This window comes from Rouxiella aceris, from assembly GCF_012933545.1.
Classification (GTDB): domain Bacteria; phylum Pseudomonadota; class Gammaproteobacteria; order Enterobacterales; family Enterobacteriaceae; genus Rouxiella; species Rouxiella aceris.
The window spans coordinates 345,796-403,466 of sequence record NZ_JAADJU010000003.1 but is presented as its reverse complement, the minus strand read 5'-3'; the positions used below and the strand labels follow the sequence as shown (position 1 = coordinate 403,466).

Genomic DNA, 57,671 nt, shown 5'->3' with positions numbered 1-57,671 from the left:
CACCACAACATTGCAGTGCTGTCCAGTAGGGGCCGGGGGCCACGGCATTGACCCGGATACCCTGCGATCCCAGTTGTCCGGCCAGCGATTTGGTAAAGGCGACGATGGCGGCCTTGGTTTGCGCGTAGTCGAGCAGGATCTCGCTGGGTTTAAAGGCCTGCACGGAAGTAGTATTGATAATAGCCGCACCGCGCGGCAGATAATCCAACGCCGCCTTGGTGATCCAGAACATGGCATAGACGTTGGTTTTAAAGGTGGCGTCGAAGGATTCAGTGGTCAGATCCTTGATGGACTCACAGTATTGCTGCCGCCCGGCGTTATTGACCAGCAGATCCAGCCCCGCTAGTTCGTCGGCCGCCTGTTTCACCAGGTACTGACAAAATGCTTCGTCACGAATATCCCCGGGAATAGCAATCGCCTTGCGCCCTTCCTCTTGCAGCAACGCAATGACCTCGCGGGCATCGGACTCCTCTTCAGGCAGATAATTAATGGCCACATCGGCCCCCTCCCGAGCAAAGGCAATGGCGACGGCACGTCCTATTCCGGAATCACCGCCAGTAATCAGCGCTTTTCTTCCCTGCAGTCGGCCACTGCCGCGATAGGAGGTTTCGCCATGATCAGGCAACGGTTTCATTTTGCTCGCCAGCCCCGGAAAAGGTTGTTGCTGATGTTCAAACGGTGGGACGGGATATGATTTTTCCTCAAGAGCAGCGGACAACGGCTGTCGGTTAAATATGTCGTTCATAATATCTCCCTCTTCAGTAAAAAATATAGACCAGGCAAACCTATAGCGGACTAAAGCCATTATTGTTACGCCATAAGGGATGCTTTTTATAAATTCATAATTCCGAGAAAAATAATTTCCGCTCATTTTTGTGAAAATAAAAAAATCCTTATAATCATGAAATTATAAAAATATTAACAAATAAAAATCCCTCAAGGCACGCCTTGCATACCTTTATTATGGGTCAATTTTTCAGGGTGATAATTGATTTGAGATTAATCTCAAGGGGAGGAATAGCCATATTCAACGGTCCATCACCAGCAGGCATTGACTGTATTAATGCTCGGCATGCGGATTATTATTCTCCGCTGCAAGTGGCATTAACATACCCCGCCAGCCTTCTGCTACGTGGCAGCTAACCCGTAGCAGAAGGTGCGTCAACGCTAGTCGCCGGTGGCCTGTAAATCAATCACGCCGCCGTGAAAGGCCAGACCCGGTACCACGTCATTTTCCAGCCAGGTTGGACCATCAAGATCGATAAACTTCGCCCCTGGCGTCAGCGGCAGTGCGGCACGCACTGCCCGCGAGGTGCACAGCATACAGCCGAGCATAATCTCCAGCCCCAGTTCTCTGGCCGCCGAGGCCAGCGTGAGCGCCGCAGTCAAGCCACCGGTTTTATCGAGTTTGATATTGATCATCTGGTAACGGCCGACCAGCGCGGGCAGATCCTTGCTGGTATGACAGCTTTCATCGGCACAAATCGGCAGTGGATGAATAAAATTGGCCAGGGCCTCATCCTGCCCGGCGGCAAGCGGTTGTTCCAGCATCAACACCCCGAGATCGGCCAGCAACTGACAACGTGACGCCAGCCCTTCGCTTTGCCATGACTCATTGGCATCAACAATCAGTGAGACATTGGGCACCGCACTGCGGATGGCAACCATACGCTCAGTAATGAAATGATCGTCGAGTTTAATTTTCAGCAGCGTTGCGCCATTTTGCTGATGAGCCAGCGCCGCCTCAGCCATCGCCTGCGGTGTATCTACGCTCAGAGTTTGTGCCATGCTGATTGAGGCCGGAGCTACCATGCCATTGAGCTGCCACAGTGACTGCTGGCGACTAAGACGTTCCAGATCCCACAGCGCCGAATCCAGTGCATTGCGCGCCGCACCCGCGGGTAATAACTGCAACAGTGCCTGACGATCCGCTCCCTGCTCGATGGCAGCCTGCACATTGGTCAGTTGCGCCATCACCGAAGCTTCACTTTCGCCATAGCGCGGTGTGGGGGTGCATTCCCCAATGCCCACCACGCCATACTGCTCAATCTCCACCACGACTATCCGGGCTTCGCTACGACTGCCGCGAGAAATAACAAAGGCCGTATGCAACGGCAAGGTCTGCGGGTAAAAGCGTACACTTCTCATAACTTCTCCTGAAAACGCCTCCGGCAAAATGCAGGCAGCTGCCCTTTTACTATATACGCAAAGCGGTTATTACGAAGGATCACTGAGGGTTAGCAAACTTTGGCTATTCAAGCCCGGCTTGTTAACCTACACTGATAACTGCTTGTAAAACGCTACTTTTGCAATAGACCAATTAATCAGTTGGTAACATTTGCAACATTGCATTTAAGGATAAATCATGACTCAGACCGTACATTTTCAAGGTAATCCCGTCAGCATCGCTGGTCAGTTGCCACAGCAAGGCGATCTTGCCAAACCTTTTACTCTGGTTGCCAAAGATCTTTCTGACGTTGCCCTCAGCAGCTTTGCCGGTAAACGCAAAGTGTTGAATATTTTCCCAAGCATTGATACCGGTGTCTGTGCCGCGTCGGTACGCAAATTTAATCAGTTGGCGGGGGAGATCGACAATACCGTGGTGTTGTGTATTTCCGCAGATCTGCCTTTTGCCCAATCGCGTTTTTGTGGTGCCGAGGGTTTGTCGAATGTGGTCACCCTGTCAACGCTGCGCGGTGACGAGTTTAAAGCGGCCTATGGTGTCGCGATCAGTGAAGGGCCATTATCTGGCCTGACAACGCGTGCCGTGGTAGTGCTGGATGGCAATGACAAAGTGCTCTACAGCGAGCTGGTCAACGAAATTACCGATGAGCCAAACTACGATGCGGCACTGGCAGCGCTGAAATAATAGTCCACAGCCTGTTAACCAGATAAGCCACGCTATGCGTGGCTCAGACTGCTGACAAAGTCCGTTATTAGGGAGAGTGCACCGTTGGGGTCGTAGCGGGCTTGCCCGCCGGAGCGCCCCTAGGTGTGCTATGCCCAGGTATCTCGATCATCAAGACGACTTTGTCATCAAACTCAAGCCACGCTATGCGTGGCTTATTTACGTCGGGGATAAGGCGGCACCGGTCGCAGCGTAGCCAAAAGATGCGCCATGGCAACCAGCGGATGACGCCAAAACATACGCGGCCCGGCCCATCTCATTACCTGTTTGATCTGTTGTCGTTTTTGCGGCTGATAACAGTGAACCGGGCATTTCTGACAGGCGGGTTTCTGTTCCTGAAAATAGCAGCGCGCCAGGCGATTTTCGGCATAAAGCAGCAAGGCATCCAGCTCAAGATCGGCGGCATCAGGATGCCGTTGCCGATATAGGAGAAACATTTTCGCCAACGTTGCCCGCTCTTTTTTACGCCGTAATCCCAGTTGTCTTTTCTCTGCACTGCCTGCCGTGCCCACTCGCTGCGCCCCTTTACTATTGATTATCATCAAATCTCCCTGATCACCCGTTATCGCTAGTGTAATCAGTGCCAATTACTGGTCGCTTTGACCTGGATCCTGAAAAGCACGGCTGGAGAGAAGTCTGCTTTCGTCGCAGAAAAATCCCCAAAAAAAAGCCTCAGTTCACCGCTGAGGCTCAGACTGCTAGTGTCAGCATTACTCCTCGCTGTCACCGCTCTCCGCTTTGCGGCTGCTTAGCCCATACTCACGTAGCTTATTGGCAATGGCGGTATGGGAGACGCCAAGGCGTTTGGCCAGTTTGCGGGTGCTGGGATAAGTACGGTAAAGGCGGGTTAATACCGAGCGTTCAAAGCGCTTGCTGATATCATCAAGGGAACCGTTAAGCGCTTCTTCACCCAGCGTCACCTCAACATCAAAGTCAGGCAAGGCAATATCCTGTGGCCGCAACTCATTGCCTTCCAGCTGGGTTAAGGCACGATAAATGGCATTTTTCAGCTGACGCACATTGCCAGGCCAACCGTAATGGGTCAGATAACTGCTGAGCTGAGGACTCAATTTTGGACGCGGCATCCCCTGTTCGTCGGCAAAACGGGCCACAAACAGCTCGGTCAGCGGCATAATATCGCCGCTACGCTCACGCAGCGGTGGCAGCGTGACGGTAAGCACGTTTAAGCGATAATAGAGATCTTCCCGGAACTCGCCGCGCTGGACCAGTTCCACCAGATTCTTTTGCGTGGCGCAAATTACACGCACATCGACTCGGACCTCATGCTCTTCACCAACGCGACGGAAGGTACCGTCGTTAAGGAAGCGCAGCAGCTTGATCTGCATCCTCGGTGACATTTCGCCAATTTCATCGAGCAACACTGAACCGCCGTTAGCCTGCTCAAAGAAACCCTTTTTGCCCTCGGTGGCATTGGGATAGGCTCCAGGCGCATAGCCAAACAGCTCACTTTCCACCACATCATCCGGCAAAGAAGCGCAATTAAGGCCGAGGAACGGATTTTTGCCACGAGCGCTGCGCATATGGCAGGCGCGGGCCAGCAGATCTTTGCCGGTGCCGGTATCACCGATAATCAGCAGCGGCGCATCGAGCATGGCCAGTTTTCTTGCCTGATCCAGTACCTGACGCATTTTGGCACTGGCGGCAATAATATGATCAAACTCACGCTCGTCATTAATGGTCAGATCCTGCAACTGGCGGCCCATTCTGGCGGCCGATTTCAGCATCACCACGACACCCACGACCTCACTGCCCTGATTTTCGTCATCCAGCTGGATGGGGGTCAGATCCATCAGGAAATCCTGGCCGTGGATCACCACCCGTTCGGTATGGGGCTTGTCGCTCTCTTGTTCCAGCCAGCGGGTAAAGTTGTAGCCACTAATCAGACCGGCGGCGGTGGCGTGGCGGATTTTACTCTCGCTCAGTTCAAACAGCGTTAGCGCCGCCGGGTTGGCCTGTTCTACCTTGCCTTTCATATCAATGGAGAAAACCGGCTCAGGCATGGAAACCAGCAACGCCCGCAGCGCACGATGCTCACGTTCTGACGGCATAAAGGGTACGGTGCGCACATCGGTCACGCCCTCAGTACGGCGAATTTCGGCCATTAACGCGCTAAAGGTATCAAAGTCCAGCTCAGAGAAATTCAGGTAGATGCGCCCAATGGCAGCAATTTCTATCCCATGTAAATCAATACTGCGCAGCACTAATAAATCGAGTAACTCTCGGGCAAGACCCAGGCGGTCTTCGCAAAAAACTTCCAGGCGCATCAGTTTCGACCTTTTTCAGAGACTGCATAAATTCTTACTCCTATAATACCCTGTCACGCCCAGTGTAAAAAGAGACTGTCACAAAATGTTGACAGAAAAACAGCCAGCCGCTGCATTCCTCGCCAGCATGCGCCGAGAAGGCCGCCGCCCACACTTGCCGGTCGCACCGCTGCGCGTGACATTGCAGAAAAAACTCTGTTACCATCAGCCTCTGATTTCATCGCCAAATGGTTCCCGACTATGAAGTTCGTCTCTTTTAATATCAATGGATTGCGTGCTCGCCCTCATCAGCTTGCCGCCATTATCGAACAGCACCAGCCAGACGTTATTGGCCTGCAGGAAACAAAAGTCCACGACGATATGTTCCCGCTCGAGGATGTCAGCCAGTACGGCTATCATGTTTTTTATCATGGGCAAAAAGGTCACTATGGCGTGGCCATGCTGACCAAAGAGCAACCGCTGGCGGTGCGTCGCGGTTTTCCTACGGATGAAGAAGATGCCCAGCGACGTATTATCATGGCTGATATCGCCACTCCACAGGGTGTGCTGACGGTGATTAACGGCTATTTCCCGCAGGGTGAAAGTCGCGATCATGAGACCAAATTCCCCGCCAAACAGCGTTTTTATCAGGACTTGCAGAACTACCTGCAACAACAGTTATCGGTAGAAAATCCGGTGCTGGTGATGGGAGACGTCAATATCAGCCCGACGGATCTTGATATCGGCATTGGTGAAGAGAACCGTAAACGCTGGCTGCGCACCGGCAAGTGTTCATTTTTGCCGGAAGAGCGCGAATGGATGGACCGTTTGCAAAGCTGGGGACTGGTCGATACCTTCCGCGCTGCCCACCCGGAGGTTAATGATCAGTTCTCCTGGTTTGACTATCGCTCACGTGGTTTTGATGAAAATCGTGGGCTGCGTATTGACCTGCTGCTGGCCAGTACGCCACTGGCGGCGCGCTGCAAGGCTACCGGTATTGATTACACCATTCGCGGGATGGAAAAACCTTCCGACCACGCGCCGGTGTGGGCCGAGTTCGACTTGCAGTGAGCGCGCTAAAGCAGATTGAAGTGGTGGCCGCCATTATTGAACGCGGCGACCATATTCTGCTTGCCCGCCGGGATAGCCACAGCGACCAGGCTGGGCTGTGGGAGTTTCCCGGCGGCAAAGTCGAGCCGGGTGAAACCCAGCCGCAGGCGCTGGCGAGAGAATTACAGGAAGAGTTGGCTATCGACGCCGATGTACAGCAATGGGTTGCCAGTCACCGCTGGCAGCAGCGCGATCGGCTGATTGTGCTGCACGCCTGGCGGGTTAGCCCCTTTCGCGGTGAACTGCGTTTGCATTGTCATAGTGAGGTGCGCTGGGTGACACCGGAGCAGGCGCTACAGTTTGCGCTGGCACCGGCAGATATTCCATTGCTGGCGGCTTATATCACGCAACGTGATGCAGCCGCCACACAGTGACAACGTCACTTATTACTGCTTATTTTTCCAGCCGCTGCCAGATCAGGTCGTTGGTACCAACGACCTGTTTATCCCTCACGCATTGCAAAACGATATCCTGCGCCGTGACTACCGACCCTTCGGAGTAACTTTTATTATTGTAGATACAGCAGCGATGGCATGGCGGCGCACTGCTGTTATCCCCGGTACCGGCTCCCCACGCCTGCGGCGGCAATGGCACCACCACATCAACATTGCTGCCACTGTGTTCAGCCAATACGTTGGCAGACAGGCAGCACAACCCCAGTAACAGACCTGAAAGATATTTATTCATCGCTTTTGCTTTCCCTGGTTTTGGCTGGGGCTCGACGGCGTTTAGGCGCCGAGGCGGTTTTAGGTTTCGACGGCAAACTGCGAAATGCCGGAGAAACACGGTTCTGTTTGGCCTGCATAATCAGATCCTGCAAGGTGCTGACCAGCGGCTGCATAAAATCCTGATAGCGGCAGTTTTTCTCACTGATCCGCGTCAGCGTGGACTCCCAGTCTGCCGTCATATCAGGCCGGGCAGCAATATCCGGCAGCGAGTGAATTAAGGCTCTGCCGGTATCACTGGAATGAATATAGCGCCCTTTTTTAAATAAAAACTCACGTCGGAACAATAATTCGATAATACCGGCGCGAGTCGCTTCGGTTCCCAGGCCGTCGGTGGCGCGTAGGATTTTCTTTAGCGCTTTATCCTGCACAAAACGGGCGATACCGGTCATCGCCGACAGCAGCGTCGCATCGGTAAAGGGCCGCGGCGGCTGGGTTTGACGCTCGACCACCTCCCCGCGTTCACAGAGAAGCACGTCGCCTTTGGCCACCACCGGTAACGGCGTACCTTCATTCTCTTCGTCACGCTCTTTGCTGCCCAGCAACGTACGCCAACCGGCATCGGCCAGAAAACGCGCCTTGGCCACAAACTTGCCCCCGGCAATATCCAGATCGATAACACATTTGCGAAACACCGCATCCGGGCAAAACTGCATCAGGTACTGGCGAGCAATCAGGGCATAAATACGGCTTTCATCTTCGGTAAGATTAACCTTGCTGCTGCGCGCGGTGGGGATAATGGCATGGTGAGCATCGACTTTTTTATCATCCCAGCAGCGGTTACGTTTATCAGTATCCAGCGCTGGCTGCGGCAGCAGTGTCGGCTGATGCACAGCAATGGCATTGAGCACCGAATGACGACCGGCAAAATGCTCTTCTGGCAGATAGCGGCTGTCGGAGCGCGGATAGGTGATCAATTTATGGGTTTCATAGAGACGCTGGCAAATATCGAGAATTTTCTGCGCACTTAGGCCAAAGGCTTTTGAGCCTTCAATTTGCAGCGTCGACAGCGAAAATGGCAGCGGTGGAGTTTCTGATTCCCGTTTATCGTTATAGCCGGTGACCACCGCCGGTTGACCGCCAATGCGTGCCACCACATGATCGGCCAGCGGACGATGCAGCAGTCGCCCTTCTTCATCCTGGTAGGGTTCACAGGATTCACTGGGTTGCCAGATAGCGACAAAACGCTCATCCGCCGGGGTAACAATATGCGCCTTCACTTCAAAAAAGTCTTTCGGCACAAAGTTTTCTATTTCTTCATCGCGGCGCACCACCAGACCCAATACCGGCGTCTGCACCCGTCCCACCGACAGCACGCCATTGTAACCAGCGTTGCGCCCCAGCAGCGTGTAGGCGCGCGTCATATTGATACCGTACAGCCAGTCGGCGCGAGCCCGGGCCAGCGCCGAGACACACAGCGGAATAAAATCGCGATTGGCACGCATGCGTGTAACCGCGCGCTCCACCGCCTGCGGATTAAGGTCATTGACCAGACAACGTTGCACTTGCTGTCGTTTCTCGGCATTCAGCTCAAGATAATCCAGCACTTCATCTACCAATAACTGCCCCTCGCGATCCGGGTCACCGGCGTGTACCACTTCACTGGCTTCCAGCAGCAGTTTTTGGATCACCTTAAGCTGTTTTGCCACCGAAGGTCGCGGTTGCAACTGCCATTTTTCGGGGATAATTGGCAGGTCTTCCAGCGCCCAGCGGGCAAAGCGACTGTTATAGGCATCGGGCTGCGCCTGCTCGAGCAGGTGGCCGACACACCAGGTCACGACGTCCTGATTTCCACAGGCAATATAGCCGTCGCCACGCCGATGCGGCTTGGGCAACACATCAGCAATAGCTCGGGCAAGGCTGGGTTTTTCGGCAATAAACAATCGCATCAGGCAAGGCTCATAAACAGGGAGGGCGACCAATCGCTCCTTTATCAGCACTATGTTAGCCGCTGAAGGCATAATTGATAAGTCGGGATTGTCGTTGTTGCGAGATGTTCGCTTATAAAAACGACGAAAAACGCATTTATCGGATAAATCAGTTAAATAACGATGAAAAAGGCAGCATGATTGCTGCCTTGGAATAGTGACAACGTTAATTTTTTATACGGCGTGCAGGGGGGATCACCTTCAGAAATAACTGACAAATGCCGCACTGTCGACCGGGATCACCTGGGTGCTGGCTTTTAGCTGCGGTGTGCCGAGATAGAGGAAACCAACGATTTTGTCGGTTTCTGCACAGGCAAACGCCTGACGCACGGCCGGATGATCGGTCCAGGCGCCGGTGCGCCAGATGCCGTTAAATCCCTGCGCCAGAGCCGCCATCTGCATGGCCTGCACGGCACAACCTGCGGAAACCACCTGCTCCCACTGCGGCACTTTTGCACTCTCTTTGCAGTGGGCAATAATGGTGATGATCTGCGGCGCGCGCAGCGGGGCTTGAGTGGCCTTCTCAATGGCTTTTTCATCCATGCCATCATGTTCTGCCGCTGACTTTAGCAGATGACTAAAGCGAATCAGGCCGTCGTTTTCAACGATAACAAAACGCCAGGGTTGCAAGGCGCCGTGGTCCGGGGCGCGCATACCGGCGCGAATGATATTTTGCAGGCTCTCCCCGGATGGGGCCGGGGCGGCAAGGCGTGAAGCGGAACGGCGATTTAAAAGTAGGTCCAGAGCATCCATGAGTCTCTCCTGAAAATGCGTTGTATTCACTTTACGTTAACATACCCTATTATACTGTGGCTATCCGACCGCGGTGAAGTCTGCCAAATTCTGACATGATTTAAAGCTGACATTTCCCCGACAGGTCATTAGGATAGCAACACTAGTCGCTCTTAATGGAGAGAACATGCGCATATTGTGGCGAATCATCGCCGGATTTTTTAAGTGGACCTGGCGTCTGCTTAATTTTGTCAGAGAATTTATTCTTAACCTGTTCCTGATCCTGATTATTTTGCTGGGTGTCGGCATCTACTTTGCCGTGCAATCCAAACCCGTTGAGACGCCTGCCAAAGGTGCGCTGCTGGTGGATTTAAGCGGTTCCGTGGTCGATAAACCGGCAGTGAACAATAAGGTTCGCCAATGGGGACGCGAGCTGTTGGGCTCTTCCAGTCATCGCCTGCAGGAGAACTCGCTGTTTGATCTGGTCGATACCCTGCGCGCTGCCAAAGATGATAAAAACATCACCGGTCTGGTGCTGTCATTAAACGACTTTACCGGTACCGATCAGGCATCATTACAGTATATCGGCAAAGCGCTGCGGGAATTCCGCGACGCCGGCAAACCGATTTATGCCATCGGCGACAGTTTCAATCAGCCACAGTATTATCTGGCCAGCTATGCCAACAAAATTTACCTCTCGCCGCAAGGCTCGGTGGATCTGCACGGTTTTGCCACTAATACCCTTTACTACAAGTCGCTGCTCGACAAACTGAAAGTAACCACCAATATCTTCCGCGTCGGCACCTATAAGTCGGCGGTGGAACCAATGATCCGTGACGATATGTCACCGGCTGCACGCGACGCCGACAGTCGTTGGGTAGGCGCATTATGGAATAACTATCTCAATACCGTTTCGGCCAACCGCCAACTGACGCCGGAGCAACTGTTCCCGGGAGCCGCAGGTATGCTGGCTGGCTTGCAGCAGGCTGGTGGCGATACCGCGCAATATGCGCTGAAAAACAAGCTGGTGGATGTGCTGGCTTCACGCGTCGCCGCCGATGACGAGATGGTGAAAGTATTCGGCTGGGACAAACAGAAGAAAGACTTTAATTCTATCAGCATTGGCGACTATACGCCGAAACCTAAGCCTGATAATAACGATGCGCAAATCGCGGTGATTTTTGCCAACGGTGCCATTGTCGACGGCGAAGGACAACCGGGTGACGTGGGTGGCGATACCGCTGCCGATCAGATCCGCGATGCGCGTCTGGACCCGAAAGTCAAAGCCATTGTCTTACGAGTTAACAGTCCGGGGGGCAGCGTCAGCGCTTCCGAGGTGATCCGTGCCGAGCTGGCGGCAACCAAGGCAGCAGGTAAACCAATCGTGGTTTCCATGGGCGGCATGGCCGCTTCTGGCGGCTACTGGATCTCCACGCCGGCCAATTACATTATTGCCAGTCCAAGCACCCTCACTGGCTCCATTGGCATTTTTGGGGTGATTAACACCTATCAGGATACGCTGGGGCAATTTGGCGTGCATACCGACGGGGTGGCGACGTCACCGCTGGCGGATATTGCCGTGACCAAGGCACTGCCCACCGAATTCTCGCAGATGATGCAGATGAATATCGAGAACGGCTATCGCACCTTCCTGGGCCTGGTAGCAACATCGCGCAATAAAACGCCGGAACAGATTGACCAGATTGCGCAGGGTCATGTCTGGATTGGCAGCGATGCCAAAAACAACGGTCTGGTCGATCAGTTGGGCGATTTTGACGACGCGGTGAAAAAAGCGGCCGAGCTGGCAAAACTGCCAAAATGGCAGTTAAACTGGTTCGTTGATCAGCCGAGCCTGACCGATATGCTGTTCTCGCAGATGAACGCGTCGGTCCATGCCATGTTACCGGCAGTGGCGCAGGCCTACCTGCCCGCTCCGGTGGCCGATGTCGCTTCGAAGTTGCGCTCACAGGCTGACCTGTTCAATAACCTCAACGATCCGCAAAATCGTTATGCCATCTGTCTGACCTGTGGTGAGGTCAAATAACGCTGCCTGAACCCTGCCTGATGGCCCCGTATAACGGGGCCACAGACTGCTGACAAAGTCCGTTATTAGGGAGAGTGCACCGTTGGGGTCGTAGCGGGCTTGCCCGCCGGAGCGCCCCTAAGTGTGCTATGCCCGGGTATCTCGATCATCAAGACGACTTTGTTATCAAACTCGATGGCCCCGTATAACGGGGCCATTTTTTTGCCCAACGGCCACTAGCGCATCCAGTGATACAGCGAGCTTTGACCGGAAAAGACCGTCATGCCGTTTTATTCTGTCCGCTCTGCCCTTATAATCCCTGCACCAGGCCTGTCTGGCCGATTAACATAGAATTGTGCAAATGACTAAAAAATCGATCTACGTTGCCTACACCGGCGGTACCATCGGCATGCAGCGTTCCGAACAGGGCTATATTCCTGTCTCCGGCCATTTACAGCGTCAGCTGGCATTAATGCCAGAATTTCATCGCCCGGAAATGCCCGACTTTCATATTCAGGAATATTCGCCGCTGATGGATTCATCGGATATGACGCCGGAAGACTGGCAACATATCGCCGACGATATTCAGGCGCATTACGATCAGTATGATGGTTTTGTGATTTTGCACGGTACCGATACCATGGCGTTCACCGCCTCGGCGTTGTCATTTATGCTGGAAAACCTCGGCAAACCGGTTATCGTGACAGGGTCACAAATTCCTCTCGAAGCCTTGCGTTCCGACGGTCAAATCAACCTGCTGAATGCCTTGTATATTGCGGCCAATCATCCGGTCAATGAAGTTACCCTGTTTTTTAATAACCGTTTGTATCGTGGTAACCGCAGCACCAAAGCTCACGCCGATGGCTTTGATGCCTTTGCGTCCCCTAACCTGGCACCGCTGCTCGAGGCCGGGATCCATATCCGTCGCCTTGGCACTCCGTCGATCCCCGCGCCATCCGGTGCCCTGCGCGTGCATCATATAACGCCGCAGCCGATCGGCGTGGTGACCATTTATCCGGGAATTTCCGCCGAAGTGGTGCGCAACTTCCTGCAACAGCCGGTAAAAGCGTTGATTTTGCGTTCATATGGCGTTGGCAATGCGCCGCAAAAAGGCGATTTGCTCAATGAATTGCAGCAGGCCTCAGAACGCGGCATTGTGGTGATCAATCTGACGCAATGCATTTCCGGCAAGGTTAATATGGGCGGCTACGCCACCGGTAATGCCCTGGCGCATGCCGGGGTGATCAGCGGTTTTGATATGACCGTAGAAGCGGCATTGACCAAACTGCATTACCTGCTGAGCCAGCCATTTTCTGCTGTTGAAATCCGCGAGTTAATGCAGCAAGACTTGCGTGGTGAACTCACCGTTTAAGGAGCGAGTATGAAATCTGCGCTGTTGCTTATCGATCTGCAAAATGATTTTTGTCGGGGTGGTGCGCTGGCGGTGGCCGAAGGGGATAACACCATCAGCGTGGCCAATCTGGCGATTGCCGCCTGCCGTCAGGCCACTATCCCGGTGGTCGCCTCCCAGGACTGGCACCCGGCCGATCACCGCAGTTTTGCCGTCAATTCGGCAGCCGAACCCTGGACGCAGGGAGAGCTTGAAGGCTTGCCGCAGGTGTGGTGGCCGGTGCATTGTGTGCAACAACAACCCGGTGCAGATTTTCATCCCGACCTGAATCGTGCGGCATTAGACTATATTGTCCATAAAGGACAGAACCCGGCGATCGACAGCTATAGCGCTTTTTTCGATAATGGCAAACGCGCGGCAACCGGACTGCATGCCTGGCTGCAACAGGCGCAAATCGGCCGGCTAATTGTGATGGGGCTGGCCACCGATTATTGCGTAAAATTTAGCGTGCTCGATGCGCTGGAACTGGGTTATCAGGTCACCCTGCTAAGCGACGGCTGTCGCGGTGTTAATTTGCAGCCGGACGATAGCAAACAGGCCATTGCCACCATGCAGCAGGCCGGAGCCAAAGTGCAGACACTTTCTGAGTGGCTGGCCACCCTGCAACCGGCGATGTAGCGCCTGGCATTCGCTCTCCTCCCCCGACCGGGCAGCGTTGTCGCAAAGTTGCAACACTCCGGTCCTATTTACCTAAAGAAGTTGATTAAAAATGAGCAAGGTTAAGATCAGTACACCTCAGGAAATTGAAATGGCTCGCGCCGCAGGAATGGACGCGGCCAAGGTGCTTGAATTTATCAAGCCTTATGTCAAAGCCGGTGTCACGACGCAAGAAATTGATCAACTGTGCCATGACTATATCGTTGACGAACTCAAGGTGATCCCGGCCAATATTGGTTATCACGGTTACAGCAAAACCCTGTGTACCTCGGTAAACCATGTGGTCTGCCACGGTATCCCGGCGGATAAGAAACTGAAAGATGGCGATATCGTCAACATTGACGTCGCCATTATTAAAGACGGTTGGTATGGCGATACCAGCCGTATGTATTTTATTGGTGAACCAAGCATCCGCGCCAAACGTCTGGTGGAGGTCACCTATCAGTCAATGGTGGCGGGGATCCACGCCGTACGTCCTGGGGCGACCCTTGGCGATATCGGTGCCGCCATTCAGCAGGTTGCCGAAAGCAACGGTTTTTCGGTAGTCAGAGAATACTGCGGACATGGCGTCGGTCAGGAATACCACACCGATCCACAGGTGCTGCATTACGGTAACAAAGGCGAAGGAATGGTGCTCAAACCGGGGATGATCTTCACCATCGAACCGATGATCAATGCCGGCAAAGCGGCAACCAGCGTGCTGGCAGATGGCTGGACGGTGGTAACCAAAGACCGTTCACTGTCGGCGCAATGGGAACATACTGTGGCTGTCACCGAAAGTGGCTTTGATTTATTAACGCCATGGCCGGAAGGTACCGGCGACTACGCTGCTATCTAATCCGCCTTAAACTGGCCCCTTTACTGCGCACAGCAGCCCCGGGGGGCCAGCGTCCTTTTCGCCCTTATGCCAGCGAAAACCTTACCTGCCATGGCGATTCGCTATTAGACAAACTAGCGGTATCCTCGAATGGCAATATATCACCAATGGGGACCAAATCAGACTGCACCGCGTTATTGGTCTCGTTCAGTAACAGATTAATCACCCCTTTCTGGATAATTAAGGTTAACGGTTGATTCCGCAACCGCGCGGTTACCGGCAGCTTCTCGGTTAAAACCGGCTCAATCACGCTGAAATACTCTTTGTTATCCCAGCGTCTGAGGGTCAAGGTCATGGGCATCAGAGCCAGAAACTCGCGACTGAGTTCTCGATCATTGATCTCTGCCCGTAAAAAGGAATCACCTGTCGTCAGGTTTATCGGAGTCATAGTGAAATGCCTGGTTAGTAAAACAGCTTAACTATCTAAACTGTCGGGTCTGCGAGGGGGTAAAGGTCATATCAACGACATTGTGCTTATTTCCGCTGACAAGCTAAGGTAACAGACCTGGAATAAGATGATTAGAGGGGGGAATAAGCATACGTCTATGAATGGTATTCATTAATTAAGGCAAACGGGGAGCAGTATCACCCTGCTCCCGGCAGCAATCTAGTTGCCCAGTTGCACGCTTTTGTTTAGGGTCTCCCCTTTGCGCACCAGCGTTATTGTTACTCTGGTATTGCGGTGGGTGTCAATATAATGCCCAAAACTCTCGCTGCCACTAACAGGAACATTATCAATGGCGGTAATAATATCACCAGGAATAATATCAGCATTAAAGGCCGGGGAGTTTATTATGGTGGCAACGGTGGTCACCCCATGATTTGAGTTAATCAGCTTTCTGTCGGCATCATTAAGTTCACGTTGTATTACCCCTAAAGGAACGCGTATTTTAATAAAATAGAGGGCCTGAAATATGACGCCAGATTGTGAACAACAACGACCTGTATTCACAATGTTAATGCTCTTGACAGGGAACATTACCACTAAATCAGCGCTGACCTTTTGCCCTTGCTCGCGACTGGCCTGTTCAGCCGCTATTGTGGCTTTGCTGAGATCGAGATACTCGGAGTGATAAACAGAAGCGCCAAAGGATCTATAACCTTGTTTTAAAAAGGCAAGATTTACCTGTTGTGCTGTATTGAGCGCAGTGTGTACCACCACGGGGTTAAGCGGCGCAGGACCTGCACGCAAGTAGGCTATACGTTCTGCCGTGGCCGCAGGAGGTTGATGGTAAGAAAAGGATCCCGTAGAACAGGCGGTCAGCAAAAAAGAAAGCAGGATAATTAAGTAGCGCATAGTGGCTATTGTTTCCCAGGCAGCTGAGCTATAGAGTAAATAATTAAACAAACCATAAACAAAATTGAATTAGTTTAACTACTTTTCAGTAGTTAACATTACCTGTTCACGTTAGCAGTCGGGATTAGTTAAGTAAATTATAATTTCAGCAGCAAGATAAATAGACAGGGTTATTTGATCGAAAGCATACATCTTTCATCGGGTGTGGCAAACCGTCGTCAGTAACGTCAACCGCTTATCAACAAAATGCATACTGTAAGGAATTTTTTGTCTGGTTCTTTAGGTAATAACTGCGTCAAGTAAAAAACCGACCTGTCGCAGGACGACTGATCGGTTGTTATACGCGCTAACTTAATGGCCAGACCTCAGCGGACTATTACTCTTCCTCACTTTTCCTGCCCGGGAAGCGACGGCGCACCACAACAAAAAAGACCGGCACAAAGTAGACCGCCAATAGGGTGGCCGCCAACATCCCGCCAATCACCCCGGTGCCAACGGCATTTTGTGCACCAGAGCCTGCCCCCGTACTGGTTGCCAGCGGTAATACACCAAGAATAAAGGCCAGCGATGTCATCAAAATAGGTCGTAATCGCATGCGTGCAGCATTCAGCGTTGCCTCGATCAGGTTTTTGCCCTCCAACTCAATCTGATCTTTGGCAAACTCGACAATCAAGATGGCATTTTTCGCCGATATACCAATGGTGGTCAGCAGTCCGACAACAAAGTAGACATCATTGCTTAACCCACGCAGCGTGGTAGCAGCCAGCGCACCCAACACCCCAAGAGGTACCACCAGCATTACCGAAAAAGGAATGGACCAACTCTCATACAAGGCAGCCAGGCAAAGAAAAACTACCAACAGGGAAATGGCATATAGCGCCGGAGCCTGCTGGCCAGAAAGACGCTCCTGGTAGGACATGCCGGTCCAGTCATACCCTATTCCCGCAGGCAGTTGTGCCGTAAGCTGCTGCATTAAGGCCATTGCTTCGCCGGAGCTTTTTCCGGGTACCGGTTGTCCTAATATTTCCAGTGAAGACAAGCCGTTAAAACGCTCCAGGCGGGGCGAACCATAGACCCATTGTGCCGAAGAAAAACTGGAGAAAGGCACCATTTTGCCGTTACTGGCGCGGACAAACCAATGATCCATATCACCCGGCATCATGCGATAAGGCGCATCACTCATGACGTAGACTTTTTTGACCCGTCCGTTATCTACAAAATCATTAACATAACTGCCGCCCCAGGCAGCGCTGAGGGTAGTATTGATATCAGCAAGCGCCAGGCCGAGCGCCTTGGCTTTTTCCTGATCAATAATTATCTTGTACTGCGGGCTGTCATCCATACCATTGGGTCTCACCGCCATCAGAGTGTCGGCATGCTGTCGCACCAGATCCAGCAGTTGATTACGCGCCTGCATTAGTTTCTCATGGCCCAGATTGCCCTGATCAATAAGTTCAAAGTCAAAACCGGTCGCATTCCCCAACGAGATAATGGGCGGAAGATTAAAGGCAACGACTTGTGCATCAAGAATATGTGCGAAAGCCTGATTTGCGCGACCGACGATAGCATCCACTTTGTTCACTGCACCTGTGCGCTGATCCCAATCTTTTAGACCAATAAAGGCAATGCCCATATTCTGCCCGCGACCGGCAAATCCAAAACCATTGACCGTCAGAACATTTTCGACATTATGTTGTTCCTGGTTTAAATAATAATCATTAATCTGGTCAAGGACGTGTTGCGTTCGCTCCTGCGTAGCCCCCGCTGGCAGAATGGCCTGGGTTGCCAGCACACCCTGATCTTCATTCGGTAAAAACGAGGTGGGCAAACGGGCAAACAACAGCGCCATCCCGGCCACAATCACGATATAAATAACAATATAACGGCCGGTGCTGCGCAACATACGCTCGACGGCATGACCATAGCGATCGGCACTTTGCTCAAACTTGCGGTTGAATACGCCAAAAAAGCCGCTGCCTTTATTGTGTGTGCCTTGCGGGATCTTCTTTAGCAGGGTGGCACAGAGCGCCGGGGTTAAAATAAGTGCCACCAACACCGAGAGCACCATCGCCGACACGATAGTGATGGAAAACTGGCGGTAGATCACCCCGGTACTACCGCCAAAAAAAGCCATGGGGACAAATACCGCCGACAGCACTAAAGCAATACCGATTAATGCGCCCTGGATTTGCTCCATGGATTTGTAGGTGGCCGCTTTCGGCGATAAGCCCTCCTCTGCCATCACGCGTTCCACGTTCTCCACCACCACGATGGCATCATCGACCAATAAGCCAATGGCCAACACCATACCAAACATAGTCAGTGTATTGATGGAATAGCCAAAACTACTGAGCACAGCAAAAGTTCCTAACAACACTACCGGTACAGTAATCGTCGGGATCAAGGTAGCTCGGAGGTTTTGCAGAAAAAGATACATCACCAGAAACACCAGTAAAATCGCCTCAAACAGCGTTTTTACCACTTCGTTTATCGAGATCTTGATAAACGGCGTGGTGTCATAGGGATAGACCACCTGCAAACCAGCCGGGAAATAAGGTTTAAGTTCCGCCAGTTTGGCGCGAATGGCCTTGGCGGTATCCAGCGCATTAGCCCCGGTAGCCAGTTGGATCCCCAACGCTGATGCCGGTTTGCCATTGATTTTCACCACAAACTGATAGTTCTCGCCACCCCGTTCAATACGTGCCACATCATGTAACCTGACCTGAGAGCCATCCGCATTCACTTTGAGCAAAATATTCCCGAACTCTTCGGGAGAGGTCAACCGTGTCTGGGCAATGATCGATGCATTCAGTTGCTGACCTTTAACCGGGGGTGCACCACCCAATTGACCTGCTGCAATCTGCGCATTTTGCGTTTCGATAGTGCTAGTGATATCCACCGGCGTCAGTTGATAATTATTTAATTTATTTGGGTCTAGCCACACACGCATAGCGTATTGCGAACCAAACAGCGTGCTATTGCCTACCCCGTCAATACGGCCCAGGGGATCCTTGATCGTCGAGCCGACAAAGTCAGAGATATCTTCCTGCGACATGCGGCCATTTTCGTCAACAAAACCGGCGACCAGAAAAAAGGTACTGGAGGATTTTTGCACGGTGATCCCCTGCTGCTGCACTTCCTGCGGCAATAGCGGCATAGCCAGTTGCAGTTTGTTTTGCACCTGGACCTGGGCAATATCAGCATTGGTACCGCTTTTAAACGACAGCGAGAGTTGTAATGTTCCAGAAGAATCGCTGCTTGACGACATATACATCAAGCCATCAAGGCCGTTCATATTTTGCTCGATCACCTGGGTAACCGTATTCTGTAAGGTGGTAGCATCGGCCCCCGGGTAGGTAACGCGGATCTGAATCGCCGTCGGTGCCACATCGGGATATTGCTCGACGGGTAGACGGATAATGGCAATAACACCCGTCAGCATAACGATAATCGCCAAAACCCAGGCAAAAATTGGGCGATTAATAAAAAACTTGGACATAAGTCGACATTTCCTGTCTGAATTATTAGATTTTGACCGCAGCCAAAGACTCAATATCACGGCTAAAGGTTGAAGAATTAACGGTTGGTCCTGCTAATCGAGTGGTGGGTAAACAATGCCTACTCTGGAGTGACCTGGCAGGGGGTCGATTCATTTTACGAAATGTCGCCGGCGGAATAAGATATTTGCGCACGAAAGTACGAGTAAACGATTGCTGCGAGTCATAACCATATTTCAACCCTATCTGAAATACTGTTTCATGACTTTCGAGCAAATCATATGCCGCCAGCTCAAGCTTTCTATCGCGTATATAATGAGCGATATTTTTATTTGTTACTTGATAAAAAATCCGCTGGATATGCCATTGTGAATAGCCAGCTTTATCTGCAACGCTTTTTATTTTTAAAGGTTTATCAAGATTACCGTCTATCCACTTAATAAGTGAATTGATGAGCATCACGTGCCTTTCCATCATAATCTCCTTTATAAATAGGGGCTGAGGGTATCAATGGCCAGAGTTAATCGAAGAAATTGCTTACCGCTTCAGTTATCGTTCTGAAGTTGAGTCACTCGAAAAGTGTAATGATGGGTATCAGGCAGTTTCATTTTTACGCTATGATTATTTAGTACGATGACGAGCGAAAAATTAAAATATAAGGTCCGGTAAATAAATAATAACAAGTTATCTTCCCGCTGATTAGCCAGAAAAACTTGCACGGGCTTATGAATAGAGATCATCAATAACCTTACTGGTGATCTGATTTTTTGGCCAAATCTTACTTCAGGCCAGACTTATGTAAATACCTTGACAAAAAAAGCGATCAATTGATGACTTTTAAGAATATATAAAATTATTTAATACCGGCTATTTCACAGATTAGCGGCCTGGGATCAATTCATAAGGGATCCCGCCAACAGTTCACTGCGACTAAATAATCTTCAAGAAAGTGGTGGGCTACTGGTGTCGGTTGGTTATTTGACTTTGTCATCGAGGAACTGCGGTGAAAATCATCCAGCCTGCGGTAAGAATAAAACCTGTTACTGAAGACCTAAAAATATCAGGCTATCTGCCCATCGGCATAAAGCTGTCATTGTTTATCTGCTCAGGCTAAACAAAACAGGGGGCGAAAGGCCCCCTGTCTACCGTAAACTATCAGGCTTTCAGTGAAGCAATATCGATAACGAAACGATATTTTACGTCACTTTTCAGCATACGTTTCCAGGCATCGTTAATATCCTGAATATTGATCATCTCAACGTCGGCTGTAATACCGTGTTCACCACAGAAATCGAGCATTTCCTGGGTTTCGGCAATACCGCCTATCACTGAACCCGCAACGGAGCGGCGGCCCAACACCAAAGGTACCGAGCTGAGCACCGGATCCAGATCGCCCAGGTAACCGACCAGCACCAGCGTACCATTCAATGCCAGCGTCGATACATAAGGTTTCAGGTCATGGACGTAAGGGACGGTATCAATAATCAGGTCAAACTGATCCTTTGCCGCCGCCATTTGATCGTCCTGGGTCGACAATACAATATGGTCGGCACCCAGACGACGAGCATCCTGTTCTTTGCCCGGCGAGCGGCTAAACAGCGTCACTTCGGCACCCAATGCCTTGGCCAATTTTAATGCCATATGACCGAGACCACCAAGGCCAACAACGGCCACTTTGGAACCTTTGCCTACTTTCCAGTGGCGCAGCGGTGACCAGGTGGTAATACCGGCACAGAGCAATGGCGCAGAACTTTTCAGATCCAGGCCATCTGGCACTTTAACTACAAACTTGTCTGAGACCACGATGGTTTCTGAGTAACCACCGAAAGTTGGCATTTTGTCATGGCGATCGACATCGTTATAAGTCAGCGTAGAGCCTTCGACACAGTACTGCTCAAGGCCCTGCTCGCACGGTGAGCAATGTTGACAGGAGTCCACCATACAGCCAACACCAACATGATCTCCCACTTTAAAACGCGTGACATCACCACCAACCTGGCTGACACGACCGATAATTTCATGCCCTGGCACCATTGGGAAATTGGCACCACCCCAATCGTTATAGGCATTATGGATATCTGAGTGACAAACACCGCTGTATAAAATTTCGATGACTACATCATTGGCGCGCGGGTCGCGACGCACAAAATTATGGGGAACCAAATCCGCTTTTACAGCCAGGGCTGCGTAACCACGTACGTTCATCGTCATATTTTTCTCCGAACTATTTTATCGTGCCGGCTGTTCCGGACGATTAAAAGTGACAGCATCAGGGGCGCTCTGTTTTGCAGCAGATTAACTTAGCAGACAAACGACGTGCGTATTAGTCATCGCAAGCGACATAGCGTTATGAATTTTATTCATTAATCAGTCAGAAGGATAAATATGCTGCCTGACAGCCATCTGAGCGATGCTTTTAAGAGGGAAGTGGAGTGATGGCAGAGTTAACTATAGACGTCGTTTATTCGTTTGCTATGTTTTTATTGACTTAAAGCAAGAGGACCGCATATTACCCTTTGGACACGAACGCAAGGCGTTATGATTTGTCTTCTCACTCTTAGCGAGGTTGAACATCATGTCTGCCAGTTGCCTGTCGTCTATTAATAACTGTCTTAACAAACCCGATTTTTCCCGCTTACTGCTGCGCCTGTCGTTGGGTGGCCTGTTACTGTTCCATGGTTGGCACAAGATGATGTCGGGCATTGGCCCAATTCAGGGAATGCTGGCAGCTCACGGTATGCCGGCTTTTATCGGCTACGGCGTTTATGTCGGCGAAGTGGTGGCCCCGATCCTGATTATATTGGGTGTACTCTGTCGACTGTCGGCATTGATGGTAATAGGCACCATGCTGGTTGCCTGGCTGTTGGCGGGTATCGGCAATACCTTCCACGTTGATGCGGTCGGTGCCTGGGCAATCGAAAGCATGGCTTTCTATACGCTAATGTCTTTGGTGTTGCTGTTTCAGGGCGCAGGACGTTATTCGCTTGCTAAAAATGACGCCTGGCGTTAACTGACCCTTTACTGCTCGCTCTGCCTAAATTGCTCTACACGGTGAGCGAGCAGGATTGATTGCTCCTGTTTATCTGCATGATTTACTATCAAAAGGATTAACCTTAAGGCGATCGGGAGAAGACAATGCTTTTAAGTGCATCCGCCAGGCGACGTGCTGGTAAAGAACGCTGTTTTGTCTATGTTTCCAACGCTGATAGCGGCACCCTCGGAGCTTATGAGCTAAACCGAAGCACGCAACGGCTTGAGCCGCTAGGCAGCTTCGCCGCCGCATCCCGAGTAATGTCTTCGGTAATTTCTGCAGATAAACGACGACTGTATGTCGCGGTACGCAGCCAACCCTATCGGGTACTGGTTTTCCGCATTGACCAGGATGGTGCTCTGCAACAAATTGGTCAGTCCCCTTTGGCCGAAAACATGGCCTTTCTTTCCCTCGATCGCAGTGGGAACTTTCTCCTCGCAGCTTCTTACGGTGGCGATCTGTTTAGTATTAACCGCATTGATCCCGAGGGTCAGGTGGTGACTCCCCCTGTGCAGATTGTGCATACCGGCAAACGCGCCCATGCCATTCAGGTGAGTCCCGACAATCGCCATCTCTATGTGACTTTACTCGGCAGCGATCAACTGCTGCAATTCCACTTTGATGCCGCCAGTGGCAAAGTCACCCCCCTCGTCCCTGCTGCCGTCAATATCCAGAAAGAGGTCGCTGCCGGTCCGCGCCATTTTGTTATTGCCCCGCAGCCAGATAAACGAGGGAAATATAATCTCTACGTTTTGGCCGAAATGGCCGGCAGCATCAGTCGACTAACCCTCGAGGCTGATGGCACGGCGAATGAACAGCAAGAGATCAATTCGGTGCCGCAGCAAGAGGATATGCAACGTGGCGAAGCACGCCCGCTAAGTGGGGACAATGACCTGCCCCCGTCGGCCAAGCCGCGGATCTGGCAGGCGGATATACATTTAACCCCTGACGGTCGATTTCTTTATTCCACGGAGCGAACCAGCGGTACCCTGTCCTCTTTTGCGGTTGATGCCGAAGACGGCCAGTTACGCTATCTGCAGAGCATAAAAACCGAAGCGATGCCGCGTAGCTTTGTCATTGATGACAGCGGCAGCTTTCTGATCCTTGCCGGGCAGCAATCAAATCAGCTGGCGTTGTACCACATAGATAAGGAGAGTGGCGCACTCACGCTGCTCGACCGTTATCCGACGGAAAATGGCCCTGCCTGGGTAACCATTGTTGAACGGTGACAGCAAAATAGCTCACCCGAGCCATAGCTCCCGAACAGACCAACCAGGACTGTTTTAATTGACTATTTGTGCTTAATTCAGATTTTTTCTACCGACGCAGGCTTTGCCTTACCCTCAAAGATGTATGATAACTTCCCAAACTATTATACCTATTTATTCATCTTTATCAGGGCAGGCGCTAATGGGTCAGGATCAACAGCGGTCTTCGGGTATCTCGGCGATAGCTTTGCTGGTGGCAGCCGCATTTTTTATGGAGTTTATTGACGGGACGGTGATTGCCACCGCGCTGCCGCAGATGGCAGCCAGCTTTGGCGTCACTCCCCTCGACCTTAATATCGGCATGAGTGCTTATATGCTGACGTTGGCGGTGCTGATCCCGGCCACCGGTTGGACCGCGGAACGCTACGGTGCACGTAATGTCTTTACTCTGGCGCTGGCGATTTTCACCCTCTCCTCGCTGGCCTGTGCCTTGACCACCAACGTGCTGCAATTTGTGATTATGCGCATCTTTCAGGGCGTGGGCGGTGCCATGATGGTGCCAGTTGGCCGTTTGACAGTGCTGAAAACCACCCCTAAAGCCCAGTTAATCACCGCCATTGCCACCCTGACCTGGCCAGCGCTGGTCGCGCCGATCCTTGGCCCACCGCTGGGGGGCTTTATTACACAATATGCCTCATGGCACTGGATCTTTCTGATCAATATCCCCTTGGGCCTGGTGGCGATGATACTGGCCTGGCGCCTTTTCCCTCAGGCCAGAGCTGCTGCCGCGCAGGCTTTTGACCGCAAGGGCTTTATCCTCTCCGGAATAGCAATGCTCTGTCTGGTCAGCGGATTGAGCGCCCTTAGCCAGCAGAGTATAGATTGGGTGACAGCGTCACTTTTATTAATCGTCGGGATTATAGCCGGCCAGTTGATGATCCGACATATTCGCCGCAGCGAACATCCGATGTTTCGTCCTGATTCGCTGCGCATCCCCACTTTCCGCATTGCCATGGGCGGCGGTTCGCTGTTTCGTATTACCATCAGCGCGGTACCCTTTTTGTTGCCTTTGCTACTGCAAGTAGGCTTTGGCATGGACCCGTTTCATGCCGGTTTGCTGGTGCTGGCGGTATTTGCCGGTAATCTGGCAATGAAACCGGCAACTACGCCTTTGATCCGTCACTTTGGGTTCCGTCCGGTGCTGGTGGTCAACGGTGCGCTGAGCGTACTGTCGTTGCTATGCTGTGCCCTGCTGACGCCGACGACACCGGCATGGCTGGTATTATTACTGCTATTTCTTGGCGGGTTAAGCCGTTCAATGCAGTTTACCGGTATCAGCACGCTGGCATTTTCCGACGTGCCTGCCCCCCATATGGCTGATGCCAACACCCTGTTCAGCACCGCGTTACAGCTTGCTGTCGGGCTGGGGGTCACGATAGGCGCTTTGGGCACGCGGTTGGGAGATCAAATTGCCCACTGGATGGCCTGGCAGTCGATACCGGGGATTGGTTTTAAACTGTCATTTATCTTTATGGCGGTCATTACTTTAGTTGGACTGATCGATATCTGGCGGCTAGCGGCCAATGCCGGGGAAAGTGTCTCGGGGAAGAGGGCTTAAAAGTCAATTTTCTTTTTTAAAGTCAATGGGGTATGGGGGGCGTTTCTGGTTGGGCTTAAATGGCAATTTTGCTTTAAAGTCAATTAACTCCGAGGAGTTGTTTCGGTTTTATCATTGCAGTGGCCACTTGACCCGCTGTGCCGAACCGAGTTAAGGAGCGCTGGCCCGCTCCTTAACAATCCTGGGCCTTTTGGTGTTGTCTATTTGTCTGCTGCCTATTACCGGCTATGTTTCAGTCAATCCGAGCGTGGCACGAGCCGCGCTGCTGCGCAGTCCCCTTGCTCGGTCGGGAGCCAAAAACGTCTCCCTCCGCTTCGCGCGGCGCCGTCTCTGAATGTGCCAACTAGCTATGTACGTCGTACCGGTTTGGCTTAAATGGCAATTTGTTGGCTTAAAAGTCAATTGGCTATGGGGAGCTGTTTTGGTTTGGGCTTAAATGGCAATTTCTTGGCTTAAAAGGCAATTGGCTATGAGGAGTTGTTTCGGGTTGGGCTTAAATGGCAATTTTTGATTTTAAAGTCAATGGGCTATGAGGAGTTGTTTCGGTTTTATCATTGCGGTGGCAACTTAACCCGCTTTGCCGAACCGAGTTAAGGAGCGCTGGCCCGCTCCTTAACAATCCTGGGCCTTTTGGTGTTGTCTATTTGTCTGCTGCCTATTACCGGCTATGTTTCAGTCAATCCGAGCGTGGCACGAGCCGCGCTGCTGCGCAGTCCCCTTGCTCGGTCGGGAGCCAAAAACGTCTCCCTCCGCTTCGCGCGGCGCCGTCTCTGAATGTGCCAACTAGCTATGTACACCATACAGTTTCAGAAACTACTGTTTTGCCTTTTTGTCTTTTTGTCTTTTTGTCTTTTTGTCTTTCGCCGTTGACCTTTAATGTTGCCGGTTTTTCAGTAAATGTTTCCTGGCCGATTCAAAACCTACGCTGAACGACGTGGAGCGAGACGCTTTTGGCTCGCGACCGAGTGAAGGGACCGCGAAGCGGCGTGGTTTAGGCCACACACGGAAGTCACTGGAACAAACTACAACCGAGGGCAATACACACATCAACAACACCAAAAAGCTCAGGGGTCAAGGGGACTCGAGCGACTGCGAGTCCCCTTGTCGGTTCGGCACCGCGGGTTAAGTTGCCACCGCTATTATAAAACCGAAACCCTTACTACATAGCCAATTGACTTTTAAGTAAAAATTGCCACTTAAGTGATAGAGGCGGTCTGGGCCGCCGCCCAGTGAGCGCAGCGAATGCAGTTGACCTTGACCTTGACCTTGACCTTGACCTTGACCTTGACCTTGACCTTGACCTTGACCTTGACTTTAAAAAAAGAAAATTGCCATTTAAGTCAACCTTTTAATGGAGATCTGCTCGTTAGCCCCAAATTGCTGCTTCAGCTCTTGCTTGCTCTTGGTGACGATCTGACCATCGGTCCCCACCGTCATATGCTGGGCATCAACATTGTGACGCGCCTGATAGAGCATCACCACTTGCAGACTGTGCTCCTTTTGCTGATCGGTCAGTCGAACACCGTCCGGCCATTTGCCTAACTCCACCGCCAGGGCAAGACGCTGGTAAATAGCTGGCGTCATCACATCGACAAGTTCTCGGATTTCCATTTCAAACTCCCCGCTTTAGCAAATTATTCATAAAATTATTCTTATCAAAGGAATAATGGCTGAATCGATTTTGTTGTGTAAGTTACAGCTTGTCCACACTTGGCACCAGCCGGGGTTAACCGGCGGTTTTTTCACCATTTTGCTGGTCGGTAAAACTCATCGACGCAGAATTGACGCAGTAGCGCTCACCGGTTGGCTGCGGACCGTCGGGAAAAACATGTCCCAGGTGGGCATCACAGTTGGCACAGCGGATTTCTACACGCTCCATACCATGAGAGTTATCGGTGAGATACTCAATGGCATCGTGAGTTACCGGCTGGTAAAAACTCGGCCAGCCGCAGCCGGAATCGTATTTACTGTCAGAGTAAAAAAGCGGCGCATTGCAGCACAGGCAATGATAAATACCCTCGCGTTTATTGTGCAATAGTTTACCGGTGTAAGGGCGTTCGGTGCCACGTTCCTGAGTGACATATTTCTGAATATCAGTCAGTTGTGGGGGGTTACTGATGTCTTTGGCGTCGTTGACCATATTTGCGGTTCTCTGCGAGATAGAAAAATCAACTAAAATAACTGTCCATTATAACAAAAAATTAACAACGCGTCAGTTCGTTTTGCCCTAAACTGTATAGCATTCGCGCTGGGGCAGAAACATATGTGATGGTGATCACATATTTGATTCGTGGGGAGTTTAATACTCTGCAATTAACCCCAATATGTCTGACAGTTGATTCAAAAACGGAACGTACAATAAGCGAACGATCACAGCTGCAAGCTTTGACTTATCGCAACTATTGACACGATTCCGCTTGACGCTATCCAAGGTTTTTGTAATTTTACAACCAACCTTTTATTCACGAAAAAATAGCTGGTGGAATATATGACTATCAAAGTAGGTATCAACGGTTTTGGCCGTATCGGCCGTATCGTTTTCCGTGCCGCGCAAGAACGTTCTGACATCGAAATCGTTGCTATCAACGACCTGTTAGACGCTGACTACATGGCATACATGCTGAAGTATGACTCAACTCACGGTCGCTTCGAAGGCACTGTTGAAGTTAAAGACGGTCATCTGGTTGTTAACGGCAAAACCATCCGTGTTACCGCTGAGCGTGATCCAGCTAACCTGAAATGGAACGAAGTCAACGTTGACGTAGTTGCTGAAGCAACTGGTCTGTTCCTGACTGACGAAACTGCACGTAAACACATCACTGCAGGCGCCAAGAAAGTTGTTCTGACTGGCCCATCTAAAGATGACACCCCTATGTTCGTTATGGGCGTGAACCATAAAGCATACGCAGGCCAGGAAATCGTTTCTAACGCTTCTTGTACTACTAACTGCCTGGCACCTTTGGCTAAAGTTATCAACGACAACTTCGGTATCGTTGAAGCGCTGATGACCACTGTTCATGCAACTACCGCAACTCAGAAAACCGTTGATGGCCCGTCTCACAAAGACTGGCGCGGCGGCCGCGGCGCATCTCAGAACATCATCCCTTCTTCTACCGGTGCTGCTAAAGCAGTAGGTAAAGTTATCCCAGCTCTGAACGGCAAACTGACCGGTATGGCTTTCCGCGTACCTACTCCTAACGTTTCCGTTGTTGACCTGACTGCACGTCTGGAAAAACCTGCTACTTACAAAGAAATTTGTGCAGTAATCAAGGCTGCTTCAGAAGGCGAAATGAAAGGCGTTCTGGGCTATACCGAAGATGACGTTGTTTCTACCGATTTCAACGGTGAAGCACTGACTTCAATCTTTGATGCTAAAGCAGGTATCGCACTGAACGACAACTTTGTGAAACTGGTTTCTTGGTATGACAACGAAACTGGCTACTCAAACAAAGTTCTGGACCTGATTTCTCATATCTCTAAATAAGTTTAGTTGATGTGGTGAACTGACAAAGGGCGACGTGAAGTCGCCCTTTTCTTTGCAATTGGTTCCCGTCAGTTTACCCCTGTCTTAGACAGTGTTCCGGATCCTCGCGGACACCGACTGGTTTTTATCAGACATTGCACAGGACTTTACCATGACCGAACAACTCTTTACCCTTCCGGTATTAAAACAACTTTCACCTGCCATCAGTGAGTGCCAGATCGCCGATCTGCCTATGCTGGCCATTTCACATGCCAAAGGTCGCGCCGCCATTACGCTGCAAGGTGCACATCTCCTTGCCTGGCAACCTACCGGCGAAAAACCGGTGATTTGGTTAAGCAGTGAGACTCCTTTCCAGCCTGGCGTTGCCATTCGCGGAGGCGTGCCTGTCTGCTGGCCGTGGTTTGGTCCTGCGGGTCAGCCTCCTCACGGTTTTGCGCGTCTTCTGCCTTGGCAGGTTACCGCTCATAGCGAAGATGACCAGGGTGTCAATCTGACGCTGACGCTTAAAGACAGCGAAGAAACACGTAAACTGTGGCCACACGCGTTCACTTTGCATGCGCATTTCACCTTTGGCGATCAATGCAGCATCGAACTGGAATCCCACGGTGATTTTGAAACCACCAGCGCACTGCATGCCTATTTTGAAATTGGCGATATTGCCAAGATCAAAGTCGAAGGCCTTGGCCAGCCGCATATTGATAAAGTTGCAGGCGGGATCACCGCTCAGCAGCAGGGTGCGTTGACGTTTGATGGGCAGACTGACCGCATCTACACCGCGCCAGAAGCTGAAAGCCGAATTGTCGACCCCGTATTTGACCGCACTATCAGCGTCACTCACAAACATAACAGTGATGTGGTGAGCTGGAATCCGGGCGAAAAGAATTCCGTATCAATGAAAGATATGGCCGACGACGGCTATAAAACCATGGTCTGTGTTGAAACAGCTGCGGTTACCGCGTCACAAATCAGTACCTCGGCTGAGCCAGCACGTCTGGCTATGATCATCGCCGTAAAATAACCCGCCTCAAGGGGACGGGTACCAGCTCGTCCCTGCCTGTCAAACCATGTCCAGCATCGTTTTCCCTGTAGGGGCCGGAAAGACCTGCTCAATCAGCGCAATTTCCTGCGCATCCAGTTGTAGGGTTAGCGCCGCAGCATTGTCTTGCACATGTTCAGGACGTACCGCTTTGGGGATGGCGATAATATTGTCAAAGCGAGTCACCCAGGCCAGTGCGATTTGCGCACTACTGACATTTCTTGCTCGCGCCAGTTGCTGCATCACCGGATGCGACAATACATCATGTTGCAAACCTCCCGCCTGCGCTAGTGGGCAATAGGCCATTAGCGGTATCTGCTGCTGTCGACACCAGGGCAACAAGTCATATTCAATACCGCGCGATGCGGCATGATACAGCACCTGATCGGTCATACAGGCACGTCCCCCTTCGATTTGCCACAGCTCTTGCAGATCGGCAACGTCCAGATTCGATACGCCCCACTGGCGAATTTTGCCGGCCTGTTGCAAGGTTTGCATTGCCACCACGGTATCTTGTAACGGGATCGTTCCACGCCAGTGCAACAGATAGAGGTCAATGTAGTCGGTTTTAAGACGCTGCAAACTTTGCTCACAGGCCTGAACAGCTTTCGTGCCACCGGCATGATGAGGATAGACTTTCGACACCAGATATACCGACTCACGTCGCCCGGCAATGGCTTGAGCTACCACGCGCTCTGCGCCGCCGTCGGCATACATTTCCGCGGTATCAATCAGCGTCATCCCCAGATCGATTCCCTGCTGTAACGCGTTGACTTCAGAACGAAACGCCGAATCTCGCTCGCCCATAAACCAGGTACCCTGGCCGATAGCGGGAACCTGACTACCATTGGGGAACTGCACGGTTTTCACGCTCATCAATTGCTCCTGTTCAACTCTTTAGTGACGGACAGCGAGAGTGGCCACTGGCCAAGCCTCGCCCTATTCCAACCATAACGTGAGGACGATCGCAAAATCGGCGTCGCCACTCCTTCTGCACTACAGATGTGCAAATGGGGCAAAATGCCCCATTTTAGAACGCGACAAGCACCATTAGAGTGCATTACGCCATCAGAAGTTATAGGTTATGCCAGTCCAGACCACGCCGGTATAAGATTTATCCACCATTGGACTATCGGTCACTTCCGTCGCCAGGCGAATATAACGTCCGGTGAAGAATGCTTGCCACTGCGGTGTGAAATTATAGCGCGCAGAGAGTTCAAGGTAAGGATTGAAACTGTCACCCGGCTGATAACTGTCCAGACCGCTGCGGCGCGACTCGGCACCGCTGATCCCATAGTAGTATTTATTCTGATTGGCACTGTTCCAGGTCAGCCCCAGACCCGGAACCAACGCCCAGTTATCGCCTTTAAAGGTATAAAGATAGGCCAGATCGCCGACCATCCCATTGCTGTTATTGAGGGTGTCGCCGGTTAATGAGGTCCGCAGAGTGCCCCACTGTTCCTGATGAGAAAAAGCCACCCCCGCCATCAATGTACCGCGGCGCTTATCCAGCCGTTTCATCTGTTCGTCATCGCTGTCGCTCGGTTTAAAACCAAAAGGGTTGTAACCGGCCACCAGACTGAGCTGATTTTGTTGGTCTTTCCACAGGTAATAACCCGCCATCAATGAACGGAAGTAAAAGCTGTCCCCTTCATAATTGATGATTGGCACCGGAAAGAATTTGGTGTCATAGCCGCGATAAGGATCGGGACTGACCAGGGCCGAAGCACCCAAAGACCAGCTATCAGCCTGGGCAGACTGACTCAGTAAGGCCAACAGCGCAGCAACAGGCAGCGCCTTGATAGGGAGAGCTTTCATTGAATTTCATCCGTAAAAAGTAAAAATCAGCGTTAGTGTAAATGATCCCCCGGCCAGCGCCAGAGATTAGGCACTAAAACCTAAAGTAACAGAATAATTTATATGCTTAATATTAAAAAATTATGACGAAAATTTGCTCATATTTGCCGCATCCCCCGTGCCGCAAGGCCTGAAAGCGAGATATCCCTAACTGAGTCATTGATATGGCTTAAAAAACACAAATTTGGCAGAGGAAATTTTTCAAAGGGCAAACTACGCTTATAGATAGGAGAAAGACTCAACTGAGAAGTAACCCGCTGGTGTTGCTTATGGCAATCACCAAGACGCTACGCAAGAAAGTAGCGCTTCAACAAGTTGGCATAAGGGTTGCTGTAATCAGACTGGGGATACTTTCTTCCGGGAGCTGCATCACCGCTTTACTGGCTCTCTTTAACCTGTGCTAAATAACGAAGGACGGGCATCTATGAACATATTTGACCATTATCGCCAGCGCTATGAAGCTGCCAAGGATGAAGAGTTCACACTGCAGGAATTTCTTACCATCGCTCGGCAAGATCGCAGTGCTTATGTTAATGCCGCGGAACGCCTGTTGATGGCAATAGGTGAACCTGTCATGGTCGACACCGCGCTTGAACCACGCCTGTCGCGTCTATTCTCCAACCGGGTTGTTGCGCGCTATCCTGCCTTTGAAGAATTCTATGGTATGGAAGATGCCATTGAGCAGATTGTCTCTTATCTGAAACATGCGGCTCAAGGGCTGGAAGAAAAGAAACAGATCCTGTATTTACTGGGCCCGGTAGGCGGCGGTAAATCGTCGTTGGCCGAACGCCTAAAATCCCTGATGCAACGGGTACCGATTTATGTGCTGAGCGCCAACGGCGAACGCAGCCCGGTAAACGATCATCCTCTGTGCCTGTTTAACCCGCAGGAAGATGCACATATTCTTGAAAAAGAATACAACATCCCTACCCGCTATCTCGGCACCATCATGTCGCCATGGGCAGCCAAACGCCTGCATGAATTTGGCGGTGATATCACCAAGTTCAGAGTCGTTAAAGTCTGGCCATCGATCCTCGAACAGATTGCGATTGCCAAAACCGAACCAGGTGACGAGAACAATCAGGATATTTCGGCGCTGGTGGGTAAAGTGGATATTCGTAAACTCGAAAACCATGCGCAAAACGATCCCGACGCCTACGGTTACTCCGGTGCTCTGTGCCGTGCCAACCAGGGGGTGATGGAATTCGTCGAAATGTTTAAAGCGCCGATCAAAGTCTTGCACCCATTACTGACGGCAACCCAGGAAGGTAACTACAACGGTACCGAAGGCATCTCTGCCCTGCCGTTTAACGGTATTATTCTTGCTCACTCCAACGAATCCGAGTGGGTGACCTTCCGTAACAACAAGAATAACGAAGCCTTCCTAGACCGTGTTTATATCGTCAAGGTGCCGTACTGCCTGCGCGTATCGGAAGAGATGAAGATTTACGACAAACTGCTGAGCAACAGTGAGCTGGTGCATGCCCCTTGCGCCCCTGGCACGCTGGAAACCCTGGCACGTTTCTCCATCCTTTCGCGGCTGAAAACCCCGGAAAACTCGAGCATTTTCTCCAAAATGCGAGTGTATGACGGTGAAAGCCTGAAAGATACCGATCCAAAAGCCAAGTCGTATCAGGAATATCGCGATTACGCTGGCGTAGACGAAGGCATGAACGGGTTATCCACCCGCTTCGCCTTTAAAATTCTGTCTCGGGTGTTTAACTTTGATCATGCCGAAGTGGCAGCCAACCCGGTGCATTTGTTCTATGTGCTTGAACAGCAGATTGAACGTGAACAGTTCCCGCAGGACATTGCCGAGAAGTATCTGGAGCACCTGAAAGGCTATCTGATCCCGAAATACGCCGAATTTATCGGCAAAGAGATCCAGACTGCCTATCTTGAGTCCTACTCGGAATATGGACAGAATATTTTTGACCGCTACGTCACTTATGCCGACTTCTGGATCCAGGATCAGGAGTATCGCGATCCCGATACCGGCCAGCTGTTTGACCGTGAGTCACTGAACGCCGAACTGGAAAAAATCGAGAAACCGGCAGGTATCAGTAACCCTAAAGATTTCCGTAATGAAATCGTCAATTTCGTGCTGCGTGCCCGTGCCAACAACAGCGGCCGTAATCCGAACTGGACCAGTTACGAGAAATTGCGCACGGTTATCGAGAAAAAAATGTTCTCTAATACCGAAGAGTTACTGCCTGTTATCTCCTTTAACGCCAAAACGTCGACCGATGAACAGAAAAAACACGATGACTTTGTCGACCGAATGATGGAGAAAGGATATACACGTAAACAGGTGCGTCTGCTTTGTGAATGGTATCTGCGCGTGAGGAAATCATCGTAATAATCAACTTTCAGCAATGCGGGGATCGTTGGCAACGTTGTTTGGGGGCTATATGACTTACTTTATTGACCGTCGACTGAATGGCAAGAATAAAAGCGCGGTTAACCGCCAGCGCTTTTTACGCCGCTATAAGTCGCAAATCAAACAGTCGATTGCCGAGGCCATCAATAAGCGTTCGGTTACCGACGTTAGCAGTGGGGAGTCAGTGTCGATCCCCATTGAAGATATCAACGAACCCATGTTTCATCAGGGCCGCGGTGGATTACGCCACCGCGTTCATCCAGGTAACGATCACTTTGTGCCTCACGATCATATCGACCGCCCGCAGGGCGGCGGTGGAGGGGGTGGCGGCGGTCAGGGTGAAGCCGGTCAGGATGGCGAAGGCCAGGACGAGTTTTCGTTCCAGATTTCAAAAGATGAATATCTCGATTTGCTGTTCGAAGATTTGGCGCTGCCCAACCTGAAAAAAAATCAGTATAAGCAGCTTACCGAATTCAAAACCCATCGCTCCGGGTTCACCTCCAACGGTGTGCCGGCCAATATTAGCGTTGTACGTTCTTTGCAAAACTCGCTGGCGCGCCGAACGGCAATGTCAGCAGGGAAAAAACGGGCGTTGCGCGAACTGGAAAATGACCTCGCCGAGGTTGAAAACAGTGAACCTGCGCAACTGTTGGAAGAAGAAAGGATCAGAAAAGAGATCGCCGAACTGCGGCAAAAAATCGCCAAAGTCCCTTTTATCGATACCTTTGACCTGCGCTATAAAAACTTTGAACGTCGTCCGGAACCGTCCAGCCAGGCGGTGATGTTCTGCTTAATGGACGTTTCGGGCTCGATGGATCAGGCCACCAAGGATATGGCCAAGCGTTTCTATATCCTGCTCTATCTTTTCCTGAGCCGGACCTATAAAAACGTCGACGTGGTCTATATCCGTCACCATACCCAGGCAAAAGAAGTGGATGAGCAAGAGTTCTTCTACTCTCAGGAAACCGGGGGCACCATCGTCTCCAGTGCGTTGAAGCTGATGGATGAGGTGATCCAGGAGCGCTACGATCCTGCGCAATGGAATATCTACGCCGCGCAGGCGTCGGACGGCGATAACTGGGCCGATGATTCACCGCTGTGCCATCAACTCCTGGCACAGAAATTACTGCCCATGGTGCGTTATTACAGCTATATCGAAATCACCCGCCGGGCTCATCAAACCCTGTGGCGTGAATATGAGGTGTTGCAACAGCAGTTTGATAACTTTGCCATGCAGCATATTCGTGAACCAGAAGATATTTATCCGGTATTTCGTGAGCTTTTCCACAAGCAAACGGTTGATAATTAACCCATCGTTACCCTGGGTTAGCGGTACTCCAGCAGCAATAAAAAAGCCAGCAGAGATGCTGGCTTTATCGTACTGACTATTTGAAACTTACAAACCGTAGACCAGATTAATCGAGGTCACAGTGTCGGTTTTATCCGGCGCACTGGCAGGTGGCTTGGTGTTATAAGTTACATCATAAGCCAGCTTCAGTGAGAAGCTTTTGTTGATAGCAACAATCAGCGCAGTCTCTGAGTTGATGGTGGTATCGTCATTGGCTAACACAGAAACACCTTCGCTGAATTTCGCGGTGTCACTGATTTTATAGCTGTAAGTACCAGAGCCATAAGCGATAGCTTTGGTGGTATTGCCACCCTGCTGGTACTCATCGTGACGGACACCCGGACCTGCTTCGAGGTTCAGTGTATGAACTGGACCACTCCAAATCTGACGACCGTAACCGGCAGTAGCGGTATCACGGGAGCGATAACCGTTATAACGGTCGCTTAACCAGTCACCCTGTGCAAACAGGTAGTTCTGATCGTCCATATTATAACGAGAACGGCCACCGGCCTGATACTTTTCAGAAGAACGCACACCTGATGAAGAAGCGTTACGCGCCGAACCCCACAGGCTGTAGGCGGTGTTGGTCTGGAACCAGGTCATGGTGGTATCAGCGCTCAGGCTCGAGTTGCTGGTATTACCCGTTTGCGCGCTATAACCCGCCTGAACGTTACCATCAAAGCTTTTCTTGGCGGTGGCAGGATCGTCTAACGCGGTGAACACGCTGGTATCGGCGAGACTTGAAAGACTAAACAGCGCCGCACCACAAACGATAGCGCAGGCTGGTAAATGACGAACAACCCGAAAAAACATTTTGTTTCCCCAATAGATTTAAGGCAAATAACGACATGTTGCCGACGAATAATTATGCCATTAATTGAATTCCCTCAATCAGGCCTGCAGATCCTTTACGTGGCATTTGCATAATTAACAGCCAACCAATATACAGCATTAACGCGGAAATATCCCTTTTTACCGCTGCGTTTTAGCGCATTCTTAGGGTTATATATCTTTTGAAATAGATACATACAAAAACATTACGCTTTGACTAATAAATTCGCTGTCTGTAATCAGTTGCGAATATAGCCAATGTTCTGTTTTTATTCCCTTACAGACCGCACTTTCACTGCCAATCCTTGTTGCACTCGCCCATCGACGACTGCGTCACTGCCCCGATCGGCACAATTTCCTGTCAAGCCGGCTCTGTACCTTGTCCTTTTCTCCAGAGCAGGTTAGTTTTAAACTATCGCACATTAAACAGAATTCTTTGCCGCGGTTTTCGCTGGCAGCTTCAGGAGGAATGGTCATGGCACTTCAGCAAGAGATTATCCAGGCTCTGCATGTTAAACCCCAAATCGATGCAGAGCAGGAAGTTCGCGTCAGCGTGGATTTCCTAAAAACTTACCTGCGCGCTCACCCATTTATAAAGTCATTGGTACTTGGCATAAGCGGCGGGCAGGATTCTACTCTTACCGGTAAACTTTGCCAAACGGCAATTAACGAGTTACGTCAGGAGTCGCCGGATGCAGGCTATCAGTTTATTGCCGTTCGCCTGCCGTATGGCGTTCAGGCCGATGAAGCCGACTGCCTCGATGCCATCAGTTTTATCAAGCCAGATCAAGTGTTAACGGTTAACATCAAAAATGCAGTGTTGGCTAGCGAAGCGACATTGCGTGAGATTGGCATTGAGCTGAGCGATTTTATCAAAGGCAATGAAAAAGCCCGCGAACGCATGAAAGCGCAATACAGTATTGCTGGTATGAAAGCCGGTGTGGTGGTCGGCACCGACCATGCAGCGGAAGCGGTTACCGGATTTTTTACCAAGTATGGCGATGGCGGCACCGATATCAACCCGATTTTCCGCCTTAACAAGCGCCAGGGTAAAGCCCTGCTCAAGCATTTGGGCTGTCCGGCCCATCTGTATACCAAGGCACCCACCGCTGACCTGGAAGACAACCGTCCCGCTCTGCCGGATGAAGTGGCGCTCGGCGTTACCTATGAGCTGATTGATGATTATCTGGAAGGCAAAACACTGGAACCGCAATACGCCACCATTATTGAAAACTGGTATCTGCGTACCGAGCATAAACGCCAGCCGCCGGTAACGGTATTCGACGATTTCTGGAAGAAATAAATCCCTGCGTTATCTGGCCAGGACATGCTACGCCGTGTTCTGGCCTTTCTCATCTGGTCGTTTCCTTGCCCTCTATTTAACACAGCAGTTTGCAATTATTCACAAAATCATTACTCTTGTTGCCCTTTGTAGAATGGACGCACCGCAAGACTATGCAAAAATTTCTTTTTCTGTTATTGACCCTGGTGTTATTGGGCCCGCTGGGTATCGATCTCTATCTGCCGGCCATTCCGGCTATTGCCCTTGGTTTGGGCAGCAGCGAAAGCGTTATCCAGGCCTCCATTTCGTTGTTTATTTTGGTGCTGGGTCTCGGTCAATTGTTAGCTGGCCCGTTGGTCGATCGTTATGGCCGCCGACCGATCGCCATTGCCGGCATCATGCTTTATATGCTGGGAGTGACAATAGCCGCCACCTCGGTAAATGCGCCGATGTTTATGGCTTCACGGGTGGTACAAAGCCTGGCGGTTTGCTGTACCTCGGTGGTGGTTTTCAGCAGCGTGCGCGATCGCCTGCAAGGAGATGACGCCGCCCGCGCCTTTGGTTTTCTCAACGGCACGCTGAATATCGTTCCAGCCTTGGCCCCGCTGATCGGCGGGCTGATTGCGCAATATTATGGCTGGCGTGCGCCCTTTTGGGCATTGCTCGGTTATACGCTGATGGCGTTGTTGCTGGTGTTGGCCTTTCTCGCAGAAACACGCCCGGCCAATACACAACAGGTTGGCCGTCTGCCGGTGGGGCAATATATCGGCATATTGCGGGACAAAAACTTTTTGATCTTTGCGCTGGTCAATGCCGGGGCGATGGGCATGGCGTTAACCTATGTCTCGCTGGCCCCCGGTGTATTAATGAGTCGCGGCGGCCTGACGCCGCTCCAGTTCTCGCTGGTATTTGGCGCGAACGGTTTTTGGATCATGCTGATGAGTTTTATTGCCAACCGCATTATCCGCAAGCTGGGGCGTCCGCTATGCCTGACGATCGGTGGCCTGTTAATGTTGATTGGCGGCAGTGGTCTGCTGGCTGGCTTGGTGCTGTTACCTGCACAACTCCAGCTGGCTACCTGGGTGTATATGGTGCCGGTAGCCAGCGCCTGTGCCGGTCTGGCCTTTGTTATCGGCCCGGCAACCAGCTATGCCCTCGAACCTTACTCCAGTCAGGCCGGGATCGCCTCGGCATTAGTGGGGTTTGTACAGATGGCCGGTGGTGCCGCCCTCGGCCTGATTGCCATGGCGTTGCCCTTGCCGCCGAAAGCCAGCCTGGCGTTAGTGATGCTGACGGCGTTTGTACTGGCCTGGGCGGCAAAACGACGCAGTAAAAGGGTCAAGGGAACACTCAGAGCGCTATCACCAGAAACCTTGGGCTAAAAAGGGGATTAGGGAAATATTGCGGATACCCGGCGATTAACCCGGGCATCCTTGCCGACAAGGAACTCCACCAACCGGACCTTAGCTTGCCGGATATATTTTCTGCTCACGCTCAGACGGAGAGACAAAACCCGGGCGATAACGAGACACTGCCAGATCATCGGAGGCAATGGCCGGGGTCACGCCCGAGATGATATCCGCCAGCAACTGTCCGGAACCACAGGCCATGGTCCAGCCCAGGGTACCGTGGCCGGTATTGAGATAGAGATTTTTAAACGCTGTTTTACCGACAATTGGCGTACCGTCGGGGGTCATTGGACGCAGTCCGGTCCAGAAGGTGGCATCCTCGATACGCCCGCCGTTGGGATAGAGATCGCGCACGACCATCTCCAGAGTAGCGCGGCGCGCTTTTACCAATTGGGTGTTAAAACCGACAATCTCGGCCATACCGCCAACACGAATGCGTTGATCAAAGCGGGTGATGGCAATTTTATAGGTTTCATCCAGCACCGTAGAAAACGGCGCGGCGCTTTCATCGCTAATCGGGATCGTGAGTGAGTATCCTTTCAGGGGATAGACGGGAATACTCACTAAATCAGCCAACAGCGCGGTAGAGTAAGACCCGAATGCCACCACGTAAGCATCGGCCTTGACCGTCTCATTGCCACATTGCACCCCGGCAATCTGACCATTTTCTACCCATAGCCGATCAACATTTTTATTGAATTCAAAGGTGACGCCAGCCTGACGTGCCATCTCAGCCAACTGGCGAGTAAACAGCTGACAGTCTCCGGTTTCATCATTGGGCAGACGCAGGCCGCCAGTAAGCTTATGCGCCACCTGCGCCAACGCCGGTTCGGCACTGGCCAACTGGCTGGACTCCAGCAACTGGTAGGGAACCCCGGCCTCTTTCAGTACCGCAATATCCTTGGCAGCGCTGGCAAACTGTTGCTCGGTGCGAAATAGTTGCAGAGTCCCGCCCTGTCGCCCTTCGTACTGAATGCCGGTATCTTCACGCAGCGCTTTTATACAGTCGCGACTATATTCCGCCAGCCGCACCATGCGGCTTTTATTGGTTTGATAATGGCGCATATCGCAGTTACGCAGCATTTGCCACATCCATTTGAGTTGCGTACTGCTGCCATCAAGGCGGATAGCCAGGGGCGCATGACGCTGAAACATCCATTTAATAGCTTTGAGCGGCACGCCAGGTGCTGCCCAGGGTGCCGCATAACCTGGTGAAATCTGACCGGCATTGCCTGCACTGGTTTCTTCTGCCGGACCGGGTTGGCGATCGATAACCGTCACCTGATGACCCGCTTTTGCCAGATACCATGCACTGGCGACACCAACGACTCCACCGCCCAAAATCACCACTCGCATACTCGACTCCATTTTAACGCTGTGTATAGCATAATATTCTGAAGGTGAAGTTTGAGTCATTTGCTGTACTGAGCCACTCACACCGTCGGAACTGTGAATAATTTCACAGACAGTTATCGTTCAAAGTAGATTTTTTTTCAATAGCTGCAATTAAATAACATGACATCGCTCTTTTTTCGGCTTGAATAAGAAAAACACCACATAATTGCAGGTAATAACTGTTTTGTTAGCAGTTTCTTCGGCAAGAAAAGATCGCAACCATAATTAGCATATAACACTAATAAATTGTCATTATTTCGGAACAATACGCCAAACAACCCCATCAAAATAATATTCTCTAAACCATTACGCTTAACGGCTTTGGCAGCCGGGAACCGGCGACAGGTATTTTCCACCCACAGATAACAATAGCTTTCCTAAAACCCTGCCAAATCCGTCCTGAAACACCTGACAACACCAACCCTGCTCTTCAAGGAGTCTCTGTTATGTCATCGCCCGTTACTCGTTCCAACGACCCCCGATTGATGCGACCTGATGAGAATGCTATTGCTGATCCACATCCCATTCGCCCACTCCTCGCCAAACGCACCTTTCCTGCCAACACCAGCCCGCCGGTCAGCAAAACGCCGGACCCTACCGGCAACGATACCCTCGCCGCCCATACTCTCACTCTGCAGACCAATGGCAGCTTGTTATTTGAACATGTTCGCCATAGCAACCTCTCACCCTATGCCCTTGACACCAGCGTTTATCCCGACAAGGCGGTCAGCGATCGGCCATTGTCCAACGATCAGCAAGAGGGGATTTTTAATGTGCGCAGCAGCGAAAATGATCTGATACCCGGCCATCAGGTGGAATCGACACGCCGTTATCTGCTGCGTTGGCACAGTTTTCCGGTGCTGGAAAACTGGAGTAAGGCGCTGACCCAGCCGGGGTATCCGCCGTTAAAAGTCATTGCAGATAGCAAACCCGGGACCTGGACCGTGGAACCCAATGCGGTTCTCTTCGCCATGGCAGAAAGCCTTTATGCCTATCACGGCAAACCGCTGGCCGGGGTTCTTGATCCAAAAACCCAATTAATCAGCGAGGGAAAAGAGAGTTATGTGCATATCCATGGCCGCAATTTTCCTGTGGAAGAGCACAAGATAAAACCGCCGCTGGCGATTGCCAACAGCCAGCAAAAAGGCCTCGCCAACGGAGCACCGCGAGTAGCCAGGCAACCGCCAATCGATGGCTTTTTTATTAAAACCCCGCCCGGATTATCGGCGAGCGACTGGCCACCGCTGCAAATTGTACGCAATAACAGCAGCGGAGAGTGGACTCCGCTTTTCTCTGCCGCCCATATTGCCACCCTGCTAACCCTGCTGGCAGAAACAGGTTTGTATGGGTTCACAAAACAAAAAGATAGCAAGGTGCAAAATTTCCAGCTCGGCAGCCACTATGCCCCGGTCGCCAATAATATCGTTGCTAAAATCGGCAGTATAAGCCTGCCAGCGGTGATCCACCACGGCGGACGTCTGCCGGCCGTGCCGGTGAAATGGGATCCTCTGCATCGTCGATATTATATTTATTCGGCTCCCCAGCCCGCCATCGCCCCCTCTTTTACCGAACGCGAAGCCTGGGGAATACGTCTGCTGATGGTCGGTCATATGATGCGCAACCCGATTCAGGGTGCCACCGAGCTAATCAAAGGCATGCAGAACGATGCCCAGGCCCAGGAAAGGTTGGCGGCGTTTATCCACAGCGGCCAGTGGCCGGAAGATAGTAGCGTCAGCGGCTTGTCCGCCCAGCTGGCAGACATGGCGTTTAATGTCGCTTTTGGCATTGCATCGGATAAGGGATCGGTTGGTGTCAATGTTTTCAGCTGGGCATTTACCCTGCTGGGCAAGGCGCTGCTCAATCAGCCAGTGACCAGGGAAGATGCCGAGGAGATCCTCGCCGCCGGTGCAGATATTATGGATGTAGGCATCGACCAGGTGATGCATAAGGCGTTTAAAAAAGTCACAGTAACCGCAGCAAAAAAATCCCTGGTTGATAACCCGCTACTACGCTGGGCGGAGTCTAAAGCCGTTGATGAACCTCATCTGCAACGGGACAGCCACTACCCCAATCTCTGGCGACATAGCGAAACGGGACAGCTCTATGTGCAGCAGCAACAGCACTTCCCTCGCTATATGCCGGTAGTGAAACGGGCAGAAAACAGCTTTGTCAGCGAGTCTTATGGTCATAAAAAAACGCAACGCTATCTGACGGCGGGCAAGGATGGCCAGTTGCATACCATGACCTCCGCCCAGCAATCCGCCTGGTTAAACGCTCACCCTACGCAGCTTGAATTGCAGCAACGACATTACCGTGAGATAGAGGTTACCGGCCGTGATGGCAGTAAAAGCACTGGCTACGTGGCAATTAACAATGAGGCGATTAAAACCGTCTACCGCTTTGTGCCGGAAAGTCGCAGTTTTACCCAGAGCGGGCAGTCGGTAGACGCCCAGGGGCGGGTTATCGGCTTATTGGGTGGCGGCCCCAGGAAACGGCCAGCGATGGATAAAACGGGAGAACCCCCGGAAAAACGGCCAGCCAGAGCACCAACAGAAGAAGACCTGATCACCTGGCGAGATATGTCGCCAGCAGACCGCAAGGCTGCCGGGGGTGTCACTGGCTATGCCAGAGCGCAAGGGATTAACCCGGGTTCCTGGGGAAATCTGGCCAAGAGCGATGGACTTACCGCGCAAGGCGAATTAAGGCTGACCAACACCCGGGCACCGACAGTGGATGATCTGAAAGCCTGGCGGGACATGTCACAGGAACAACGGGATGCCGTCGGCGGCGCTATCGGCTATGCCAGAACGCAGGGAATTAACCCAGGTTCCTGGGGGACGCTGGCCAGGAGCCAGGGGCTTACCCCACAAGGCGAGTCAAGACTGAGCAAAACCCGGGCACCGACGCAAGATGACCTGAAAGCCTGGCGCGATATGTCACCGGCAGAACGGGAAGCCGCCGGTAGCGCAGCCAGCTATGCCAATAAGCATGGCATTAATCAGAGTGCCTGGTCGCGACTGGTCAAGAGCGATGGACTGACACTTTCAGGAGAATCAAAACTGATCGAAACCCGCCCTCCCACCAATGATGACCTGATCGCCTGGCGGGATATGTCGCAGGCAGAACGAGATGCAGCCGGCGGCACGATCGGTTATGCCAGCCGACATGGCATTAATCAGGGCTCTTGGGCGCAACTGGCCAAGAACAACGGACTGGCTGCACAAGGCGAGTCAAGACTGATCGAAACCCGAGCGCCGAGCCATGAGGACCTGAAAGCCTGGCGCGATATGTCACCGGCAGAACGCAAGACGGCCGGGGGCGCAGCTGGCTATGCCAGGACGCAGGGTATAAATCCAGGTTCCTGGGGGAATCTGGCCAGGAACGATGGATTGACTCCGACAGGCGAGTCAAGACTGACCAAAACCCGGGCACCGACCCATGATGACCTGAAAGCCTGGCGGGATATGTCGCAGGCAGAGCGGGATGCCGTTGGCGGCACTGTCGGCTATGCCACCCGACATGGCATTAATCCGGGTACCTGGGGCAGTCTAACCAGGAACGACGGGCTTACCCTCAAGGGCGAGTCAAAACTGACCAAAACCCGGGCACCGACCAATGATGACCTGAAAGCCTGGCGAGATATGTCACAGGCAGAACGGGATGCCGTCGGCGGCGCGGCCAGCTATGCCATGAAGCACGGCATTAATCCGGGTACCTGGTCGCGACTGGTCAAGAGTGACGGACTGACTCAGCCAGGAGAGTCAAAACTGACCAAAACCCGGACCCCGACAGTGGATGACCTGAAAGCCTGGCGGGATATGTCACAGGCAGAGCGGGATGCCGTCGGCGGCACGGTCGGTTATGCCACCCGGCATGGCATTAATCAGGGCTCCTGGGCACAACTGGCTAAAAATGATGGACTGGCTGCGTTAGGCGAGTCAAGACTGACCGCAACCCGGGCACCGACCCATGATGACCTGAAAGCCTGGCGGGATATGACGCAGGAACAACGGGATACTGCTGGCGGCGCTGTCAGCTATGCCACCCGGCATGGCATTAATCCTGGATCCTGGGGGGCTCTGGCCAGGAACGATGGACTGACCCCCCAAGGCGAGTCAAGACTGACCACAACCCGTGCCCCCACCCAAGATGATCTGAAGACCTGGCGGGATATGTCACAGCCAGAGCGGGATGCCGCTGGCGGCACAGTAGGCTATGCCAGGAAGCATGGTATTACTCCTGGTTCCTGGGTAAGTCTGGCCAGGAACGATGGACTGACGCTGAAAGGGAAGTCAAAACTGACTAAAACGCGGGCCCCCACCCGCGATGACCTGAAAACCTGGCGTGATATGCCACAGCCAGAGCGGGATGCCTTTGGCGGTTCTGTCGGCTATGCCACCACTCATGGCATTAATCAGGGCTCCTGGTCCTCTTTCGTCCACAATAATGGGCTGTCAACAAGAGGTCTGTCCAAACTGGACAAGACTCGGGCACCAACAATTGATGATCTGAAAGCCTGGCGGGATATGTCGCAGGCAGAGCGGGATGCCGTCGGCGGTACTGTCGGTTATGCCACCAAACATGGCATTAATATGAATACCTGGGCATCGCGGGTCAACAAAAATGGGCTGTCACCACGCGGTGAACAAAAGCTTAATAGTGCGCAGGCCGAGAAAACTGCGGTCAAAACAGAAACGGATACACCGCCTCACGCCAGCGGGCCGGTTAAAATGATTTTGCTCAACGACGATGGCGGCGAGATGGAAATATATAACCCCTCCCCCTCCCGGCTGGATGATCTCCCGGCAACGGATAATAGCTTGCCGATCCTCAGGGATCCGCACGCGTTTGCTCATAGTCTGACGCTGCGCGCTGAAGGAATAAAAGATGCCAGTGAACTGAATCTTTTCGCATGGAATGGCCTGTTCGATGGGATAAACAAGATGAGCAAAAAAGAGATCGACAACGTCAAAGCTCAACTTATTGCCGAGATCCGCCGCCAGGTCAGTAACGAAACGCAGCTTGGTGCGGAAATCAGCCGCCGCATGGTGTCCCGACCCTCACACCGGGAAGATGAGCAAGGCAATATTATCAATCTGGGCAGCGGGATTTTCAATCCAGAGGCGGGCGCAACCGTGCCAAAGTTTACCGTGCTGGGTCCCTATGCCGGGGTTTTTTATGACTCAGAAGCGGCCATTAACAGAGCGACCCGACGGCTGGGAACGGAACGCAGCCTGTCTCATAGCTGGCAAACCCGCTCTTCGCAACGTATCGTCGACGGTTGGGAAAGTGGCAATGAACTGCGCAATATCAACACTCACCGGCTGGGGGATGCCCCGGCGGTGGCCGCAGAGCCAAACGTGGCCATCGTCCGCGTAGGTAAAAACCTTTCCTTTTATGTCACCAGCAAAAACGTAAAACCCGGTGAAGAGTATTTTGTCGATTACGGTCCCGGCTACAATCGACACTTTGCCATGGATCACGCCAAAAAAGAGGAGCAGATGGCGCAATTCTGGCTTGACCGCCGTCTTGAAGCCGAATCGCTGGGCATTTCCCTGGAACATCTGGCCTGGCGCTATTATCTCGACCCAAAAGAAGTGGGTCGGGCGGTACTGCAGTTCAGGCAACAAAACAGCGGCGGACAGGCGCTGGATGACGCGGCCAGGCACTGGCTGGACAATCACCCGCTGCCCGCCAATCGGGCAAAAACGCAGGAAGTAGCCCATTTATACCTCAACCATCAGGCCGAAGCCGAAAGCTGGGGTATCACGCCAACGCGTATGGCAGAGCATTATGGTGTTCAGGAGCAGGCGCTGCGTAAAAAAATAGCCCATCCCCCGGCATCGAAGAAACAGGGCAAACTGTCCGCCGATGCCGACAAATGGCTGGAGGACAACCCGCTTCAGGACCACGCAATCAAAATCAAACAGGAACCGGCAAACTTTGCCGAGGATTCACCGCTGGCCTGGCTGGCGGCCAATATTAATCAATCCGGCGCCTGGGTTGACCCTTCGTTTGAGGCCATGCCGCGGCTGATTGCCGGCAGCAATACTCTGCGCCAGGCAAACGCATTTCTGGTGATCACCCATCAAAATAATGGCATCAGTCAGATTATTGATTCGCGAACCGGCAATATCGTTGAGCCGCAGGATGCGATTTACAGCGGCCGCCGCCTGGTGGTTATCCAGCAGAAGGGAAATCATTATGACGCCTGGACCAACCCTCAGCAGAATGTCACTTTTCTCAAGCCGGACAACGATCATCCTTATTACCGTGTTAACACGGCGGATGGGGGTAATCAGTGGCAGCCGATCGCAGAATCAGGTTACTGCATGACGGAAGCCACCGCAGCGGCGCTGATCAGCCGCAACCGGACTCAGGCGGTGACCACAGGAGATATTCAGGAATATGCCCATAGTCTGCGCAATGATATTCGCGAGCGAATATTGACACTGGGTGAAACAGAGCGGCAGCAACTGGAAGCCACTATTCCCAGGCACTAACTACTTTGTGCTTAGTAGGTGTCAATCTGACACCTACAGAATAGAGGTCGCCAGGCTTACCCAATATTCCCGCCAAAATGCCAACAACAGCAAAAATTCTCTTCAAGGAGCCTGTTTTATGTCATCACCCGCCATTACTCCCCAACCGCCAAAATTGACGCAAATTAATGATAATTTTAGTGTTGATCAACGTCATGCTCATCCTGGCAAACGCACCTTCTCTGCCGATCCCAGCCCTCCGGTTACCCAAAAAACCGACTCCGCCGCCAACGATACCCTCACCCCGCATACTCTCACCCTGCAGGCCAACGGCAGTTTATTGTTTGAACATGTTAGCCACATCCACCTCCCACCCTATGCCCTGGCCACCGGCCAACGATCCGACAAGACGGTCAGCGATCGACCGCTGTCCAACGATCTGCAAGAAGGAGTGTTTAATGTACGCACGAACAAAAATGACGCCATCCCCGGCCATCAGGTTGAATCGACACGCCGCTATCTGGTGCGCTGGCACAGTTTCCCGGTGCTGGAACACTGGAGTAAGGCCCTGACCCAACCCGGATATCCGCCGCTAAAAGTGATCGCAGATACTAAGCCCGGCACCTGGACCGTCGAACCCAATGCCGTCCTCTCTGCTATGGCGGAAAGCCTGTATGCCCACCGCGGCAAGCCGCTGGCCGGTGTTCTCGACCCGAAAACGCAGCTAATTAAACAGGGAAAGGAAAGTTATGTGCATATTCATGGCCGTAATTTCCCCGTGGAAGAGCACAGGGAAAAGCCCCCGCTGGCAATCGCCAACAGCCAGCAAAAAGGCATTAGCAACGGGCTACAGAGCATCGGCAAACAACCGCCAGTCAATGGCTTCTTTATTAGAACCCCGCCTGGACTGTCGGCAAGCGACTGGCCACCGCTACCCATTGAACATAATGGCACCACCGGAGAGTGGACCCCGGTTTACACCCCTGCCCATATTGCCACCCTGCTGACCCTGCTGGCAGAGACCGGTTTATACGGCTTCGCAAAACAAAAACATGACCCGATGCCGAATTTCCAGTTCGGCAACTACTACGCCCCGGTAGCCAATAATATCATGGCTAAAATCGGCAATATAAGCCTGCCAGCGGTGATCCATCCCGGCGAACGCCTGCCTGCCGTACCGGTAAAGTGGGATCCCCTTCATCACCGTTACTATATCTATTCTGCGCCTCAGGCCGCCGTGCCCCCCAGTTTTACCGAGCGGGAAAGCTGGGGAATACGCCTGCTGATGGTTGGACATATGCTGCGTAATCCCATCCAGAGCGCGACCGACCTGATCAAAGCCATGCAGAACGATCCTCAGGCTCAGGAAAGACTGTCGGCGTTTATTCAGACCGGACAGTGGACGGAAGATAACAGCATCGGCGGCATCTCGGCCCAGGGGGGGGATATGGCGTTTAATATCGCCTTTAGTATCGCGTCGGACAGAGGGTCCATCGGTGTCAATGTGGTCAGTTGGGCATTTACCCTGCTGGGCAAGACCTTGCTCAATCAGCCGGTGACCGAAGAGGATGCCGGGGAGATGCTGGCCGCCGGTGCCGATATTATGGAGCTGGGCCTCGACCATGTTGTCCATAAAACATTTAAAAAAGTGACGACCACCGTGGAAAAAAAACTGACCGATAGCCCGCTACTGCGCTGGGCGGAGTCTAAAGCCGTTGATGAACCTCATTTGCAACAAGACAGCCACTACCCCAATCTCTGGCGGCATAGCGAAACGGGACAGCTCTATGTGCAACAACAGCAGACTTATCCACGCTATCTGCCGGTAGTGAAACGGGCAGAAAACAGCTTTGTCAGCGAGTCCTATGGCAATAAAAAAACGCAACGCTATCTGACGGCGGGCAAGGATGGCCAGTTGCATACCATGACCTCTGCCCAGCAATCCGCCTGGTTAAACACTCACCCTACGCAGCTTGAATTGCAGCAACGCCATTATCGCGAGATTGAGGTTACCGCCCGCGATGGCAGTAAAAGCACCGGTTATGTGGCAATCAATAATGAGACGATTAAAACCGTCTACCGCTTTGTGCCGGAAAGCCGCAGTTTTACCCAGAGCGGGCAGTCGGTAGACGCCCAGGGGCGAGTTATCGGCTTATTCGGTGGCGGCCCCAGGAAACGACCGGCTACGGATAAAAAAGAGGGACCGCCGGAAAAACGGCAAACCAGAACAGCAACAGAAGAAGACCTGATCGCCTGGCGAGATATGTCACAGGTTGAACGCAAGGCTGCCGGAGGACCCGCCGGTTATGCCGAGACGCAGGGGATCCTTGCAGGTTCCTGGGCTCCGCTGACTAATAAACACGGACTCTCAGCCCTCGGTTTGTCCAAACTGGCCAACACCCGTGCCCCCAGCAACGATGACCTGAAAGCCTGGCGGAATATGTCGCAGGAACAACGGGATGACGCCGGGGGTGCCAGCGGCTATGCCGCGGAGAAGAGTATTAGTTTGCGCTCCTGGGCGCGACTGGCCAAGGGTGATGGCCTGACTCCGCAAGGTGAATCGAGACTGAGCAAAACCCGGGCGCCGACCCATGATGACCTGAAAGCCTGGCGAGATTTGCCGCAGAAACAACGAGATGCTGCTGGCGGCGCTGTCGGTTATGCCGCTGAACATGGTATTAATCCGGGTTCCTGGCAACTGCTGGCCAGGAACTATGGACTGACGGCGAAGGGAGCATCAAAACTGGCAACCACCGAAACCCGGGCACCGACCCATGCCGATCTGAAAATATGGCGGGATATGACCCAGGCAGCACGGGATGCTGCAGGCGGGTCGACCGGTTATGCCACGACGCATGGCATTACCCTGAGCAGTTGGAATCTACAGGTCAACAATAGCGGACTGACGCTGCGAGGCAAGTCAAGGCTGACGAAAACTCATGCCCCCTCCCACGTTCACTTGCTGGCCTGGCGGGATATGACACAGGAACAGCGGGATGCCACTGGCGGTGCTGTCGGCTATGCCACAAAACACGGCATTAATCAGGGCTCCTGGGGGAATCTGGCCAGAAACGATGGACTGACGCCACAAGGCGAGTCACGACTGAGTGAAACCCGTGCGCCAACTAATGAAGATTTGAAGACCTGGCAGAATATGCCACAGGCAGAACGGGATGCCGCCGGTGGCGCTTCCGGTTATGCCATTGCGCACAGTATTAGTCAAAGTACCTGGTCACGACTGGCCAAGAACGATGGTTTGACACCGCCAGGAGAGTCAAAACTGACCAAAACCCGGCCCCCAACCAATGATGACCTGAAAGCCTGGCGGGATATGTCACAAGAACAACGGGACACTGCTGGCGGCGCTGTCGGCTACGCCAGCAAACACGGTATTAATCAGGGTTATTGGCCGCAGCTTGCCAGAAACGATGGACTGACGGCTCAAGGTGAGTCAAGACTGACGGCAACCCGGGCACCGACTCATAATGACCTGAAGGCCTGGCGGGATATGTCGCAGGCGGCACGGGATAATACAGGCGGCGCAGCTGGCTATGCCACCCGGCATAGCATTAATACGGGTACCTGGGGCAGCCTGGCCAGGAACGATGGGCTGACGCTAAAGGGAGAGTCAAAACTTAAGGAAACCCGGGCACCGACCAACGATGACCTGAAAGCCTGGCGGGATATGTCGCAGGAACAACGGGATGCTGCCGGAGGTGTGGTCGGTTATGCCACCACCCACAACATTAATCTGGGCACCTGGTGCTCATGGGTCAACAATAACGGGCTGTCGCCAAGAGGTTTATCCCGACTAACCAAAACCCGCCCCCCCAGCAACGATGACCTGCGAACGTGGCGGGATATGTCACAATCAGCCCGGGATACCGCAGGCGGCTCTGCTGGCTATGCTATCAAGAATTCAATAAATCAGAGCTCCTGGGGATCGCTGGTCAACAATAATGGGCTGTCACCGCGCGGTGAAAAAAAGCTTAATAGCGCGCGGGCCGAGAAAAACGCGGTCAAAACAGAAACGGATACACCGCCTCACGCCAGCGGACCGGTTAAAATGATTTTGCTCAACGACGATGGCGGCGAGATGGAAATATATAACCCCTCCCCCTCCCGACTGGATGATCTCCCGGCAACGGATAATAACCTGCCGATCCTCAGGGATCCGCACGCGTTTGCTCATAGCCTGACACTGCGCGCCGAAGGGATAAGCGATGCCAGTGAACTGAATCTTTTCGCATGGAATGGCCTGTTCGATGGGATAAACAAGATGAGCAAAAAAGAGATCGACAACGTCAAAGCTCAACTTATTGCCGAGATCCGCCGTCAGGTCAGTAACGAAACGCAGCTTGGTGCGGAAATCAGCCGCCGCATGGTGTCCCGCCCCTCACACCGGGAAGATGACCAGGGCAATATTATCAATCTGGGTAGCGGGATTTTTAATCCAGAGACGGGTGCCACGGTGCCGAAGTTTACCGTGCTGGGTCCCTATGCCGGAGTTTTTTATGACTCGGAGCCGGCCATTAAACGGATGGTTCGCCGTATGGGCACCGAGCGTAGCCTGTCTCATAGCTGGCAAACCCGCTCTTCGCAACGTATCGTCGACGGTTGGGAAAGTGGCAATGAACTGCGCAATATCAACACCCACCGGCTGGGGGATGCCCCGGCGGTGGCCGCAGAGCCGAACGTAGCCATGGTCCGCGTGGGTAAAAATCTTTCCTTTTATGTCACCAGCAAAAATGTGAAACCCGGTGAAGAGTATTTTGTCGATTACGGCCCCGGCTATAATAGTCACTTTGCCATGGATCACGCCAAAAAAGAGGAGCAGGTGGCGCAATTCTGGCTTGACCACCGTCTTGAAGCCGAATCGCTGGGCATTTCACTGGAGCATCTGGCCTGGCGCTATTATCTCGACCCAAAAGAAGTGGGTCGGGCGGTACTGCAGTTCAGGCAACAAAACAGCGGCGGACAGGCGCTGGATACTGCTGCCAGGCGCTGGCTGGATAATCACCCGCTGCCCGCCAATCGGCCAAGAACGCAGGAAGTGGCCCATTTATACCTTAACCATCAGGCCGAAGCCGAAAGCTGGGGTATCACGCCAACGCGTATGGCAGAGCATTATGGTGTTCAGGAGCAGGCGCTGCGTAAAAAAATAGCCCATCCCCCCGCATCGAAGAAACAGGGCAAACTGTCCACCGATGCCGACAAATGGCTGGAGGACAACCCGTTTCAGGACCATACGGTTAAAGTCAAACAGGAACCGGCAGACTTTGCCAGTAATTCGCCGCTGGCCTGGCTGGCGGCCAATATTAACCAATCCGGTGCCTGGGTTGACCCTTCATTTGAGGCTATGCCGCGGCTGATTGCCGGCAGCAATACTCTGCGTCAGGCAAACGCATTTCTGGTGATCACCCATCAAAATAATGGCATCAGTCAGATTATTGATTCGCGAACCGGCAATATCGTTGAGCCGCAGGACGCCATTTATAGCGGCCGCCGCCTGGTGGTTATCCAGCAGAAGGGAAATCATTATGACGCCTGGACCAACCCTCAGCAGAATGTCACTTTTCTCAAGCCAGACAACGATCATCCTTATTACCGTATTAACACGGCGGATGGGGGTAATCAGTGGCAGCCGATCGCGGAATCAGGTTACTGCATGACGGAAGCCACCGCAGCGGCGCTGATCAGCCGCAACCGGACTCAGGCTTTAAGCGGGGGTGATATTCAGGAATATGCCCATAGTCTGCGCAATGATATACGCGAGCGAATATTGACGCTGAGTGAAACAGAACGGCAGCAACTGGAAGCCATAATCCCCAATAATTAAGTTCTCTGCCAGTGTAAATAACCTGCTATTCGGTCTTGAGACCGCCATTTAACCAATGGCGGTTTTTTTATCATCTAACTGTGCCAGCAAGTATGGAACCTGCAGTAAATCTTATTCACCCAGATATAAAATATTTCCCGCAAAAATACTCCCCATCCCGGCACTCAGATTCAATTACCGCCGGGTTAACAGGTCGCAACAGGAGTCTCTTGTATGTCTTTACCCACCATTCGCGCTACCGACCCGACTTTCACGTCAGTGGAGGATCATGCAATTACCCAGCCCCACCACATCCGTCCACATCTCGGCAAACGCACTTTCTCTGCCGACCCCAGCCCCCCTGCAACCAAAACACCAGCCGCCACTGGCAACAATACTCTCACCCCACATACTCTGACCCTGCAAGCCAACGGCAACTTAGTGTTTGAACATGTCAGCCGTACCCACCTTACCCCCTATGCCCTGGGCACAGGCGTCAGTGCAGACAAAACGGTCAGCGATCGTCCATTGTCCAAAGATCAGCAGGAGGGTATTTTCAATGTGCGTAGCAGTAAAAATGATGCCATTCCCGGCCATCAGGTTGAAGCGACGCGACGCTATCTGGTGCGTTGGCACAGCTTCCCGGTACTGGAAAACTGGAGTAAGGCCCTGACCCAACCGGGCTATCCGCCGTTAAAAGTAATCGCCGATGCCAAACCCGGCACCTGGACCGTCGAACCCAATACCCTCCTCACTGCCATGGCGGAAAGCCTTTATGCCCACCGCGGCAAGCCATTGGCCGGTGTTCTCGACCCGAAAACCCAGTTATTCACCGAAGGAAAGGCGCGTTATGTGCATATCCACGGTCGCAATTTTCCCGTGGAGGAGCACAAGATAAAACCGCCGCTGGCGATAGCCAACAGCCAGCAAAAAGGCATTAGCAACGGGCTACAGCGCATCGCCAAACAACCGCCGATCAATGGCTTCTTTATTAAAACCCCGCCTGGATTGTCGGCGAGCGACTGGCCATCGCTACCCATTGAATACAATGGCACCACTGGGGAGTGGTCCCCGGTTTTCACCCCCGCCCATATTACCACCCTACTGACCCTGCTGGCTGAGACCGGCTTATATGGCTTCACAAAACAAAAACATGGCAAGGTGCAGAATTTCCAGTTCGGCAACCACTACGCCCCGATAGCCAATAATATCATCGCAAAAATCGGCAGTCTCAGTCTGCCAGCGGTGATCCACCACGGCGGACGTCTTCCTGCCGTGCCGGTAAAGTGGGATCCCCTGCACCATCGTTACTATATTTACTCCGATCCCCAAGCTGCCGTGTCCCACGATTTTACTGAACGGGAAGCCTGGGGAATACGTCTGCTGATGGTCGGGCATCTGTTGCGCAATCCTATCCAGGGTGCGACAGACCTGATCAAAGCCATGCAGAACGATCCTCAGGCTCAGGAAAGACTGTCGGCATTTATTCAGACCGGACAGTGGACGGAAGATAACAGCATTGGTGGTATTTCGGCTCAGGGGGGCGATATGGCATTTAATATCGCGTATAGCGTCGCATCGGACAGAGGGTCCGTTGGCGTCAATGTGGCCAGTTGGGCATTAACCCTGCTGGGCAAGGCCCTGCTCAATCAGCCGGTGACCAAAGAAGATGCCGAGGAGATCCTCGCTGCCGGTGCCGATATCATTGATTTGGGCCTTGATCATGTTGCCCATAAGACGTTCAAAAAAATAACGGTTGCCGCATCAAATACTCCGCAGCTCTCCCCTGCGACAGCGTCCCCGCAAAAAAAACGGGTTGATAGCCCGCTACTGCGCTGGGCAGAGGCTAAAGCCGTTGATGAACCTCATCTGCAACAAGACAGCCACTATGCCAATCTCTGGCGACACAATGAAACGGGAAAACTCTATGTGCTCCAGCAACAGCACTTCCCTCGTTATCTGCCGGTAGTGAAACGGGCAGACAGCAGCTTTGTCGCTGAGCCCCATGGCACTAAAAAAACGGAAAAGTATTTAACGGCGGGCCAGGATGGCCAGTTACATACCATGACCTCAGCTCAGCAATCCGCGTGGCTAAACAAGCACCCCTCACAGTTGGAACTGCAGCAACGCCATTATCGCGAGATTGAGGTTACCGCCCGCGATGGCAGTAAAAGTATCGGTTATGTGGCAATCAATAATGAGACGATTAAAACCGTCTACCGCTTTGTGCCGGAAAGCCGCAGCTTTACTCAGAGCGGACAATCGGTGGATGCCGAAGGACGCGTGATCGGCTTATCAGGCGGCGCACCGGCAAAACGTCCCGCCTCCGCAGTGTCAGGAGCTCCAGCGGCAAAAAACCCTAAAGCCGATCTGCTACCTGAGCAGCAAGCATGGCTTGATGCCAACAGGTTGGATCCAAACGAACAGGGCAAAGTATCGGCAAGAGAGGTGGCCGTACAGTATGTCGATCATAAAGCCGCAGCGAACTGGACCGGCATCACCCAACTGCAGATAGCCAGCTACTATCAGGTCAATCCCAGCACGCTGCGCGGTGAAATTACCCGGGAACAAGCAGCACGAGTGCCGCCAAATGCGCAACAGGCGGCCTGGCTGAAAGGCAATGAATTAAAGGGCAAGAGAGGGATGGAGGAAGTAGCACGGCTGTATATTACCAACAAACGCAAACCAGACTGGCCCGGTATTACCACGGCACAGTTGGCCAATTACTATCAGTTAAGCCCGAACACCCTGCGCACCTCCATATTCCGCCAGGAGGCAGCAAAGAAGTTGTTGGATCCAACACAAGCTATCTGGCTTAAGCAGCACGGTATAACGCCGAATGCCGAGGGCAAGGTCAAAACGGAGGATGTTGCCAGGCAATATGTGACAATGAAAGGCACTCCTGACTGGCCTAATATCTCCCAGGCACAGATGGCAAAATATTATGGCGTTAACCAAAACTCGTTGTGTCATAAAATAGCCAAGTTAGAGGCACTAAACCAACAGCTTAAACCGGAGCAACAAGCCTGGCTTGATGCCAATCCGCTACAACTTAACCAGCAGGGTAAAGTTCAGGTCGGAGTAGAGAAAGTGGCAAAGCTGTATGTAGACCACAAAAATACCCCTGGATGGCCGAATATATCGCGGCACCAGATGGCTGAATATTATAAAGTCAATCCAGATACTCTGCTCTCGGAAATAAAATGGGAACAGGAAGCGCGCAAGCCGCTAAAGCCAGAACAAAAACTGTGGATTGAGCAGCATTTGCTCGAAAGGGATGGCAAGGGAAAGGGCCGTTCATGGGATATCGCCAAGCAATATATTGAACATAAAGATACCGCAGAGTGGCCCGGCATCACCGAGGCGCAGCTGGCCCGCTACTATAAGGTGAAGGCAAGCACGCTACATATCGCGGTCAATCGTCAACTGTCAGCCCAAAAGCAACTTACGCCAGAGCAGGAAATCTGGATTAAGCAGCACAGTTTACAGCCGAATCAGTCGGGAAATATACCCTCGGAGGAGGTGGCAAAACTCTATCTTAAGCATAGAAATAGTGCGGATTGGCCAGGCCTGACACAGTCACAGATGGCCGAACATTATCAGATAAACCTCCACACCCTGTTATCGGCAATAACTACCCAACAGCGCAAGCAAAATTCACCGACGCTAACACCAACGCCAACGCCGCCGACGGTGATTAAGATAGAGGCAGATAGCCAGCCTTATACCAAAGGCCCGGTAAAATTGATCACATTCACCGATTCCGGCGATGAAATCGATATCCATAATCCGACACCCTCGCGACTGGATGATATTCCCATTGTAGATAACAACCTGCCTATTCTTCGCGATCCGCAAGATTTTACCCACAGCCTGACGTTGAGTGCCGAAGGAAAAACTCACGCCAGCGAGCTCGACGTATCAAACTGGGGAGCACTGGGTGTGCTATTTCAGGATATAAGGTCGGCTAAAGCTGCCAGCAAGGCGAGAAAAGACCTAGCCCTACGACCCGCTAAAAGCGTCAAACAGATTAAGACGGAGCTGAAACAGGAATTGCAGCGTCAGATTGAAAATGAGACCCGCCTGGGTAAGGAGTTGGAAAGCCGCATGGTCTCCCTCCCCTCCCACCGCGAAGATAGCGAGGGCAATATCATTAATCTGGGTACCGGTGTATTTAACCCGCAAAACGGCAGCGACGTTGAGCCATTTACCGTCCTTGGCCCTTATGCCGGGGTATTTCTGGATTCTAAAGCCGCGCATAGTTATACCGATCGGCATATCGGCAGCATCAGAAACATCTCGCACAGCTGGGGCACCAAGGCGACAAGCCGCAGTGTCAACGGCTGGGAGAGCGGCAATATACTGCGCAATATCAACACCGATCGGCTGGGTGATGCACCGGCGGTGGGGGTGCCTAATGTGACCTTAGTGCGGGTGGGTAAAAATATTGCCTTTTATGTCACCACTAAAAAAGTGAAGCCCGGCGAGGAGTATCTTATCAGCTATGGTCCAGGCTATAACGCCCATTTCTCCATAGACAATGCCCGTAAAGAGGAGCGCCTGGCACAATTGTGGTATGACCACCGCGCAGAAATAGAAGAACAAAATATTACGCTGCAGCATATCGCCAGCCGGTCTGCTGTTTCAGCCAAATATCTCGGCAAATCAGTGCTGCATTTAAGACAGCAAAACAGTTCCGGACAGGCGCTGGCATTTGCTGCAGAGGACTGGCTTAACAAACATAAACTCCCCGATGCCGCCAACCCGGAAAATAAGTACAGGGCAACGCAGGTGGCCAATTTTTATCTGGATCATCAGGCTGAAGCCGAGAGTTGGGGGATCATGCCGACAAGGTTGGCCGAGTTTTATAATATTCCGGTGCAGAATCTTGATAACCGGGTTGCTCAACCACTAAAAAGCCGAAAACTGCCCCCGCTGACAGCGGAGGCAAAACAGTGGCTTGATAATAAGCTGGAGAATAAAGTTGCACCAAACGGCATCAATATCAAAAAAGAACCGCCTGAGGTCTCCCCGGAGTCTGGCCTCTCCTGGCTGGCAGAGAA

Annotated in this window: 37 protein-coding genes (2 of these 37 only partly in view); 19 read left to right on the top strand and 18 right to left on the bottom strand. The window is 52.2% G+C overall.

Translation table 11 applies throughout. The features are described from left to right. Positions 1 to 745: the 5' portion of an SDR family oxidoreductase gene (locus GW590_RS07810; protein ID WP_169402448.1), read on the bottom strand. It extends 164 nt beyond the left edge of the window; 745 of the gene's 909 nt are visible here — the first part of the coding sequence; the start codon lies at positions 743 to 745; its stop codon lies off the left edge, out of view. Between the two features lie 422 nt (positions 746 to 1,167). After that, positions 1,168 to 2,148, bottom strand: a complete 981-nt coding sequence (gene ycjG, locus GW590_RS07805) for an L-Ala-D/L-Glu epimerase (protein ID WP_169402447.1) — start codon at positions 2,146 to 2,148, stop codon at positions 1,168 to 1,170. A gap of 217 nt (positions 2,149 to 2,365) precedes the next feature. Between ycjG and tpx the strand changes: the two genes are divergently transcribed. Then, positions 2,366 to 2,869 (top strand): thiol peroxidase, encoded by a 504-nt coding sequence (gene tpx / locus GW590_RS07800; RefSeq protein ID WP_169402446.1) that lies wholly within the window; start codon positions 2,366 to 2,368, stop codon positions 2,867 to 2,869. 194 nt (positions 2,870 to 3,063) lie between these two features. On the opposite strand, the gene GW590_RS07795 is transcribed toward tpx, so the two are convergent. Both GW590_RS07795 and tyrR read right to left on the bottom strand, forming a co-directional pair. Then, positions 3,064 to 3,387, bottom strand: coding sequence for a nitrous oxide-stimulated promoter family protein (locus GW590_RS07795; protein ID WP_235955889.1), 324 nt, complete (start codon positions 3,385 to 3,387; stop codon positions 3,064 to 3,066). 231 nt (positions 3,388 to 3,618) lie between these two features. Further along, positions 3,619 to 5,193: a transcriptional regulator TyrR gene (gene tyrR / locus GW590_RS07790; protein ID WP_169402444.1), complete on the bottom strand. Its 1,575-nt coding sequence runs from the start codon at positions 5,191 to 5,193 to the stop codon at positions 3,619 to 3,621. Between the two features lie 240 nt (positions 5,194 to 5,433). On the opposite strand from tyrR, the gene xthA reads away from it, so the two are divergent. Together xthA and GW590_RS07780 are read left to right on the top strand one after the other, a co-directional pair. Further along, on the top strand, positions 5,434 to 6,243 hold the full coding sequence (gene xthA / locus GW590_RS07785) for an exodeoxyribonuclease III (protein ID WP_169402443.1): 810 nt from the start codon (positions 5,434 to 5,436) through the stop codon (positions 6,241 to 6,243). After that, complete coding sequence (locus GW590_RS07780; RefSeq protein WP_169402442.1) at positions 6,240 to 6,656, top strand: pyrimidine (deoxy)nucleoside triphosphate diphosphatase; 417 nt, start codon at positions 6,240 to 6,242, stop codon at positions 6,654 to 6,656. Before xthA ends, GW590_RS07780 begins: the two co-directional genes overlap by 4 nt. A 19-nt stretch (positions 6,657 to 6,675) precedes the next feature. On the opposite strand, the gene GW590_RS07775 is transcribed toward GW590_RS07780, so the two are convergent. From GW590_RS07775 to GW590_RS07765, 3 genes are all read right to left on the bottom strand, one after another. After that, entirely contained in the window at positions 6,676 to 6,969 is a 294-nt protein-coding gene (locus GW590_RS07775; RefSeq protein WP_169402441.1) for a DUF1496 domain-containing protein, read from the bottom strand. Further along, a complete protein-coding gene (locus GW590_RS07770; RefSeq protein ID WP_169402440.1) occupies positions 6,962 to 8,896 on the bottom strand; it encodes a DNA topoisomerase III in 1,935 nt (644 codons plus the stop codon). Before GW590_RS07770 ends, GW590_RS07775 begins: the two co-directional genes overlap by 8 nt. Positions 8,897 to 9,136: 240 nt before the next feature. After that, a complete protein-coding gene (locus GW590_RS07765) occupies positions 9,137 to 9,688 on the bottom strand; it encodes an NAD(P)H nitroreductase (RefSeq protein WP_169402439.1) in 552 nt (183 codons plus the stop codon). A gap of 166 nt (positions 9,689 to 9,854) precedes the next feature. Between GW590_RS07765 and sppA the strand changes: the two genes are divergently transcribed. The 4 genes from sppA to map all read left to right on the top strand — a co-directional run bounded on the left by sppA (position 9,855) and on the right by map (position 14,596). Continuing rightward, complete coding sequence (gene sppA / locus GW590_RS07760; protein WP_169402438.1) at positions 9,855 to 11,711, top strand: signal peptide peptidase SppA; 1,857 nt, start codon at positions 9,855 to 9,857, stop codon at positions 11,709 to 11,711. 340 nt (positions 11,712 to 12,051) lie between these two features. Beyond that, a complete protein-coding gene (ansA, locus tag GW590_RS07755; protein WP_169402437.1) occupies positions 12,052 to 13,062 on the top strand; it encodes an asparaginase in 1,011 nt (336 codons plus the stop codon). 9 nt (positions 13,063 to 13,071) lie between these two features. Further along, positions 13,072 to 13,719 (top strand): bifunctional nicotinamidase/pyrazinamidase, encoded by a 648-nt coding sequence (pncA, locus tag GW590_RS07750; protein ID WP_169402436.1) that lies wholly within the window; start codon positions 13,072 to 13,074, stop codon positions 13,717 to 13,719. 91 nt (positions 13,720 to 13,810) lie between these two features. Continuing rightward, complete coding sequence (gene map, locus GW590_RS07745) at positions 13,811 to 14,596, top strand: type I methionyl aminopeptidase (RefSeq protein WP_169402435.1); 786 nt, start codon at positions 13,811 to 13,813, stop codon at positions 14,594 to 14,596. Positions 14,597 to 14,660: 64 nt separating this feature from the next. On the opposite strand, the gene GW590_RS07740 is transcribed toward map, so the two are convergent. The 5 genes from GW590_RS07740 to GW590_RS07720 all read right to left on the bottom strand — a co-directional run bounded on the left by GW590_RS07740 (position 14,661) and on the right by GW590_RS07720 (position 21,640). Beyond that, positions 14,661 to 15,023, bottom strand: a complete 363-nt coding sequence (locus GW590_RS07740; RefSeq protein WP_169402434.1) for a cyclophilin-like fold protein — start codon at positions 15,021 to 15,023, stop codon at positions 14,661 to 14,663. A 219-nt stretch (positions 15,024 to 15,242) separates the two neighbouring features. Continuing rightward, positions 15,243 to 15,983, bottom strand: coding sequence for a PDZ domain-containing protein (locus tag GW590_RS07735; protein WP_169402433.1), 741 nt, complete (start codon positions 15,981 to 15,983; stop codon positions 15,243 to 15,245). Between the two features lie 325 nt (positions 15,984 to 16,308). Next, complete coding sequence (locus GW590_RS07730; protein ID WP_169402432.1) at positions 16,309 to 19,431, bottom strand: efflux RND transporter permease subunit; 3,123 nt, start codon at positions 19,429 to 19,431, stop codon at positions 16,309 to 16,311. Between the two features lie 25 nt (positions 19,432 to 19,456). Then, entirely contained in the window at positions 19,457 to 19,906 is a 450-nt protein-coding gene (locus GW590_RS07725) for a helix-turn-helix domain-containing protein (RefSeq protein ID WP_328803054.1), read from the bottom strand. A gap of 678 nt (positions 19,907 to 20,584) precedes the next feature. After that, a complete protein-coding gene (locus GW590_RS07720) occupies positions 20,585 to 21,640 on the bottom strand; it encodes an NAD(P)-dependent alcohol dehydrogenase (protein WP_169402431.1) in 1,056 nt (351 codons plus the stop codon). Between the two features lie 364 nt (positions 21,641 to 22,004). On the opposite strand from GW590_RS07720, the gene GW590_RS07715 reads away from it, so the two are divergent. The 3 genes from GW590_RS07715 (at position 22,005) to GW590_RS07705 (ending at position 25,286) form a co-directional block, all read left to right on the top strand. Continuing rightward, positions 22,005 to 22,439, top strand: coding sequence for a DoxX family protein (locus tag GW590_RS07715; RefSeq protein ID WP_169402430.1), 435 nt, complete (start codon positions 22,005 to 22,007; stop codon positions 22,437 to 22,439). A gap of 125 nt (positions 22,440 to 22,564) precedes the next feature. Continuing rightward, complete coding sequence (locus GW590_RS07710) at positions 22,565 to 23,689, top strand: lactonase family protein (protein ID WP_169402429.1); 1,125 nt, start codon at positions 22,565 to 22,567, stop codon at positions 23,687 to 23,689. 181 nt (positions 23,690 to 23,870) lie between these two features. Further along, the gene (locus GW590_RS07705) at positions 23,871 to 25,286 is read left to right on the top strand and encodes an MFS transporter (protein ID WP_169402428.1); all 1,416 of its coding nucleotides are present in this window, start codon (positions 23,871 to 23,873) and stop codon (positions 25,284 to 25,286) included. 1,335 nt (positions 25,287 to 26,621) lie between these two features. On the opposite strand, the gene GW590_RS07700 is transcribed toward GW590_RS07705, so the two are convergent. Next, positions 26,622 to 26,897 (bottom strand): YeaC family protein, encoded by a 276-nt coding sequence (locus tag GW590_RS07700; RefSeq protein WP_169402427.1) that lies wholly within the window; start codon positions 26,895 to 26,897, stop codon positions 26,622 to 26,624. 115 nt (positions 26,898 to 27,012) lie between these two features. Further along, the gene (gene msrB / locus GW590_RS07695; RefSeq protein ID WP_169402426.1) at positions 27,013 to 27,426 is read right to left on the bottom strand and encodes a peptide-methionine (R)-S-oxide reductase MsrB; all 414 of its coding nucleotides are present in this window, start codon (positions 27,424 to 27,426) and stop codon (positions 27,013 to 27,015) included. A gap of 348 nt (positions 27,427 to 27,774) precedes the next feature. Between msrB and gapA the strand changes: the two genes are divergently transcribed. Further along, the gene (gene gapA / locus GW590_RS07690) at positions 27,775 to 28,770 is read left to right on the top strand and encodes a glyceraldehyde-3-phosphate dehydrogenase (protein WP_169402425.1); all 996 of its coding nucleotides are present in this window, start codon (positions 27,775 to 27,777) and stop codon (positions 28,768 to 28,770) included. A gap of 151 nt (positions 28,771 to 28,921) precedes the next feature. Next, positions 28,922 to 29,788: a D-hexose-6-phosphate mutarotase gene (locus tag GW590_RS07685; RefSeq protein WP_169402424.1), complete on the top strand. Its 867-nt coding sequence runs from the start codon at positions 28,922 to 28,924 to the stop codon at positions 29,786 to 29,788. A 39-nt stretch (positions 29,789 to 29,827) separates the two neighbouring features. Here the strand turns inward: GW590_RS07685 and GW590_RS07680 are convergent, their stop codons facing one another. Beyond that, positions 29,828 to 30,682, bottom strand: a complete 855-nt coding sequence (locus GW590_RS07680; protein WP_169402423.1) for an aldo/keto reductase — start codon at positions 30,680 to 30,682, stop codon at positions 29,828 to 29,830. Positions 30,683 to 30,874: 192 nt separating this feature from the next. Next, on the bottom strand, positions 30,875 to 31,624 hold the full coding sequence (locus GW590_RS07675; protein ID WP_169402422.1) for a MipA/OmpV family protein: 750 nt from the start codon (positions 31,622 to 31,624) through the stop codon (positions 30,875 to 30,877). A gap of 463 nt (positions 31,625 to 32,087) precedes the next feature. Between GW590_RS07675 and yeaG the strand changes: the two genes are divergently transcribed. Both yeaG and GW590_RS07665 read left to right on the top strand, forming a co-directional pair. Further along, the gene (yeaG, locus tag GW590_RS07670; RefSeq protein ID WP_169402421.1) at positions 32,088 to 34,022 is read left to right on the top strand and encodes a protein kinase YeaG; all 1,935 of its coding nucleotides are present in this window, start codon (positions 32,088 to 32,090) and stop codon (positions 34,020 to 34,022) included. Between the two features lie 52 nt (positions 34,023 to 34,074). Further along, the gene (locus tag GW590_RS07665; protein WP_169402420.1) at positions 34,075 to 35,352 is read left to right on the top strand and encodes a YeaH/YhbH family protein; all 1,278 of its coding nucleotides are present in this window, start codon (positions 34,075 to 34,077) and stop codon (positions 35,350 to 35,352) included. Positions 35,353 to 35,439: 87 nt separating this feature from the next. On the opposite strand, the gene GW590_RS07660 is transcribed toward GW590_RS07665, so the two are convergent. Then, positions 35,440 to 36,204 (bottom strand): DUF481 domain-containing protein, encoded by a 765-nt coding sequence (locus GW590_RS07660; RefSeq protein ID WP_169402419.1) that lies wholly within the window; start codon positions 36,202 to 36,204, stop codon positions 35,440 to 35,442. 493 nt (positions 36,205 to 36,697) lie between these two features. Here GW590_RS07660 and nadE point away from each other — a divergent pair, with 493 nt between their 5' ends. Together nadE and GW590_RS07650 are read left to right on the top strand one after the other, a co-directional pair. Then, positions 36,698 to 37,525, top strand: a complete 828-nt coding sequence (nadE, locus tag GW590_RS07655) for an ammonia-dependent NAD(+) synthetase (RefSeq protein WP_169402418.1) — start codon at positions 36,698 to 36,700, stop codon at positions 37,523 to 37,525. A gap of 152 nt (positions 37,526 to 37,677) precedes the next feature. Then, on the top strand, positions 37,678 to 38,886 hold the full coding sequence (locus GW590_RS07650) for a multidrug effflux MFS transporter (RefSeq protein ID WP_169402417.1): 1,209 nt from the start codon (positions 37,678 to 37,680) through the stop codon (positions 38,884 to 38,886). 81 nt (positions 38,887 to 38,967) lie between these two features. Here GW590_RS07650 and GW590_RS07645 read toward each other — a convergent pair whose 3' ends face one another. Further along, on the bottom strand, positions 38,968 to 40,329 hold the full coding sequence (locus GW590_RS07645; protein ID WP_169402416.1) for a D-amino acid dehydrogenase: 1,362 nt from the start codon (positions 40,327 to 40,329) through the stop codon (positions 38,968 to 38,970). A gap of 425 nt (positions 40,330 to 40,754) precedes the next feature. Here GW590_RS07645 and GW590_RS07640 point away from each other — a divergent pair, with 425 nt between their 5' ends. The 3 genes from GW590_RS07640 to GW590_RS07630 form a co-directional block, all read left to right on the top strand. Further along, positions 40,755 to 46,811 carry a hypothetical protein gene (locus GW590_RS07640; protein ID WP_169402415.1) on the top strand — a complete coding sequence of 2,019 codons (6,057 nt, stop codon included), beginning with the start codon at positions 40,755 to 40,757 and terminating at the stop codon, positions 46,809 to 46,811. Between the two features lie 118 nt (positions 46,812 to 46,929). Continuing rightward, complete coding sequence (locus GW590_RS07635; RefSeq protein ID WP_169402414.1) at positions 46,930 to 52,629, top strand: SET domain-containing protein; 5,700 nt, start codon at positions 46,930 to 46,932, stop codon at positions 52,627 to 52,629. Positions 52,630 to 52,842: 213 nt separating this feature from the next. Next, a protein-coding gene (locus tag GW590_RS07630; RefSeq protein ID WP_169402413.1) for an SET domain-containing protein crosses the window boundary here: on the top strand, positions 52,843 to 57,671 show its 5' portion. Its footprint extends 505 nt past the window's final position; 4,829 of the gene's 5,334 nt are visible here — the first part of the coding sequence; it begins with the start codon at positions 52,843 to 52,845; its stop codon lies off the right edge, out of view.

Coding starts and splice junctions, on each gene's coding strand:
- ycjG (WP_169402447.1), bottom strand. CDS start 2,148: ATGAGAAGTGTACGCTTTTACCCGCAGACCTTGCCGTTGCATACGGCC.
- tpx (WP_169402446.1), top strand. CDS start 2,366: ATGACTCAGACCGTACATTTTCAAGGTAATCCCGTCAGCATCGCTGGT.
- tyrR (WP_169402444.1), bottom strand. CDS start 5,193: ATGCGCCTGGAAGTTTTTTGCGAAGACCGCCTGGGTCTTGCCCGAGAG.
- xthA (WP_169402443.1), top strand. CDS start 5,434: ATGAAGTTCGTCTCTTTTAATATCAATGGATTGCGTGCTCGCCCTCAT.
- GW590_RS07775 (WP_169402441.1), bottom strand. CDS start 6,969: ATGAATAAATATCTTTCAGGTCTGTTACTGGGGTTGTGCTGCCTGTCT.
- GW590_RS07770 (WP_169402440.1), bottom strand. CDS start 8,896: ATGCGATTGTTTATTGCCGAAAAACCCAGCCTTGCCCGAGCTATTGCT.
- GW590_RS07765 (WP_169402439.1), bottom strand. CDS start 9,688: ATGGATGCTCTGGACCTACTTTTAAATCGCCGTTCCGCTTCACGCCTT.
- sppA (WP_169402438.1), top strand. CDS start 9,855: ATGCGCATATTGTGGCGAATCATCGCCGGATTTTTTAAGTGGACCTGG.
- ansA (WP_169402437.1), top strand. CDS start 12,052: ATGACTAAAAAATCGATCTACGTTGCCTACACCGGCGGTACCATCGGC.
- pncA (WP_169402436.1), top strand. CDS start 13,072: ATGAAATCTGCGCTGTTGCTTATCGATCTGCAAAATGATTTTTGTCGG.
- map (WP_169402435.1), top strand. CDS start 13,811: ATGAGCAAGGTTAAGATCAGTACACCTCAGGAAATTGAAATGGCTCGC.
- GW590_RS07740 (WP_169402434.1), bottom strand. CDS start 15,023: ATGACTCCGATAAACCTGACGACAGGTGATTCCTTTTTACGGGCAGAG.
- GW590_RS07730 (WP_169402432.1), bottom strand. CDS start 19,431: ATGTCCAAGTTTTTTATTAATCGCCCAATTTTTGCCTGGGTTTTGGCG.
- GW590_RS07725 (WP_328803054.1), bottom strand. CDS start 19,906: ATGATGGAAAGGCACGTGATGCTCATCAATTCACTTATTAAGTGGATA.
- GW590_RS07720 (WP_169402431.1), bottom strand. CDS start 21,640: ATGACGATGAACGTACGTGGTTACGCAGCCCTGGCTGTAAAAGCGGAT.
- GW590_RS07715 (WP_169402430.1), top strand. CDS start 22,005: ATGTCTGCCAGTTGCCTGTCGTCTATTAATAACTGTCTTAACAAACCC.
- GW590_RS07710 (WP_169402429.1), top strand. CDS start 22,565: ATGCTTTTAAGTGCATCCGCCAGGCGACGTGCTGGTAAAGAACGCTGT.
- GW590_RS07705 (WP_169402428.1), top strand. CDS start 23,871: ATGGGTCAGGATCAACAGCGGTCTTCGGGTATCTCGGCGATAGCTTTG.
- GW590_RS07700 (WP_169402427.1), bottom strand. CDS start 26,897: ATGGAAATCCGAGAACTTGTCGATGTGATGACGCCAGCTATTTACCAG.
- msrB (WP_169402426.1), bottom strand. CDS start 27,426: ATGGTCAACGACGCCAAAGACATCAGTAACCCCCCACAACTGACTGAT.
- gapA (WP_169402425.1), top strand. CDS start 27,775: ATGACTATCAAAGTAGGTATCAACGGTTTTGGCCGTATCGGCCGTATC.
- GW590_RS07685 (WP_169402424.1), top strand. CDS start 28,922: ATGACCGAACAACTCTTTACCCTTCCGGTATTAAAACAACTTTCACCT.
- GW590_RS07680 (WP_169402423.1), bottom strand. CDS start 30,682: ATGAGCGTGAAAACCGTGCAGTTCCCCAATGGTAGTCAGGTTCCCGCT.
- GW590_RS07675 (WP_169402422.1), bottom strand. CDS start 31,624: ATGAAAGCTCTCCCTATCAAGGCGCTGCCTGTTGCTGCGCTGTTGGCC.
- yeaG (WP_169402421.1), top strand. CDS start 32,088: ATGAACATATTTGACCATTATCGCCAGCGCTATGAAGCTGCCAAGGAT.
- GW590_RS07665 (WP_169402420.1), top strand. CDS start 34,075: ATGACTTACTTTATTGACCGTCGACTGAATGGCAAGAATAAAAGCGCG.
- GW590_RS07660 (WP_169402419.1), bottom strand. CDS start 36,204: ATGTTTTTTCGGGTTGTTCGTCATTTACCAGCCTGCGCTATCGTTTGT.
- nadE (WP_169402418.1), top strand. CDS start 36,698: ATGGCACTTCAGCAAGAGATTATCCAGGCTCTGCATGTTAAACCCCAA.
- GW590_RS07650 (WP_169402417.1), top strand. CDS start 37,678: ATGCAAAAATTTCTTTTTCTGTTATTGACCCTGGTGTTATTGGGCCCG.
- GW590_RS07645 (WP_169402416.1), bottom strand. CDS start 40,329: ATGACTCAAACTTCACCTTCAGAATATTATGCTATACACAGCGTTAAA.
- GW590_RS07640 (WP_169402415.1), top strand. CDS start 40,755: ATGTCATCGCCCGTTACTCGTTCCAACGACCCCCGATTGATGCGACCT.
- GW590_RS07635 (WP_169402414.1), top strand. CDS start 46,930: ATGTCATCACCCGCCATTACTCCCCAACCGCCAAAATTGACGCAAATT.